Here is a 56,146-nt window from a genome sequence, read left to right as displayed (position 1 = left end):
ATTTCCAGTACATTTTTAATGCTAGGTTCCTCCACCATCCGCTCGAACGTCTCTTGCGATACCTCGTCCGGAATGTGGAGTAAATGATAGTCGGCATGGGCCCGGTCGGCCATCCGAGAACAGACGGTGTTCGCCTGTAACTCGAGCGTTTCTCCGAGTCCGCCGCGTGCTGGCACGAAATGCATCGGCCGTTCTTTTTTATCGGGCGACATCATGGCCGCAACCGATGCCATCGTCGTCCCGCCTGTGACCGCGATGATATTGTCGTCCGGTGCCAGTCGCGCTTTCAGTTGCGTGACGGCGGCCCGACCGATATCTCGCTGGACCCAGAACGTCTCGTCGGAATCACCCGGTACGATGACGACTTGGCGAACGCCTAGTTTGCGCTCGAGTTCTCGTGCGACTTCCGAGATGCCTAGGATCTCTCCCATGACCTCGTGCAAGTCCCGGAGAACGTTTCGGCCCGATTCCGTAAGGGAAATACCTTGAGTAGCGACCATCAATAGACCTTGGTCTTTCAAGAAGTCGACTTCTCGTCTTAGGATTCGTTCCGTCAGCCCGAGGCTTGTGGCCAATGTCCTGCGGCCGATCGGCTGCATCAAACGGACATAATGTAAGATATCGTAACGATGTCGGAGCGTATCGAGCATGTCGGGAACGATTTGCTTCTGAACTTGAATCAGCTGCTGGATCATACTCATTCCCCCTCGACTTAAAGCATGGACAATTTTCGTCCCACTTTTATATTTGCGTCCCACCGCTACGACTTCATCTTATCAATCACCTTTCCGTCTTGCAACCCCTTCAAACGTTTTTTTTCGATGTAAGCGTATACTTAACAAAATCTTCAACTTTACTGTCATCGTATCGACCTTGACTAATGACACGCCCCTCGTGTAAGACGACAGGGATCTCAAACAAGTACTTCGCCTCAAGTTCTTCGTTGCCGGTGATGTCGATCTGCTCGAGCTCGAACGGATAGTCTTCCATGAGCCATTCGAGCATGACGAGTGCCTCCTCGCAGAGCGAACAGTTGGCGCGGCGGTATAACGTCAGGACCATGTCAGTCCCCTCCTTTCCATAGTTGTCGTTCCCGCTCCCGCGAGTTTCCAAAACCGAGCGCCTCCCGATAGTTCGCCACGGTCCGTCGTGTCACCGTATAGCCGAGCCGGTCCAGCTCGCGCATGAGTGCGGCATCGCTCAGCGGCGACGTCTCTTGTTGAATCAGTTCGGCGAGCGCCTTCTTCACCATGAACGGCGATTGCCCGTGCGTCGCCCGGACGAAAAAGTGACGCCACGCCATCACGCCGCCTTCGGTCGTCACGTACTTGCCTTGAATCGCCCGGCCGACGGTCGACTCGTGCTTGCCGATTTGTTCGGCGACTTCTTTTCGCGTCAACGGATGCAAGACGAGCTTCCCGTCCAACCAATCGCGTTGGCGTTCGGCGATGACGGCCCACACCAATCGAAGCGTCGCGTTCCGCATCTCGAGCGTCTCGTGCCACCATTTCGCCTCGCGATCGTCCCCGACCCGAGCCGCATCGAGCGTCGGGCTGAACCATGTCGTCACGAGCTCACCGTCACGACGGACGACTTCAAGTTCCGGGACGACGGGTTCGGTTCCTTCATATAATAATGGCGTCTTCGGGAGTGTCGCCACGATACGCGTCGCCCGTTCGTACTCAGCAACCGAGATGTCGAGTCGTCCCGGGATGTCATCAAGGTTCGCGTCGAGCGCCTCGAACACGTCCAAGACGAGTGGGTCGTCATGTTCAATCGCATGCCGATATTGGCAGTCGCGCTCATTCTTCGCCCCAATCCCTGTCGGTTCTAGAAACAAGAGCGCCTGGCGCGCCGCCTCAATGTCCGCCACATCGACCTCGAAACGATGGGCGAGCACGAAGTCGCTCTCCGGTAGCAGACCACGATGGTCGAGCGCGAGGACGAGCCGTTTCTGGAGCGCGCGCTGGGCCTCAGTCCCGCTCCCTTCCTCGATTTGCTCGAACAATCGCTCCTCGAACCCACTCGCCGTATCGGCTACCCATTCGACCGCACCGCTCCCCGTGGCGATGCATGGATTGCGTCGAGCCAACCGGCCGAGCTGAAAGGCGATCGCGGTCCGGTCCGCCTCGAGAATCGGCAGCCGCCGAACCATGTCCTGGGTCAGCTGTTGTGTTTGAAGTTGTTGCTGTTCTTGCCGTTGCATCGGTCACACCCCTCTCGCTTCTTATTGTAACGAACAGCGGGAAATCGCGCTCAAAAAAAAGTGAGCCGAACAGGATTGCTTTTTTAAAAAAACAAATGTATAATAAATCGTGTCAGAGAACATGCACCCGTAGCTCAGGGGATAGAGCACTGGTTTCCGGTGCCAGGTGTCGGGAGTTCGAATCTCTCCGGGTGTATCATAGCAAGAGGTCAGGCAACATATGCCTGGCCTCTTTTGTCGTTTTAGAATCGTCAAACCGTGGAATAGGTCAAAAACGATGACTATCGTTTGACCAACATTGACTATAGCGGTATGATATGTTTACAACCTACATAAAGGAGGCAGATTCAATGTTAATTCCAACAGTTATCGAACAAACAGGTCGCGGGGAACGCGCGTACGATATTTACTCACGCTTGCTCAAGGACCGCATCATCTTGCTCGGAAGTGCAATCGACGACAACGTCGCCAACTCGATTGTCGCCCAGCTTCTCTTCCTTGCAGCCGAGGACCCAGATAAGGACATCTCACTTTACATCAACAGCCCGGGTGGTTCGATCACTTCCGGAATGGCGATTTATGACACGATGAACTTCATCAAGCCGAACGTGTCGACGATTTGTATCGGAATGGCCGCATCGATGGGTGCCTTCTTGCTCCAAGCCGGTGAACAAGGCAAACGCTTCGCGCTTCCAAACGCGGAAATCATGATTCACCAACCGCTCGGCGGTACGCAAGGTCAAGCATCGGATATCAAAATCCATGCCGAGCGCATCATCAAGATGCGTGAGAAATTGAACCAAATCATGGCCGACAACACTGGCCAGCCGCTTGAAGTGATCGAGCGCGACACAGAGCGCGACTACTTCATGTCAGCTGAACAAGCGAAAGACTACGGTCTCATCGACAAAGTCATGACGCGTTAATGACGCAACCCCATTCTCCTCGGAGAATGGGGTTTTTGTTTACTCTTTGACCTCGACCCCGAATACATAGCGGCTATCGCCTTGCGGCCAATCCCCGCCCGTCTCGAATACATAAACGCCCGGTTCGTCAGGCACGACGGGTTCAGACCGTACGAGCTCCCCGTCGATGATTTGATGGAACGAGACGTTCGACGGCTCGGCATGGAACTCGACATCAATCTCGGCACCCGGTTCGACGGGCACGAGCTGCAAGTCGTCCGCTTCCGGCAACCCGTGGTCTTCACATACCGCCTCGCCCCCATTGGACCAGCAGAACGTCGACTGCTTCACTTCGGCCGTCACCGACCCGACCCGGACCGTCGGGAGCGGCGGTTTGATCGAGGACTCCGACTTCCAAAACGAGGTGGCCAACAACGCGCCGCCGACGAGAATCAACCCAACCACGACGATCCATAACCCTTTTCGTCTCAACCCGCTCATCTCCTTTGTTCTTGTATTCCCCGTTCCACGAAAAAACGACCCACTTCCGTGAGTCGTCCCGTTCATTTCGGGCGTCGGAGCCCTTTCATCATATAGCCGCCTTTAAAGTCAATCGGATCGAATGCGACGAGGAACGCCTTCGGCTCATACTCCTCGACCATCTGGCGCAAATCCTTCATCCGTGTCCGCGCTGCCAAGACATCGAGACGATAGCGGATGCCGTCACGTCCCTGCCCTTGGTAGTGCGTCACCCCGTAGCCGCTGTCGCGCATCTTCTGGATGAGCTCGGCCGGGAACTCTTGTGTGTGGACTTGAATCATATTGTAGCCGATCGCAAGTTTCCGCTCGACGTAACCGCCGACGAGAATCCCAAGTCCGAAGCCGACCGCATAGACGATCATCCCGAGCGTCGTCAAATCTTGGAACACGATGCCGAGCGCGAAGATATAGATAAGCGTCTCAAGCGTACCGAACAGCCCCGCAATCATCGTTTTTCCTTTGACGAGCATGATGGTACGAAGCGTCAGCACCGGTACATAGACGAGTTGTAATACTAGGATGAGCAAGATTTGCCCCATTGGAACGACCTCCATTCGAATTCAATACAACCACTATTTCAAATTTCAGGGCCGGATGCAACCAAAAAAGGCTGACCGGAGTCAGCCTTTCGCAATTATTTGTCTAAGTTATCAACGCTCGTGAGCAGTTCATAGTCTTTACGGATGACCTGATAGATGGCATTCGTGTCGCCTGACAGTACTTCTTCCGCCCGCAATTGGTTGAGGAAGAGGCTTGTCGCGAACGTGACGAGGGCGCTTTTCGGGATCCCGATTTGTTTCGCACGCTCCGTGATGACCTGGTCTAAGTCAGCGTCAATCGTGAGCGAGATTCTTTTCTTTGCATTCGACATAATCATGAAGCTCCTTTAAGTTACATTTCTAAAGTCCTATACACAATTGCTAATTATATAGGAAGAATGGTTTTGGCGCAACCAACGTCACGATGAGCTGATTTCTTCACCGTTGCGCACCTTGTCCGCGATCTGATCGATTTTACGGAGCCGGTGGTTGATTCCTGACTTCGAGATCGGTCCCGTCTCGAGCATCTCGCCGAGTTCTTGGAGCGAGACGTCTTGATGGGTGACCCGTAGCTCGGCAATTTCCCGGAGTTTGACCGGCAAGATTTCGAGTCCGACCGTGCGCTCGAGGAACTTGATGTTCTCGACTTGGCGGAGTGCCGCCCCGACGGTCTTGTTCAAGTTCGCCGTCTCACAGTTGACGAGCCGGTTGACGGAGTTGCGCATGTCCTTGATGATGCGCGCGTCCTCGAAGTCGAGCATGCCGCGCGTCGCCCCGACAAGTTTCAGAAAGTCCGAGATTTTCTCGCTCTCTTTAATGTAGAGAATATGCCCTTTCTTCCGCTCGAGCGTCTTCGCGTTCAAGCCGAAGCGGTTGGCGAGGTCCCGGAGCGCCTGGTTATGGTTCTCGTACAGGCTGTACACCTCGAGGTGATACGACGACGTCTTCGGATGGTTGATCGACCCGCCGGCAAGGAACGACCCGCGCAAATACGCTCGGGCGAGGTTCTCGTCGCGCGTCATATCCGAGTTGAGCGTCCGAATCATCTCGTAATTCTCCCCGAGAATCTCGAGGTCCTTCAACATCGTCTCGGCGCGCTGGGCGACCCGGACGATATAGACGTTGTTCTTCTTTAACCGCATTTTCTTCCGTACGAACAAATCAAGATGATGGTCGTACAGCCGTTTCATGAGGGAATAGATTCGGCGTGCGATGGCGGCGTTCTCGGTCGAGACGTCGAGCGTCATCCCCCGCCCTAAGGCGAGCGAGATGACCCCGTTCATCCGGACGAGCGCGGACAGTTCCGCTTTCGCCTCGGCATCGGTCACTTCGAGTTGCGTCAGTTCTTTTTTGACGTCAGAGGCAAAGCTCATGTCAGTCCCCTCCTTTCTGTTCAATCACAACTTATTTCAGCTCGAGCTCTTGGAACGAGCGTGGTTTCTTGATGCGCAGCACGCGCTGCATGACGAGGCCGGCGATGGCGTCCGAGTCGTGGCGGATGTAATCGCGATTATAGTCGACGATGTCACCGGCGAGCACATTCGTGCCATAGTTCCGAAGCTTCTTGCGATCGAAACGGACCTCTTCCGAGCCGTCCTCGAGGTAACGCTCTAAATAGATGTCCTCGATCGGCTCGTTATTGACGACGATCGTGTCGACCGTCGACTTGCCGAGATACGCCTCAATCGATTTCAAATGCTTCATCGCGTCGTACCCTTTCGTCTCGCCCGGTTGCGTCATGACGTTGCAAATATAGACGACCGGCTTCCCGGAGCGGACGATGGCGTCGCGCACTTCCGGAATCAACAGGTTCGGGATGATGCTCGTATATAAGCTCCCTGGTCCAAGCACAATCAAATCCGCGCCCTCGATCGCCTCGACGACACCGGCCGCCGGCTTGATGCCCTCTTCGAGCAAAAATAGGCGTTTGATCGGTTTTTCGACGAGCGGGATTTTCGATTCGCCTTTGACGATCGTCCCGTCCTCGAACTCGGCCGCGAGCGTCATGAGCGTCTCCGTCACCGGGAGCACCTTGCCCTGGGCGTTCAACAGCTGCGACAAGACGTCGACCGCCTTGACGAACGAGCCTTCACAGATGTGCGTCGCCGCCGTCAGCATGAGGTTGCCGAGCGAGTGGCCTTCGAGCCCAAAGCCGCTGTCGAACCGATATTGCAGAATCTTGTCCATGAGCGGCTCGACCTCGGATAAGGCGAGGATGACGTTCCGGATATCGCCCGGCGGTAACATGTGGAACTCGTCACGGAGACGTCCCGAGCTGCCCCCATCGTCCCCGACCGTGACGATGGCCGTGATGTCGAGCGGATAGTGCTTCAAGCCCCGTACGAGCGTCGAGAGGCCCGTACCGCCACCGATGGCCACAACTTTCCTTTCGCGTCTCATCTTACTTCTCCTTCGTCGCATGCGCGAGGTCGCGATGGACGGTCTTGACGTTATAGCGCTCGGCGAAATGGGCCGACACTTTCTCGGCGAACGTGATCGAACGGTGCTTCCCGCCCGTACAGCCGAAGGCGACGACGACTTGCGTCTTCCCTTCGCGCTTGTACTGCGGTAACAGGAATTCGAGCATGTCGATCAGTTTCTTATAGAACGCACGCGCCTCGGGATGCGACATGACGTAGTTCTGGACTTCTTCCGTCTGTCCGGTGAGCGGACGGAGCTCCGGGATATAGAACGGGTTCGTGATGAAGCGGACGTCGAACAATAGATCAATATCGAGCGGGACGCCGTGCTTGAACCCGAACGACATGAAGTTGACCGTGAACGGAATCCGTTCCTCGTTGAATTGGAGCAGGATGCGGTCTTTGAGCATCTGCGGCTTCAAGTCGGTCGTGTCATAGAGCGTATGGGCCCGGTCACGGAACCCTTCGAGCAACGAGCGCTCCATCCCGATGCCGACGAGCGGTGCGTCTTCCGGGGCGAGCGGATGCGACCGGCGCGTCTCCTTGTAGCGGCGCACGAGCACTTCGTCCCGTGTGTCGAGATACAACAAGTGCGGGTGCACGTTCTTCTGTTCCAAGTCGTCGATGACGATGAACAGGCTGTCGATGAAGTCGCGCGTCCGTGTGTCGATCGCGACGGCGATCTTCGGCCGGACCGAGCTGATGACATCGATCAATTGCGGCAAGAGCACCGGCGGCAAGTTATCGACGCAAAAATAGCCGAGATCCTCAAAGCTATTCATTGCGACCGATTTCCCGGCCCCGCTCATCCCGCTGATGATGATCAATTCTTCTAATCCTTTAAAGTCTTCCATGTCACTGACGCCCCCTTAAAATTGACAACCGAGCCGTGTGTGCAGCTCTCTTCTGTCCTTAGTATAACGAACGTCCGAAAAAAAGAGAAGGGATTGCGGTCGCCCGCAATCCCTTCTGCCTCATGTCACGCGTTTTGTTCGTGCAACGCCTCGAGGAGCCCCTCGATATAGTGTTGCGCGTTTTGAGCGGCAATCGATCCGTCGTTCGTCGCGGTGACGACTTGACGGAGCGTCTTGTCGCGTACGTCGCCGGCTGCGAAAATCCCTGGGATCTTCGTCTCCATCGCTTCGTTCGTGACGATATAGCCTTGCTCGTTCGTGATGCCGAGGTCTTTGACGAAACCAGTGATCGGGTTCATACCAATATAGATGAACACACCGTCGATTTCGTGGTCCGACTCGGTCCCATCGACCGTGCTGACGAGACGTGCCCCACCGACTTTACCATCGGCTTCCACGATCTCTTTGAGCGTGTGGTTCCAGATGAAGTCGATTTTCGGGTTGTCGAACGCCCGTTTTTGAAGAATCTTCTGCGCGCGAAGCTCGTCGCGACGGTGAACGATTGTCACCTTGTCAGCAAAACGTGTCAAGAACACGCCTTCCTCGACAGCTGAGTCGCCGCCGCCGATGACGAACAAGTTCTTCCCTTTGAAGAACGCCCCGTCACAGACCGCACAATACGATACACCGCGGCCGCCGAGCTCTTCTTCGCCCGGGACACCGATTTTCTTGTATTGTGCGCCAGAAGCGAGGATGATCGCCCGTGCTTTATAGTCACGGTTGTGCGCGTGGACGACTTTATATTCCGTCTCGTCCGAGATGCTTTGGACGTCGCCATAAGCGTACTCCGCCCCGAATGCTTTCGAGTGGTCGAACATTTTTTGAGACAAGTCTGGGCCGAGGATGCTGTCATAGCCCGGATAGTTTTCGATATCTTCCGTGTTCGCCATCTGTCCACCTGGGATACCGCGTTCGATCATAAGTGTCGATAAGTTGGCACGCGACGCGTAAAGTGCAGCCGTCATTCCGGCTGGGCCGGCCCCGATGATAATGACGTCATAGATTTTTTCTTCTGTCATAATGATTCCACCTCTGCATGAAATTGATTGACTTCAGTATAAGAAACCTAGGGAGGTATCGTCTATCTTTATGCTTGTTCGAGTGTCTGTTTGAACGAACGGATCGTGCCCGTGAGCGTCGCGACGTCGATTCCGAACGTGTCGGCGCAGTCGTCGAGGATGAGGGCATCCCGTTTCGCATAGAACATCCAGACGAGGGCCGCGGCCGATGCCGTGACGTCCTCGAACGATACCCCGGCAAGGAGCAGGAGTGAGAACCGTTCATAGAAGTCGCCGTCGAGGCTCATCTGTTCCGCTTCCGTCACTTCCGTCTCGGCGAGCACGAGGGCCTCATACGCCCGAGCGATCCGGGCGTCACCGGTGAACGGTGCCCCGCAAATCTCAGCACGACATTTCTCGGCGAAGGCGAGCACCGTCTCGTTGTCGGTGATCCCGTTCGTCAACGCGAGTGCTTCAAACGCCTCGTCGTCGGCAAGTTTCGAGATGATTCGGATGATTTCGATGCGAGCCGCGTCTTCTTCTTGGCGCAACCCTTGGACGAGTGCCGAACGGAACTCGAGGTTGTCGCGGATGTCATACGGGCTCGCTTCTTCAAATTGTTTCAACTCGTCACTGTTCAAATAGGTGGCCGCTTCTTCAAGACGCCCGGTCTTGTAGGCGGACACGCTGAGCCAATGCCCGAACAGTGAATCCCCACGGAATCCGCGGTCTTTCAAGAGGCGGAGTTCTTCGTACGCGCGGTCGTATTGACCGACGAGCGCGAGTGTCGTGGCGAGTTTGTAGCGTAAGTCGAACTGGAGCGGGCGGACCCGTGTCAGCGGGACCGACAGTTGGAGCGCCGCTTCTGATTGTCCAGCCTCGTGCAACAACAAAATCGTGTTCAAAATCGCATGCAAGTTGCCCGGATTTTCATCGAGCACATACTCGAGCGTCTCGAACGCCGCTTCATCGTTGCCGAGATAAAAGTTGACGACGGCCAAGTTGTTGAACGACGGCCAAAAGCGCGGATAGCGGTCGATTAACCGTTCGAGCGTCGACTTGGCGGCGAACAAGCGGCCTTTGTCGATATGCTGCTGGGCCTCGGTGTGCCACGTGATCAACTCGTCTTCATCTTCGTCCTCGAGTTCTTGCTCGAGTTCGATCAGTTCTAATAGCGATTGGACCGAGTCCGCATAGCGCCCGTGTGCCTCGACTTCGAGGTAACGTTTCGCATACATCGCTGCTTCTTCATATAAAGAGATATAAGCGCAATTGCTCGCAAGGTGATACAAGGCCTCGGTTGACGTCTCATCGAGTTCTAGCACCCGTTTCCACACGTCATTGGCGTGATAGATCTCCCCTACTTCAAATAACAGTTCAGCGTACTGTTTGTGATAGTCGACGCGGTGCGCTGCAGCGGCAGTGGCTTCAGCCATGAAAAAAGTCGCTTCATCTAGGCGACCTTCACGTAACGCACGACGACCTCTATAGTAGTGGAGCTCCGCGGCGAGCGGAGATTCTGGTTCGGGTAGCGTCATTACTGCTTCATAGTTCGCTTCCATATTCTAAATCCTCCACATCATCTCTAAATCTATTTTTAGTTGCAGGGTTAAGAATACCGCACTCAAACAACGAGGGCAACTGAAAAACTTAAAAAAAATCGGGACTATATTCCTTCTATAATGAATATATTTTGCTAGGTCGTTCAAATGCTTTTCGACAAAAATATGGAGGTTTCATGTCAGCGCCCATAGACACAAAAAAGCGGTATCGCCTTTAAAAAAAGTGATACCGCCCTAGTAATTTTATGAGGCCCTACATGTCTTGACCTCAAAATGATTTCGCACTAAATTGTGTCTATTTTGTGTCGATGGTATGGAGCTTTGCCCCAACGACGCGCTCTCCGGGCGCGACGTCACGATGGACGACGGCCCCGGCACCGATGACGGCCCGATCGCCAATCGTCACGCCAGGTAAAATCGTCACGTTCGCCCCAATCAACACCTCGTCCCCGATGTGGACGTCGCCGATCCGATACTCGTCGACGAGATACTCGTGACAGAGGATCGTCGAGTTGAACCCGATGACCGTGTTACGGCCGATCGAAATCCGCTCCGGGAACATGACGTCTGGCGTCACCATGAGTGCGAGCGCACTATAGTCCCCGATTTTCATACCGAGGAAGTTTCGATACAACCACCGCTTCGCCTTGACGGACGGGAAATACCGCCCGATCAAGACGACCGTCGTATTTTTGAAGACACGCAGGAAGCGAATCGTCCGGTACATCTGCCAAAGCGGGTTTGGCCCGTCTAGACGAAAGCGTTCCGTCTTACGCATGGACCGTGACCTCGTCGAGCCACGCCTCGAAATGTTCCATCGAGTCGATGATGACGTCCGGTTCGAGCGCTTCGAGGAACGCACGGCCTTTAATGGCCCAGCCGACAGCGACCGTCTTCGTCCCGGCGTTCTTGCCGCTGAAGATGTCCGTGTCGTTGTCCCCGACCATGACAGCGCGGTCCGCCGTCGATCCGAGCGCACGGAGCGCCCGTTCGACCGGTTCGGCGTGCGGTTTCTCATGTACGACATCATCGGCCGTGACGACCACATCGAACAGATGGTCGATCTTGAACAGACGCAAGCCTTGCTCGACGACGGGACGGCCTTTCGAGGTGACGACGCCCATCTTGTAGCCTTTGGCGTGGAGGCGATACAGCCCCTCGATCACACCCGGATATTCGGCGACGAGCTGGTCGTGCATCGCGATATTGAAGCTGCGATAGAACGCCTGCATCTCTTTCCATTCCGGCTCATTGAGCGCCTTGAACGACTTCTCGAGCGTCGGTCCGATGAACGGGAAGATGTCCTCATCGCGATACGTCTCGTCCGGGAAGTAGTACCCGAGCGTGTGACGGAAACTCGCGATGATGAGCGGGTTCGTATCGAGCAACGTGCCATCCAAATCGAATAGAAGTGTATCCATCAATCAAACAGTCCTTTCTCTGAAGGGTCGTCGTATCGTTTCGCTTTGCGGCGGACGATCATCATGACGACACCGAATACGATCATCGCGATCGAAACGAGTTGTGCCGTCCGGAGATCGCCGGCCATGAGGCTATCCGTGCGGAGCCCTTCGATATAGAAGCGTCCAATCGAATACCAGACGAGGTACGATAAGAAGATGTAGCCGCGCGGCGGGTTACCGACCATACGCCAGACGACGAGCAAGATGACGCCGAGGATGTTCCAGACGCTCTCGAACAAGAACGTCGGCAAGTAATAAGCGCCGTCGATATACATCTGATTGACGATCCAATCCGGGAGGAAGAGCGTCTCTTTCAAGAAACGGCTCGTCGTCTCGGCACCGTGTGCCTCTTGGTTCATGAAGTTCCCCCAACGTCCGACCGCTTGCCCGAGCAGGAGCGACGGAGCGAGGATATCGGTGATCTTCCAGAACGACATCGACTTGCGCATGCAATAGATGATGACGACGAGCAGCGCTCCAAAGATGGCACCATGGATTGCAATCCCGCCTTGGCGGATGTCGATGATCTGTCCAAGGTTCTCACTGTAGTAGTCCCATTGGAAGATGACGTAGTAAATCCGGGCGAAGACGATACTGATCGGAATCGACCAGATGATGACATCGACGACCCGTTCTGAATCATAATTGAGGCGCTTCGCCTCGAACAAGGCGAGAACGAGGCCGAGCATCGCACCGAAGGCGATGATCATGCCGTACCAATAAATCGGGAGCGACCCGATTTCAAACGCGACGCGGTCAAACGTTGGCTCTACCATTATTCCATGTCCCCTTCGTTGTCTTGGATGGCGTTCGCGAGACGTTCCGCGAACTCTTCGGCCGTGTTGATGCCCATGTTCTGCAGGCGATAGTTCATCGCCGCGACTTCGACGATGACGGCCAAGTTTCGTCCCGGACGGACCGGGATCGTGAGTAACGGCACTTCGCTATCGATGATTTTCATCGTGTTGTGGTCGAGCCCGACGCGGTCGTATACTTTGCCCGCATCCCAGTTCTCGAGGTTGATGATCAAGCTAATCTTCTTGTGCGAGCGGACGGCGCCAGCGCCGAACAACGTCATGACATCGATGATGCCGATCCCACGAATCTCGAGCAAGTGACGAATCAATTTCGGTGCCGAACCGACGAGCAACTGGTCCCCGGTCTGACGAATCTCGACTGAATCGTCGGCGACGAGGCGGTGACCCCGCTTGACGAGTTCGAGCGCGGTCTCAGATTTCCCGACACCGCTCTGTCCTTTGATGAGCACGCCGACGCCGTAGATGTCGACGAGCACGCCGTGCATCGCGGTCATCGGTGCGAGTTCCATCTCAAGGAAGTTTGTGATCTGTGACTCGATCGATGTCGTCATCGCGTTCGTGCGCATGAGCGGGACGTTCGCCGCCTCGGCTTCTTGTTCAATCTCTTTCGGGATGTCGAAGCCGCGCGTGATGAGGATGCCCGGTGTCAATTCCGTGCATAAAATCTTCGCCCGCTCGCGGCGGCTCTCTTCCGACAAGCTCGCGTAGAACGTGAGCTCGGTCTTCCCGAGCACTTGCAGCCGATTTTTCGCATAGTGGGTATAGTAGCCGGCAAGGACGAGTCCCGGTCGACTGAGGTCCGGTGTGGCGACGGGACGATGGAGTCCCTCTTCCCCGGCGATGACTTGAAGTTTGAAGCGCTCAACGAGTTGAGCCGTGCGTACGATATTTTGCATGAGTATCTGCCCCTTTCACGCTCATTATTGTATCATAGCTCTTCTGGAGAAGCGTCAACGAAAGTGAGCGAAACGTGTCGAAAAAAAGAGATGAAACTAATTCGTGGCGATTCCGTAGAACGGGTATAGAGGATTAGGGAGGTGAAATCACATGAATTCACTATTTTGGATTGCCATTGTCTTTATTTTTATCGTCGGGATTGCGGCGCTCGTCTACTTGGTCAAATCACTGTTTGACATGTGGCGCGAATATGCCGCGACGAAAAACGAGACGGTGTTGCTGTTGTTCATCTTGAACATCGTCGGCTTGTTCTTGTCCGGGTCGCTGTTATCGATGATCGTCGCCATCATCTTCTATTGGAAACGGTCGAAGACGATGCGGAACCTCGGGATTTTCTTACTCATCGCCGGACCGGTCCTGTTCATCCTGTTCATCATCGGCTCATTCACGCTGTATGACGGTCAAATGATGGATTGGGAACAAATGGAGTATCAAATGAATCTATGACATGACAAAAACCCGGAGGCAACCGCCTTCGGGTTTTGTCATGGATGTCTCATTCGCCCGGTACATAGCCGACCACGGTGTTCGACTCCGGTGCGACCAAGATCGTCGGTACGTCGACGCTACTGTTCGGGTCCGCTTCGAACGAGACGGCGAGCGCCTCGGTCCCGGCATACGCATCGTCCAACAGTTCATAACCATCATCGACCGTGACACGATGTACCTCGGCACTTGCTCCCGCATCGATTGCGGGCTCCTGCCAGTTCCGCGCGGTCACATACGCCCAGGCGACAGCAATCGCTTCGTCGCCAGCCGGCTCGTTCTCATTGACGATGCGCTGTTCGTCGGCACATCCGCCAAGCACCAGCACCGCAATCATCATCCATCCGTACGCTGACACAAATCGCTTCATCCCGTCCCTCCTCGTCTCTCAAGTTAAAAGAAACCCGAAGGCGAGAGGCCTTCGGGTTGTCGGTCATTGCTGATGGAACGGGTTGTTCAAGTCAGCCGGATTGACCGGGTCGACTGGATCGATTGGTTCCACCGGCTCGTGTTTGTCCTCTTCGAGGAACGTCGACGGTGTGTGGAGCGAACCGTGTTCGAGGTCGATCGTGCCGGTACGCGTCCCGGCCTCGACTTCGATCCGCGGTGTCTGGCCACGGCCCGACAAGAATTCGAGTCGGCGTTGGGCGACGTCTTTCCGGTCGCGGATGATCTCGAGCTCGTCTAAATTACAGTGGAGACCACCGAAGTTCGTCTCGAGTTCTCCTTCGACCTCGACGCCGTGCGGCAAGACGAGACGGACGTTTCCGGCGAGCGAGGCGAGCTCGAACTTGGCCGGACGTGCCGTCGCGAGTTCGGCGCGGATGTTCCCGTTGCCGGTCTTGAGCGACGCCTTGTCGTATTTGCCGTTCACGATGACGGCTCCGTTGCCGGTCCGGACGTGGACGAGTTCCGATTCGACCGCTTCGACTTCGACCGTTCCGTTCCCCGTGTTGAGGAGCAGCTCCGAGGCATGTACTTCATGAAGTACGACCCGGCCGTTCGCCGTCTGGATACGAACGCTCTCGACGTCTAGGCCGTCGGCACGGACCTCACCGTTGAGCGTCTGTACGTGTAGGTGATCGAAATGATGATGCGGGACGTACAGTTCGACGTGCGCCCGGACGAGCTTGTCGCGGAGTGACACGACGAGACGGTCACCGATGACCGAATGCTTGACGGCTGACTGGAGCTGTTCGAGCGCCTTGTCCGCGTCCTGCTGACGGAGCGGACGTCCGGTGACAATCAGTTCACACTCGTCGTTGTCCGACGAGACGATCGTCGCCGAGGCGTTGAACAAGTCGAGCGAGATATCTTTCCCGGTGAACGGGAAAGATTTCGAATACGTCACTTCCGGCCCGAAGTTCGAGCTGAACGTGAAGTCGCTGTCACGAAGTTTCGTCACGAGCCCTTCGACCGCCGACGTCAGTTTCGTCGTGAGCGACTCGACCGAGTAGGCATCGACTTTCTCCGTCTCTTGACGTTCCTCGAGCGCTTGGACACGCTCCGGCTCCAACTTCTCGAGCCGTTCGAGCTGGGTCATGCCTTCTTCAATCGTCAACTTCCCGTCTTTCACTTGCTGGAGAATCAGTTCACGCATTTCTTGTTTCACTGTTCGTTTCCCCCTTCGATTTGGTCACACGTCAATCATGTTCCCGTTTCTCATCATTTCTATACCTTACTTACGTTTTCCTGCTTTCGGTTTCGCTCGGGCTGCATCCCGTTCTAACACCGGTTTCAAATACTTGCCGGTGTACGACGCGGCGACTTCGGCGACTTCTTCCGGCGTCCCGGTCGCGACGATCGTACCGCCGCCGTCCCCGCCTTCCGGTCCAAGGTCGATCAAGTAGTCGGCCGATTTGATGACGTCGAGGTTATGCTCGATGACGAGCACCGTGTCCCCGTTCTCGACGAGGCGTTGCAGCACTTTCAACAGACGAGCGATGTCGTCGACGTGAAGACCCGTCGTCGGCTCGTCCAAGATGTAAATCGTCTTCCCGGTCGAACGTTTATGGAGCTCGGAGGCGAGCTTGACGCGCTGCGCTTCCCCGCCGGACAGTTCCGTCGCCGGTTGTCCGAGTTTCATATAACCGAGACCGACGTCAAAGATCGTCTGGATCTTGCGCTTGATTTTCGGAATCTTGTCAAAGAAGTCGAGCCCTTCCTCAATCGTCATATCGAGCACGTCGGCGATCGTCTTACCTTTGTACTTCACTTCGAGCGTCTCACGGTTATAGCGTTTCCCGTGACACACTTCACACGGGACGTAGACGTCCGGCAAGAAGTGCATCTCGATCTTGATGATCCCGTCCCCGCGGCACGCCTCACAGCGTCCGCCCTTGACGTTGAAACTGAAGCGCCCTTTCTTATAGCCGCGCATCTTCGCCTCGTTCGTCGACGCGAACACGTCACGGATATCATCGAATACGCCGGTATACGTCGCCGGGTTCGACCGTGGCGTCCGTCCGATTGGCGACTGGTCGATATCGATGACTTTATCGATATGGTCGAGTCCTTCAATCTTCTTATGCTTCCCTGGCTTCGCCTTGGCCCGGTTGATGTGATGGGCGAGCGATTTATACAGAATCTCGTTGATGAGCGTCGACTTCCCAGAACCAGAGACACCGGTGACGGCAATGAACATGCCGAGCGGGATCGAGACGTCGACCCCTTTCAAGTTGTTCTCTTCCGCCTTCAAAATCTTCAAGAAACGCTCGTCCGGCACTTTCCGTTCGGCCGGGAGCGGGATGAACTTCTTACCCGACAGATATTGGCCTGTTAGCGATTTTCTGTTCTTCATGAGTTGCTTCGGCGTCCCGGCGGCGATGACTTCTCCGCCGTGTTCGCCGGCACCCGGTCCGATGTCGATCAAATAATCGGCTGCCATCATCGTGTCCTCGTCGTGCTCGACGACGATGAGCGTGTTACCGATGTCACGCATCTGTTTGAGCGTCGCGATCAAGCGGTCGTTGTCACGCTGATGCAATCCAATCGACGGTTCATCGAGGACGTATAGGACGCCCGTGAGCCGTGAGCCGATTTGCGTGGCGAGACGAATCCGCTGCGCTTCTCCACCCGAGAGCGTCCCGGCGGCGCGTGACAACGTCAAATAGTCGAGACCGACGTTGTTCAAGAAGCTGAGCCGCTCACAAATCTCTTGCAAGATGAGACGGGCGATGGCGATATCTTTCTCGCTCAGTTCCGTCATGATCGAATCGAACAAATCGATGGCGTTGACGACCGACAAGTTCGTCACTTGGCCGATATGGTGACCCGTGATTTTGACGGCGAGCGTCTCTTCTTTCAAACGGTAGCCGCTACATGTCGGACAGGCGTGGGTCGCCATGTACGTCTCCATCTGTTCACGGATATAATCGGACGTCGTCTCTTTATAGCGGCGCTCGATGTTACGGAGCACCCCTTCGAAGAAGATCGTGTTCGTCCGGACTTGTCCGAAATCGTTCTCATAACGGAACAAGAACGACTCTTCATCCGTTCCGTGCAAGACGAGGTCTTGGTCCCGCTTGGACAAGCGTTCGAACGGTACATCCATGTCGATGCCGAAGTGTTTACACATCGAGGCGAGCAGTTGCGGATAATACTGCGAACTCGTCGGCTGCCAGGCGACGATCGCGCCTTCCTTCAGCGTCTTCGATGGGTCTGGGATGACGAGTTCCGGATCGACGTCGAGTTTCGTACCGAGCCCGTCACACGTCGGACAGGCGCCGAACGGTGAGTTGAACGAGAACATGCGCGGCTCAAGTTCGCCGATCGAGAACCCACAAATCGGACAAGCGTGATGTTCGCTGAACAGGAGCTCGGTGCCGTCCATCTTATCGATGATGGCCCGACCGTCGGCAAGGCGAAGCGCCGTCTCGAGCGAGTCAGCAAGACGACCTTCGACGTCAGCGCGAACGACGAGACGGTCAACGACGACTTCGATCGAATGTTTCTTATTCTTATCAAGCTCGATCTCATCGGTCAGTTCAATCGTCTCGCCATTGACACGAACGCGGACGAACCCTTCCTTTTTGAGCGAGTCGAACACTTTGACGTGCGTCCCTTTGCGGCCCGAGACGATTGGCGCCAGGATTTGCAGGCGCGTCTTCTCCGGCAGCTCCATCACTTGGTCGACCATCTGTGAGATGGTCTGGCTCGAGATTTCGATACCGTGACGCGGACAGACCGGTTTCCCGATGCGAGCGAACAAAAGACGTAAGTAGTCATAGATTTCCGTCACCGTCCCGACGGTCGAGCGCGGGTTACGGCTCGTCGTCTTCTGGTCGATCGAGATGGCCGGGCTCAGCCCTTCAATCGTATCGACGTCCGGTTTGTCCATCTGTCCGAGGAATTGACGGGCGTAGGCCGATAGACTCTCGACGTAACGGCGCTGCCCCTCGGCGTAGATGGTGTCGAACGCGAGTGACGATTTACCGGAACCGGACAAGCCCGTCAAGACGACGAGCTGGTCCCGTGGAATATCGATATCAATGTTTTTCAAGTTGTTGACGCGCGCCCCTTTGATGACGATCGCATTTTTCTTTTCAGCCATTTAATTCCCTACCTTCAACTCCAAGATTAAGTCACGCAATTCGGCCGCCCGTTCGAACTGGAGGTCGCGGGCCGCTTGTTTCATTTCTTCTTCTAGCTTGGCGATGGCTTCCTCACGTTCAGCCGGCTTCATCGAGCTGAGTGATTCGAGCACATCCTCCTCGGCGTCGACCGTCGCGCGGATGACGCCGCGTACTTCTTTACGGATCGTCTGCGGCGTGATGCCGTGTTCTTCATTATAAGCTTCTTGAATCGAGCGACGACGATCGGTCTCTTCAATCGCGCGCGTCATCGAGTCGGTCATCTTATCAGCGAACAAGATGACGTGCCCGTTCGAGTTCCGCGCCGCCCGCCCGATCGTCTGAATGAGCGATCGGTCCGAACGGAGGAACCCTTCCTTGTCGGCGTCTAGAATCGTGACGAGACTCACTTCCGGGATGTCTAGTCCTTCCCGCAGCAAGTTGATTCCGACGAGGACGTCGTATTTCCCGAGACGCAGGTCACGGATGATCTCAATCCGCTCGAGCGTCTTGATTTCCGAGTGCATATAGTTGACCTTGATGCCCGCTTCACGCAGATAGTCCGATAAATCCTCGGCCATCTTTTTCGTGAGCGTCGTCACGAGGACGCGTTCGTCCTGTTTGATACGGTCGCGAATCTGATCCATCAAGTAGTCGATTTGTCCCTTAATCGGATGAATCTCGATCGTCGGGTCGAGTAGACCCGTCGGCCGGATGATCTGTTCGATCATGTTCGGTGTATGTTCAAGCTCGTAAGGACCCGGTGTCGCCGAGATGAAGATCGCTTGCGACAACTTCTTCTCGAACTCGTCGAACTTGAGTGGTCGGTTGTCTTTGGCCGAAGGGAGACGGAAACCGTGGTCGACGAGCACTTGTTTCCGGGCCTGGTCGCCGTTGTACATGCCGCGCACTTGCGGGAGCGTCACGTGCGACTCATCAGCGATGAGCAAGAAGTCTTTCGGGAAGTAGTCGATGAGCGTGTACGGCGTCGCCCCTGCCTCCGTCAAGTTCAAATGACGTGAATAGTTCTCGATGCCTGAACAGTAGCCCATCTCGCGCATCATCTCGAGGTCATAGTTCGTCCGTTGTTCGAGGCGCTGTGCTTCAAGCAGTTTGCCTTCTTCGCGGAACTTTTCGAGCTGCTGTTCGAGCTCGGCCTCGATGTTGACGATTGCTTTTTGCAACTTCTCGTCACGAGTGACGAAGTGGGACGCCGGGAAGATCGAGACGTGCTCCCGGTCGGCGATAATCTCTCCGGTGAGTGGGTCCATCTCGCGGATGCGGTCGATTTCGTCACCGAAAAACTCAACGCGCAAGCACTGCTCGTCACGTGACGCCGGGAAAATCTCGACGACATCCCCGCGGACACGGAAACGGCCGCGCTGGAAATCGATATCGTTCCGTTCATATTGAATGTCGATCAGTTTGCGGAGCATCTGGTCGCGCCCCATCTCTTTGCCGACGCGGAGACTTAAGACGAGACTGTTATACTCTTCCGGGTTACCGAGACCGTAAATACAGGAGACGGAGGCGACGATGATGACGTCGTCCCGCTCGAACAAGGCCGATGTCGCCGAGTGGCGGAGTTTATCGATCTCATCGTTAATCGAGGCATCTTTCTCGATGAACGTGTCGGTCGACGGCACATACGCCTCCGGCTGATAGTAGTCGTAATAACTGACGAAGTATTCGACGGCGTTGTTCGGGAAGAACTCTTTGAACTCGGAGTAGAGCTGTCCGGCGAGCGTCTTGTTGTGGGCCAAGACGAGCGTCGGCTTCTTCACTTCTTGGATGACGTTCGATACGGTGAACGTCTTCCCGGTGCCGGTCGCACCGAGCAACGTCTGATACCGGTCGCCGCGATTGATTCCTTCGACGAGCTGACGAATCGCTTCCGGTTGGTCGCCGGCCGGCTTATATTCTGAATGTAAGTCGAACGGAACGCTAATCTTATCCATGTATATTCCTCGCTTTCTTTACCTTGCATATTGGCTTGATTATATCACATACACGAACAAATATTCGCTTCTGACACGCTTCCCAAATCGTTCCGCTTTTCGTTATCATGGAGAGTGAATCTAAACAGAAACGAGTTGGTCGTCATGTGGTCGCTTCTCTTTATCCCGCTCGGTGCCGTCGTCGGCGCCTTGTCCGGCTTCTTCGGCATCGGCGGCGGGGTCATCATCGTCCCAGTGTTGCTCTTTAGTGGATATTCGGCGGCCGAGGCCGTCGCCACGTCGCTCCTATTCGTCGTCGGGACGAGCCTGTCCGGCGCCAAGAAACATACGTCGCTCGGCAACGTGTCCTGGTCAACAGGCATCACGGTCGGCTTGGCCGGTGCCGTCACGGCGCAGCTGTCGAGCCGGCTCGTCCTCTCGATCTCGGGCACGTATGACTGGTTGCTCAATCTATTTTATCTGGCTATCCTATCTTATTTTGCCGTTACGCTATTAAAGAAAACATCTAAACCGCAGAAGCCGAAAAAATCATCGCTGCTTGCCGCCCTCGTCATCGGGATGATGGCCGGGCTGTTGTCGGCGCTGCTCGGTATCGGTGGCGGTTTCATCATCGTCCCGCTCCTCGTCAGTTGGCTCGGCTTCTCGACACATCGCGGGGTCGGGACGAGCCTGGCTGCCGTCCTGTTCATCTCGCTCGGCGGACTCGTCGGTTATCTCGCATCGCTGTCGCTCGACTACGTGACACCGCTCGCGTTGGTCATCGGCGCTTTCATCGGGGCCCCGTTCGGCGCCACGCTCACGAATCGCTATCACGATAAAGAGATCTCTAACCGACTCGCCTGGTTGTATATGGCCGTCATCACCTCAATCGCGCTCGATCTTGGTGCCGCCGTCTATGCGCCGCTCGCGTACGTCAGTTTGGCGGTCCTGCTCGCTTTTCTTGTCGGGATTGGACTCGACTTCAAACGGCGTATTGTCAATCAAAACCACTTTTCATAAGAAAAGTGGCTTTTTTTGCATATTCGGTTTTGAAACGCTTACATTTGGGGCATATAATGAAGTGGTAAGCCAAATTTAATATGGAAGGAAGGGAGTATCACATGTCAGCATTCGTCAGCGAAATTATTGGTACAATGCTACTCATCTTGCTCGGTAACGGTGTCGTCGCCGGCGTCGTCCTCCGTCATTCGAAAGCGGAGAACGCAGGTTGGGTCGTCATCACGTTCGGTTGGGGCTTCGCCGTTATGATCGGGGTATACGCAGCCGGAATCTACGGAGGGGCGCACTTGAACCCTGCCGTCACGGTCGGGCTCGCGACAGCAGGCTCATTCCCTTGGGCTGATGTGCCAGCCTACATCTTAGCACAGTTTATCGGGGCGTTCATCGGGGCCGTCCTCGTGTTCGTGCACTACAAACCGCACTATGATGTGACCGACGATCCGGGTGCCAAACTGGCCACCTTCTCGACCGCACCAGGGATTCGTAGCACGCCGTTCAACTTGATCGGGGAAATCATTGGTACGTTCGTCCTCGTCTTCGGAATTTTGTCATTCGGGGCCAACACGTTCACGGACGGCTTGAATCCGCTCATCGTCGGTTTCCTCGTTGTCTCGATCGGTCTCTCGCTTGGTGGTACAACGGGATATGCCATCAACCCGGCACGTGACCTCGGGCCGCGGATTGCGCATGCGATTCTTCCAATCAAAGGCAAAGGGACGTCGGACTGGGGCTATTCATGGATCCCGGTCGTCGGACCAATCATCGGGGCGGTCATCGCCGCATTGGTTTACGGCATTCTTGTCCCATAATCTTTCTAATTTCTAAGGAGGCACTCTCATATGGAGAAAGAAAAACGTTATATCTTAGCACTTGACCAAGGAACGACAAGCTCACGGGCGATCATCTTCGACCACGACGGAAAAATCGTCACGACCGCTCAGCGTGAGTTTAAACAATACTTCCCTAAGCCAGGCTGGGTCGAGCATAACGCCAATGAGATTTGGGGGTCTGTCCTCGCCGTCATGGCCGAGGCGTTCGGTTCGGCCGACATCGATCCAAAAGAGATCGCAGCTATCGGGATCACGAACCAACGGGAAACAGCCGTCGTCTGGGAGAAGTCGACAGGACGTCCGGTCTATAACGCCGTCGTCTGGCAATCGCGTCAAACAGCCGGTATTTGTGATGAGTTGAAGGAAGCCGGTCATGCCGACTTGTTCCGCGATAAAACTGGTCTCTTGATCGACGCCTACTTCTCAGGCACGAAAGTCAAATGGATCCTCGACAACGTCGAAGGCGCCCGTGAGAAAGCCGAAGCCGGTGACCTCCTCTTCGGAACGATCGACACTTGGCTCATCTGGAAACTGTCAGGCGGCCACGCCCACGTCACGGACTACTCGAACGCGTCACGTACGCTCATGTACAACATCTATGAGCAAAAATGGGACGATGAGTTGCTCGAGATCTTGACGGTACCAAAGTCGATGCTCCCGGAAGTCAAACCGTCGAGTGAAGTGTACGCCAACACGATCCCGTATCACTTCTTCGGCTTCGAAGTTCCGATCGCCGGTGCGGCCGGTGACCAACAGGCTGCCCTCTTCGGTCAAGCCTGCTTCGAGTCAGGAGAAGGTAAGAACACGTACGGAACAGGTTGCTTCATGCTCATGAACACGGGCGAAGAAGCCGTCAAGTCGGACCATGGTCTGCTCACGACGATCGCGTGGGGATACAACGGTAAAGTCGAATATGCGCTCGAAGGTTCAATCTTCGTCGCCGGTTCGGCCATCCAATGGCTCCGTGACGGACTCCGTATGCTCAAGTCGGCGAAAGACACGGAACAGTACGCCAACCGCGTCGAGACGACAGACGGCGTCTACGTCGTCCCTGCCTTCGTCGGACTTGGTGCCCCGTATTGGAACTCGGACGTCCGTGGTGCCATCTTCGGCCTCACGCGCGGGACGGAGAAAGAACATTTCGTCCGGGCGACGCTCGAGTCACTCGCCTATCAGACACGCGATGTCTTGACGGCGATGGAACAAGATTCTGGCATCGAGTTGAAGACGCTCCGCGTCGACGGCGGTGCGGTCAACAACAACTTCCTCATGCAGTTCCAAGCGGACATCTTGGACGTGCCGGTCGAACGGCCTGAAGTGAGCGAGACGACGGCTCTCGGTGCCGCCTATCTCGCCGGTCTCGCCGTCGGGTTCTGGAAAGACCAAGCAGAGATCAAACAGCAGTGGAAACTCGACCATCAGTTCGAACCGAAGATGGACGAAGCACACCGCGAAAATCTGTATAAAGGCTGGCAACACGCCGTCGAAGCGACAATGGGCTTCAAACCATCAAAACTTGAACTTTAATCGAACGCACGAAAGGGAGCATCCGCCAAGGATGCTCCCTTTTATAATTTCCGTAACCGCAGACGCGGGCTCGCCGGCTCGGCGACGAACAAGATGCCGAGCTCGTGCGGATCGGTCTCGTACATCGCCCGTTGCACGAAACGGATATCTCCGTTCAAGTTGAGCACCTCGAGCTTGATGTACGGCTTATGGAGCTGGAGCGCCTCATAGAAGCTGCTCCCGCCCGTGATGACCGTCCCGTTCACTTTATAAATCGACTCGCCCGGGATGAGCTGCATCGCCTCGCCCGGTGAGCCCGGGAGCGTATCGATGATGACCGCTCCCCGGTTGCCGTTGATGAACACTGGTGTCGTTCCTCGATTCTCTCGCTTGATGAGTTGTAGCGCCAACTCATACAACACGAACAGACCGAGCAAGATGTAGGCCGCATACGGCACGTCGATGACGTACGACGCCCCGAACAAACCGAGGGCGACGAGCGCGAGCAAGCCGCGATACAGGCTCAGGCGACCGAGGAGCGTCCCTGGCAAGGCCCCGGTCGATAACAGGCTGACCCCGATTGGGATCGGCAAGATGACCGGCACCGGCATGTCGAGACCGAACGACGGTGGCAAAAAGACGACGAGCGGGAAAAACCAAAGCCGTTTGACGACGTGTCCGCCGATGAACTGGCCTCGTTTGGACAAGATGAGCGTCGGTGATGTTTCAATCGACCCGTTCCAACGTAAGAGAATCGCTTCCGCCAATGTGACGACGCCGAACACGAGCGCATATACCGGCCACTCGACCTCGGATAGCCGGTCCATCCAGCCCGAGACGGCGCCGTAGTCGACGACGTCACGCAACGCGACCGCCGTCAGCATGATCAAAAACGGGAACGCCGGGCTGCTGAAACGCGGGTGCATCGTCAAGACGATGAGCGCATACAGCACGCTGAACGTCACGAGCCATTCCCAGTTGACGGTCGTCTCGAGCAAAATCAATGCGGCTGAACCGATGACGGCGAGCAACAGGCTCGGCCATACAAAATGTCGCCAGTCCGACTTCGGCGAACGTCGCCGTGAGCGGAACATGCCCCGCTCCCGTTTGATGCGCGTCATGGATATGTAAGCGAGGGCGACGAGCGTCGCCCAGAGTAGCGGACTACCGATCAAGGTCAACAAAGCAGTAAAACTCATTCGTAGAACGTCCACACTTGTCCAATCCTTTCCCTAATCCTTATTTTGCAGCTTCTTCGAGCGCTCGGTTCAATTGGGCATCGTTCGCCTCATCTTGAATCACCTCGAGCAAGCGTGACTCGAGCGCCGACGCCGTCGCCTCATTGACGACCCCGTCTTCCGGCAAATTGTTGTCGGCTTGGAAGTCGCTGACGGCGCGGGCCATCGTGTCACCATAATATCCCGGCTGTCCGCCCGGCTCATAGCCGATGCCCGACAAGACCGTGTGCAAGTTCGACACCGCCTCACCGTAGTCGCCGACTTTGAGCGAGTCCGTGTCGGCGAGGATGCGATTCACCCCGAAATAATCCGGTTGATTGACCTCGACGTCCGGCTCGATGCCTTTCTCGTTAATCCAATTGCCGTCCGGCGTGAGCCATTTGCTCGTCGTCAGCTTCAAGTTGCTGCCGTCCTCTAAATCGAACGCCGTCTGGACGACCCCTTTTCCGAACGTCTTGTTGCCGATAATCGTGGCACCGGCCCCTTCTTTGAGCGCCCCGGCCAAAATCTCAGATGCCGACGCCGATCCTTCGTCCGTCAAGACGAACAAGTCGTACGGCTTCGCTTCTCGGGCGCGGCCGCTCTGCGACTCGCGTTCCCCGTCCGCGTTCTCAATTTGGACGACCGGTTTATTCGTCGGGACGAACCCTTCGGTCATCTCGATGACGGCCGGAAGCAAGCCACCTGGGTTCCCGCGCACGTCGATGATAAGGCTATCGATGTCTTCTGACTCGAGCGTCTCAAGCTGCTCCAAAAACTCATCGGCCGTCGGCTCAGAGAACTGGGTCACCTCGATATAGCCGATTTTCTGGCCGTCCTGTTCTTTCACTTCCGAGTTGACGGTCTCGATCGGAATCGTGTCACGTGTGATCTCATAGTCGGCCTCTTGGCCCCCGCGACGGATCGTGAGCGTGACGACGGTCCCTTTCTCGCCCCGGATGAGTTGGACCGCCTCTTCGACGGCCATCCCTTCAATCGACTCCTCGTCGATCGCCGTGATGACGTCTCCGGCCCGGAGACCCGCTGCTTCGGCTGGTGCGCCTTTGATTGGAGCGACGATTAAGATGTCTTCTCCTTTCTTCTCCAAAGTCGCGCCGATTCCTTCAAAGCTCGACTCGATCGAGTCGGTGAACTGTGACGTCTCTTCGGCGTCGAGGAAGTCCGAGTACGGGTCGTCGAGCGCTGCCGTCATCCCGTCGAGGGCACCGGTCAACAAGTCCTCTTCTGAGATATCCTTCAACGAATGCGTCTCAATCAATTGGCGGACTTGCTCCACCTTGTCCCAACCTTCTGCTTTCGGTTGGAGCGGTAACGGCGCATCGGTGAACGCCATCGTCGCGAGCCCAGCACCGGCTCCGGCGACGAACGTGGCGCCGGCTAATAATCCTGCGGTTGTATTTTTCACGGGTAGTCCCTCATTTCTCTTTGTCAGTCTTTCATCCAGTATAGCAAAAAGTTCAGAAAAACGGACGTGTTCCAGAAATTTGGAACACGTCCGTTTCATCAGTAACCGATGTATGGACCCGGGTCGACCGCATTCGGTTGCCCTGGCGCCCATTGTCCGCGATGTAATTCGAAGTGGAGATGCGGGCCTGTCGACCAGCCCGTGCTGCCGAGCGTGCCGACCGTCTGACCGGCTCCGACCGTTTGCCCCGACGTGACCGTAATCGCGTCGAGATGGGCATAGACGGTCGTCCATACTTCCCCGCCGACGATATGGGACACGAAGACGACGTTGCCGTAACCGGTCGCCGGGGCCGCCTTGATGACGATGCCTGGTGCCGCCGCGACGATCGGTGTCCCGGTCGCATTGACGAGATCGATGCCACGGTGCGACTCCGCCACGCCCGTGAGCGGGTTTTGCCGCGGGCCGAACGGGCTCGACACGTAGCCGGATACCGGCCGCACGAACGAGGTCGCCGGTCCCGTCACGTTCGTCGGGGTTTCCGCAGGCGGTGGGGTTGTTGGAGCAGGAGCTGGGGCGGTTGGCGCTTTGTCGTCTGTCCGCTTGTCCGCTTCCGCTTTGGCATCAGCTCGTGCTCTCGCCTCTGCCTCGGCTCTTGCCTGTGCTTCTGCTTGGGCCTTGGCCTTCGCTTCAGCCTCGGCGCGGGCGGCGGCTTCCCGCTCCGCTTGGGCGATCGCTTCGAGTTGACCGGCGATGATCCGGCTCTGCTCACTCATGAGCGCCTGTTCTTCTTCACGGCTCATCTTCTCAAGCTCGAGCAGTTCGACTTGTTCGTTCAGTTCCGACAACAAACCCCGCTTTTGTTCGGCGGCGACGTCGAGCGCCTGTTTCGTCACGACGAGTTCCCGCTCTTTCTGTTTAAGGAACGAGAGCTGGGTCCGCTGCCGTGCTTCGAGCGCTTCGAGCCGCTCGACTTCACTCATGTAACTATGTATGAGGTCCCGGTCCTGATCGGCGATCGTCTGCGCGGTCAAGAGCCGCGTCACGAAGTCTCCGAATGAACGGGACTCGAAGACGACTTGAAGATAGGACTGGTCCTCATGTACTTGAAGCACACGAAGACGCTCACTAAGGAGCGCCTTCTGGCTTTCGAGGTACTGCCCTTGGGCAGTGAGTTGATCACGGGTTTCCTCGAGCTCGGTGCGCGCCGCGTCCGCTTCTTCCTGTTGGACGGCGATCTGTTCACTTAAGCCTTCGAGACGTTCATTGACGGCACGGATTTCTGTCGTTACCGCATCACGTTCCGCCTCGGTGACTTCGAGCTCGGCGTCCGTCTCGTCTTGCGCTTTCTTGGATTCCTCCAATTGATTGGATAAACGATCTTGTCGTGCTTTCAGCGTGTCTTTCTCCGTCGCCCATACAGGCGAGGCAAGTAGCGTCAAACTCAATCCAAGCGCAAGCGAACGTTTCATCCGCCAACTCCTCCTCATATTTAAATTAGATTAGACTTTCAAGAATCGACCGAGCGATGTCGTCGAACCCCAGATCCCGATGAAGGCACCGAGCGCTAAGAGGACGAGTGACACTTGCGTCGTCAAAATCGATGGATCAATCAATTTAAATATATCACTATTCAGTTGATCTAGCGATGGTTGTAAAGCACTATATGCGACATCATAACCGAAGTAGATGACCGCGATCGGGATGAGCGCACCGAATACACCGAGGAGAAGTCCTTCGATGAAGAACGGCCAGCGAATGAAGCTGTTTTTCGCTCCGACGAGACGCATGATCTCGATTTCGCGACGGCGTGAGAAAATCGTCATCTTGATCGTGTTCGAGATGAGGAACATCGCCATGAGCGTGAGACCGACGATCAATACGAGTCCGCCGATGCGAATCCCGTTGAAGAAGGCGAACATCTTGTCGATATAGTCCTGTCCATATGTGACCTTATCGACGTTAGCGAGCGATTGCACCGCATCAGCGACCTTCTCCGTGTTGAGCGGGTCTGACGCTTTGACGATATAGCGGTCGTGGAGCGGGTTGTCCTTCTCGACCGTCCCGTAGGCGTTCGCATCTTCCCCAAGTTGGTTGCGGAAGTTCTCCAGTTCATCCTCTTTCGAGCTGAACGTGACCGATTCGACGCCTGGAATCTGCTCTAAGTTCTCACCGAGCTTCTCGACGTTCGCTTCCTCCGCGGTCCGGGTAACGAATACTTGAATCTCGACGTCGCTCTCGACGTTCTCTGAAATCTCATTGACGTTGAACATGACGAGGGCGAATACCCCGACGAGTAACAAGGTGATGGTAACGGCACTGATGGCCGCGAATGTCATCCAACCGTTGCGTAGTGTTCCCTTGAACCCTTCGCGCAGATGACGTAATCCACTTTTAAATATCATAGCCATATGCTCCTTTCTCTTCATCGCGTACGACTTTCCCGTTCTCGATCGCGATGACGCGATGGCGGATCTTGTCGACGATATCACGGTTGTGGGTCGCCATGACGATGGTTGCACCGCGACGGTGAATCTCTTGGAACACTTCCATGATGCCCCAAGCCGTGTCCGGGTCTAAGTTACCCGTCGGCTCGTCGGCGATGATGAGCTTTGGCTTATTGACGATGGCACGAGCGATCGACACACGCTGTTGCTCCCCACCCGATAGTTCATCCGGATAGTTGCGCGCCTTGTGTTTCAGTCCGACAAGGTTCAACACGTCCATGACCTGCTTGCGCATCGTGTTCGTGTCGGCCTGTACGACTTCGAGAGCGAACGCGACGTTCTCATATACCGTGAGTGACGGCAACAACTTATAGTCTTGGAAGATGACGCCGAGTTGACGGCGTAATTTCGGGACGTGGCGGTTTTTCAACTTGCCGACGTCAATCCCGTCAATCAAAAGAAGACCGCTCGACGGTTTCTCCTCCCGATAAATCATCTTCATAAACGTCGATTTCCCGGCGCCGGATGGTCCGACGACGTATAAGAACTCGCCGTCTTGAATCTCTAACTCGAGGTCATCGACGGCGACGACGCCGTTTGGATATACTTTGCTGACTTTTTGCATCGAGATCATAACGTATTCCCTACCCTTTTTATATATTTTTCATGCATCTATCACGTTTCATGCATCTATGACGAAGATTGGATTAGTTAGTTAAGTGAATATTTTCGTCTAGCCTCTGTTCTACACGATAAGCACTCGTCCTGTCAAGGGACCCTGTTCGTGCCAACCTGACCCAAAAAGGCGACAGGCAATATAGTTCAAGCGCCTTCAATTATAGCAATCGGACTTTTAAATAACCATTACAGGAATGTTTCAGTTGGATTGAGTTCGGTGTGAAATTGTCGTGTTGAAGACAGATTTCACGACTCGGACACAGATAATGAAACGCACATTCAAAAGCTATCCGCGTTCACGACTCCCTTGCTTCAATCACTGACGATCCAGATTCAGTCGAGATTGAAGGAAACAAAAAAACCACGAGTCTCCTCGTGGTTCCCCATGATTATTTTTTCTCGGCGAGCCAAGCGGCGACAGCCGTGATTTCTTCTTCGTCCTCAATCACGTTCGCAGGCATAGCGCCTTTCCCGTTTTTGATGACTTCTTCAATTTCACTAGCTGATAGACGTGAACCGACGTCCGCTAGTTTCGGACCGCTCATTCCTTCTAGATTCGCACCGTGACATGCCGCACAGTTTTGTGCGTAGACCGCTTCCGCGTCGACCGACGCCGTGTTGGCGCCGTCCCCGTTGCTCGTCGACTCTTCTTCATCGCCACCGCCGCACGCACCGAGCGTGAGCATGGCGCCAAGTCCAATCGCCATCATCCATTTCTTCATAATAGGGTTCCCCTCCTAAGTTGTAGAAATAACCTACTTTTACCATTATAGCCGTTATGAACCGCTTTCTAACCTAACTCACGAAAAATACACAAAGATTCCACAACTTAGGGAACGTTGATATAGCGTTTGTCCGACGTGAACCCTTGCCCCATCACCTCGTGCGCCTCACTGAAGATGAGGAACGCATCAGGATCGATGCGGCGAATGATTTCTTTCAGCCGGCTCACTTCGTTCTGGCGGACGACGACGAGGAGCATCGGGCGCTCGAGTCGCGAATACGCCCCGATCGCTTGAATCTCCGTCGCGCCCCGGTCGAGCTCATCGAAGACGGCGCGCGTGATGACGTCCCGTTTCTCTGAGATGACGTACGCCATCTTGTCCTGCGTGAAGCCGAGCTGGACGAAGTCGATCATCTTGATCGTGATGAAGAGGGCGATCAGTGCATACAGTCCCGTCGTGAACGAGAACGTGACAGCAGCGACGAGGACGACCGCCCCGTCGAGGATGGCGATACAGAGGTAGAGCGGGATGTGGGTGAACTTATGTAAGATTTGCGCGAGCAAATCCATCCCACCGGTCGAGGCCCGTCCCCGGAAGATGAGCCCGAGCCCGATGCCGACGCCGGCCCCGCCGAAGATGGCCGCGAGCAATGTGTCATTGACGGCCGCACCCGCGTCAATCGCTTCATAAAATAAGATCACGCCCGGTAAAAAAATCGACCCGACGAGTGACTTCACGCCGAAGCCTAGCCCGAGAATCATCCAGCCGACGAGGAGGAGCAACACGTTCGACACGAGCTGGAACGCCCCTGGCGAGATGTTGAACAGCTCGTACGTGATGATTGAGATCCCGCTGACGCCGCCCGAGGCGAGGTTGTTCGGCAATAGGAACAAACTGAACGCCGAGGCGACGAAGACGGACCCGGTCAGTAAATAGATATAGTCTTTGACGATTTGCTTCATTAAAGGTTTTCTCCTCTACATACAACGTGGCCCAAAGACGTCAGTCCTTGAGCCACTTGCATCACATATTTGTCTTGCGGAGGTAAGCGTCGATGAAGCCCATGATGTCGCCATCCATGACGCCACTCGTGTTCCCGACTTCATAACTCGTGCGGTGGTCCTTGACCATCGCGTACGGGTGGAAGACGTACGAACGGATTTGGCTGCCCCAACCGATGTCTGTCTTCTCGCCGCGGATCTCATCGAGCTTGCGTTGCTGCTCGTCGAGTTCGCGTTGATACAGTTTTGCCTTGAGCATCTTCATCGCTGCTTCGCGGTTCTTGATTTGCGAACGCTCAGCTTGACACGAGACGACGACGCCCGTCGGCACGTGCGTGATCCGGACGGCCGAGTCAGTCGTGTTAATGTGCTGACCGCCGGCGCCTGACGCGCGGTACGTATCGATCCGGAGGTCTTCGGTCTTCACTTCGATTTCGATGTCGTCATTGAATTCCGGCATGACGTCGCACGAAACGAATGACGTATGGCGGCGGCCCGACGAATCGAACGGCGAGATACGAACCAAGCGGTGAATCCCTTTCTCTGCTTTCAAATAGCCGTAAGCGTTATGCCCGACGATGCGAAGCGTGACCGATTTGACGCCGGCTTCTTCGCCCGGAAGATAGTCGACCGTCTCGACTTTCCAGCCTTGCTTGTCAGCGAAGCGCTGATACATGCGGAGGAGCATCGATGCCCAGTCCTGTGACTCGGTACCGCCCGCCCCCGGATGAAGCTCGAGGATGGCGTTGTTGGCGTCGTATGGTCCGTTCAAGAGGATCTCGAGCTCGAACGCGTCGAAATCGGCCTTGAGCGCCGTGACCATCTCTCCTAATTCACTTTGCATCTCGGCATCCGGCTCTTCTTTGATCAGTTCGAGCGTGACTTCGCCGTCTTCGTGCCCATCGGCGAGCTCTTGGTATTTGTCGACCATCGCTTTGAGCGCGTTCGACTCGTCGATGACTTTCTGCGCCTTTTCTTGGCTGTCCCAGAAGTCTGGGTACGTCATCTCGTTCTCGAGCTCGGCGATGCGGGCCTGCTTCTCTGTCAGGTTGAGCGATTGGCGATAATTCTCGAGACGTTTCGCCATCGCCTCGAGTTCGTTGCGAATATCTGAAATTTCCATAGTGTAGGTCACCTTTCCGTAGGAAAGAGGCGAGCGGGCTCGCCTCTTTCAAAATTAAGCCTGTTGTTTGCCGTGGCAGTTTTTGAACTTCTTGCCTGAACCACACCAGCATGGGTCGTTGCGCCCGAGCCGTTGGTCTTCCGAGCGACGGACCGGCTTCTTCTTGAGCGGCGTGTCGTCCTTGCCAGACACCGCCACTTCCTCCTCGACGACTTTCTCGCGTCGGAGGTTATCGCCGACTTCGGCACGAAGCACGAAGCCGGTCACTTCTTCGGAGATGGCCGCGTTCATCGCGTCGAACATGTTGACGCCTTCCGCCTGGTACTCGCGGAGCGGATCGTTCTGTCCGTAGGCACGCAAGTGAATCCCTTGACGGAGTTGGTCCATGTGGTCGATGTGTGCCATCCAGTGTGAATCGACGGCACGGAGCACGATAATCTTCTCGAACTCGTTGAAGCGTTCCGGCGGCGCGAGTTGGCGTTTCGCCTCATACTGCGCGTTCGTGCGTTCGCTCAAGAGCTCGATGATCTCCTCGCGCTCTTTGCCGTAGAAGTCCTTGCCTTCGACCGGCTGTTCGAGGGCGAGCGTCTGGTTGGCCCAGTGCGCGAGCTCATCGATGTTCCATTCTTCCGGCACGAGCTCGAGCGGCGTATATTGCGCCACGCCCGTCTCGACCGTCTCTTGAATCATCGAACGGACGATGTCCGTGACCGATTCGTTCTCGAGGATGCTGGCCCGGTCTTTGTACATGACTTTCCGTTGGTCGGCCATGACGTTATCGTAACCGAGGAGCTGTTTCCGAGCGTCGTAGTTGTTCCCTTCGACACGTTTCTGGGCCGACTCGACCGCTTTCGAGACCATGCGGCTCTCGATTGGTTGCGTGTCGTCCATGCCGAGGCGCTCCATCATGTTCTGGAGGCTGTCCGTCCCGAAGCGACGCATGAGCTCATCTTCGAGCGACAAGTAGAACTGGGATTTACCCGGGTCTCCTTGACGGCCGGCCCGTCCACGGAGCTGGTTGTCGATCCGGCGCGACTCGTGGCGCTCGGTCCCGACGATGTATAATCCGCCGAGCTCGATGACGCCCTCGCCGAGCTTGATGTCGGTTCCGCGTCCGGCCATGTTCGTCGCGATCGTGACCGCGCCTTTTTGGCCGGCGTTCTCGACGATTTCGGCCTCACGGGCGTGGTTCTTCGCGTTCAAGACTTCGTGTTTGATTTTCTTCTTCGAGAGAAGCTTGCTCAAATGCTCCGACGTCTCGACGGCGACCGTCCCGACGAGGACCGGTTGTCCCGTCGCGTGGGCTGCCATAATTTCTTCGACGACAGCTTTGAACTTGCCATCCATCGATTTGAAGATGAGATCCGAACGGTCTTCTCGAAGGATCGGTTTGTTCGTCGGGATCGTTACGACCTGCATGTTGTAAATGTTACGGAACTCTTCTTCCTCTGTCTTCGCCGTTCCGGTCATCCCGGCCAGCTTCTCATACATACGGAAGTAGTTCTGGTACGTGATCGTCGCGAGCGTCATCGATTCACGCTGAATCTCGACGCCTTCTTTCGCTTCGATCGCCTGGTGCAACCCTTCCGAGTAGCGGCGTCCGTCCATGACCCGACCGGTGAACTGGTCGATGATCATGACTTGGCCGTCACGGACCATGTAGTCGACGTCATGATGCATGACGGCGTTGGCACGAAGGGCGAGCCCGACGTGGTGGTTGACCGAGACGTGCTCGATCGCGAACAAGTTGTCGATGCCAAAGAACTTCTCAGCGAGGTCGACCCCTTTGTCCGTGAGGAGAACCGACTTCGTCTTCACGTCGACCGTGTAGTCGTCCTCGATTTTGAGCGTGCGGACGAAGGCATCGGCACGCGTGTAGAGCTCTGTCGATTTTTGAGCCGAACCCGAGATGATGAGCGGGGTCCGGGCTTCATCGACGAGAATCGAATCGACTTCATCGACGATCGTGAAGTAGAGCTCGCGTTGGACACGGTCTTCTTTGTAAAGGACCATGTTGTCACGCAAGTAGTCAAAACCGAGCTCGTTGTTCGTCGAATAGGTGATGTCACAGTTGTACGCCGCCTGTTTCTCGACACGGTCCATGTTCGACACGTTAAGGCCGACCGAAAGGCCGAGTGCGAAATAGAGCGGCTCCATGAGTTCTTTGTCACGGCGGGCCAAATATTCGTTGACCGTCACGACGTGGACGCCGCGGCCCGTGAGCGCGTTCAAATATACCGGAAGAGTCGCGACGAGCGTCTTCCCTTCCCCGGTCTTCATCTCAGCGATGTCACCGTTATGGAGCACGTAGCCCCCGATGAGCTGGACACGATAGTGGCGCATGCCGAGCACACGCTCAGACGCCTCGCGACAGACCGCGAAGGCTTCCGGCAAGATATCATCAAGCGTCTCACCCTTGTCCAAACGCTCCCGGAACTCGATCGACTTCGCCTGAAGTGCTTCGTCAGACAATGCCTTAATCGGTTCGGCGAACGACTCGACGAGGTCGGCCGCTTTTTCTGCTTTTTTCAATACTCGTTTCTGTGGAGCAAATAAATCTTTCAAAAAGTTCGCCATACGCTTTATCTCCTCTGCATTCACTGAAAAATGCATGTTTTTTCCCTAATGTACAGTTTAACCGAAGTGACCCTCGCTTTCAAGGAAAGGCCAAACGAAACGGCCCTCCGAGTTGGAGGGCCGTGTGGTTTCAAGGTTGAATTATTCTGGTTCGATCAAGCCGTATTTCCCGTCTTTACGACGATAGACGACGTTCGTGTTGCCCGTTTCTGCGTCTGAGAAGACGAAGAAGCTGTGACCGAGCATGTCCATCTGAAGAATCGCTTCTTCCGTATCCATCGGTTTGAGCGTGAAACGCTTCGTCCGCACGAGTTCGAGTTCTGCCTCGTCCTCGTCGTAGACGACCACGTCCTCAGGACCTTCGAGTGACTTGAAGTACTCGCCGATACCGCCATCTTTGGCACGTGATTTACGGTTGAGTTTCGTTTTGTGCTTACGGATTTGACGTTCCAATTTATCGACGACGAGGTCGATTGCCGCGTACATGTCGAGGTTTGTTTCCTCAGCACGGAGCAACAAGTTCGGCATCGGGATCGTCACTTCCACCTTTTGCTTCTCATTGTACACTTTCAAGTTGACGTAAGCCGTCTGTGCATCCGTAGGAGTTGTGAAATACCGAGTCAATTTGTCCAACTTTTTCTCGACATAGTCTTGAATAGCTGGTGTGACTTCAATGTTTTCGCCGCGAATGTTATAAATCATCTGAACTCCTCCTTAAAATAACCGCTTGACCCAATGATTCGTCGATATGGACCGAATCTCCTGCTTCATTTCTGAAAAGAAAGTGGAACCAGGTGGCTCATGTATAGTATACCCCGAATTCAAATCGTTTGAAAACGTTATCATCAGAAAATAATGACAATTTTGTTCCGATTGTGTCGTCTTCAACTTGAATCGGCGGTATAAAAAGAAACTACCCGTTCTGCCCGTTCTTAAACGCGATTTTGATTCGAAGGACGTTATGTAAGAAAAATAAAAAGCCGGCTCCACGAGGGAACCGGCTTACGGCTTGAAATTATAATTTTGTAACGTTAGCCGCTTGTGGGCCACGCTCGCCATCAACGATTTCAAATTCTACCTCTTGACCTTCGTCAAGTGATTTGTAGCCGTCAGTTTGGATTGCAGAGAAGTGTACGAATACGTCTTTGCCGCCTTCTACTTCGATGAATCCAAAACCTTTTTCTGAGTTAAACCATTTTACTTTACCTACCATGTGTAAATCCATTCCTTTCACCATTGAAGAATACAGAGGCTTTCCCTCTATCGGTAATCTTACCACCTTCTTGGAAGCGTGACAAACACTTTCTCATATTTTTGTAAATGAATCGTCTTTTGGCTTACATTGGAATTATATTTCCCTACTTTTCATATAGAGATATTGAATTTACATATTTTGTGATATATCATGGAAGGGATGATTTAGGTTTGTACGCCATTTGGGCGAGCCGAGCCTGAAAATCTAATACGAAAAGGACGGTGCAGCCATATGCGCCCCTACCATTCCGAGGAAAAGTACCGTATTACGAAGCGGACGGTGGCCATCCTGCCTTGTTATGAGATGTCCGCGCAATCGCGCGTCATTCTCGAGGACGGTTCCGAGATTACGACCCCGCTCCGGCCTTACCAGCTCCTTCAGCTCTCATGCCGCCAGTACAGCAGTTCGATCGAGGAGCGCATCTTCGTCGCCAAGCGCGTCGCCGGCATCAAAGGCAAAGTGCCAGTCGTCATCGAACCGACGTCCGGTCTCGTCTTTTTCCCGACGATGTCCCCGAAGCGCCCTGAATGTGAATGGTACGCCTGGTCGCACGTCCGTGACATCACGAGTGACCCGATCGAGTCGAAAGGTTTAGTCGTCACCCAGAACGGTCACCGGATCACCACGAACGCGACCTCATACGTCCTCCGCAATCAATTGAAAGCGACGGGCGAACTCGTCGCTCGGTTCCAACAATTAAACCAGAGCGCAACGCTCAACTCTTGACCCTTCCGTCGATTCGACGGGAGGTTTTTTTCTGTCGGTTTCGCTTCACTTTTTGAAAAAGAGGTCGATATATTGTTCGAGGTGACAACTATGCAAATCCAAGCCCCCATGACCGCGGCCGTCGCGGTCACAGCCGGCATCCAGACGAATCGCATCTATAAAGCCGAGCTCGTCAAACAGACCGGACCCGACTCCGGGATCGTCAAAATCAATGGCGAGCACGTCGAGGTCACGTTCGAGGGCGGGCTCCCGAAGACGAACCCGTTCCAACTGACGCTCGCCGAACAAGACGGCCAGCTCATCGCGACGATCGTCGTCAAACCTGAACCCGAGACGCCGGACATGCCGAGCGGTCAACCGGTGAAACTCGATACGAAGATTCAGGCGTTGCTCGCATCGCTCCCGCCCGAGGTCCGGAGTGCCGTCAGCCGTTTGCTCCAATCAGGACGCTTACCGATGAACGAGGACACGGTGCGTCTGCTCGAGACCGTCTTCAAAGGTGACATGCGCGATGCCGTCCTTTGGCTGAAGACGGTCGAGGCGCCGACGCTCCCGCGTGATGTCGCGCGCGACCTCGCCGTCGCGTCATTAGATGAAGCGAGACAACAAATGAAACCACCGCCACCTGACGCGCCGTACCCGCAGAAAGAACGGTTCATCGAGCACGCCAATCTGTCGCGTCCCGTCAGCGAACGTTTGACGCCGACACCGGAGACGGTCGACCGGCTCATCAACGAGTTGCCGGAGCCGCGCCCGACGCGAATCGAACCGCGTGAGGCGTTACCGCCCGTCCTAGGACGCCCGGTACTCGTCAAGGAAGTGACGACGCATCTCGCGACCGTGACGAACACGTTCCGAAGCGAACAAGTGACGGTGACGAAACAGCTCGGCCAAGTCGCCGCCCTCGTCGAGACGAACCCGCATCAGGCACGTCCTGCGCTCGAGACGGTGTCGACCCGACTGACGCAGCTCATTCAAAAGACGGACGCTTTGTTACATACGAGCGCGACCCAAGAGAAGGCGCTCGTCGCGATGACGGCGAAGCTCGACGTCGCACTCGGCCTACTGTCGACGAAACCGGCTGAGAGCGCCGTGCTCATCAAAGAAGTGCGCGCCAGTTTGAACGAGTTCCGGTACGTGCCGAACCACGTCCGGCTCGAATACATCCCGCATCAGGCGACCCGCGCCGGCGAATTGCCGCGCGTCACGCCGTTCAAGGTCGACCCGAACCTATCAGGCCGCGTCATCCAAGAGACGACGCAGCGCGTCCAGGCGTCGACGTTGTCGATGAAAGCCGACGCGGCGACACCCGAGGCGCAACGGCTCGCCTCGTTCTTCCAAGTCCAACAGACGTTGAACCGGCTCGACGGCGGGCAGCTCCATCAGCTCATCCTCGCCTTGCCGGCGAAAGTCCAAGAGATCGACACCGGCATCCACGTTCATATCCAAAACCGTGAGGCCGGGGATGTCGTCGACTGGGAGAACAGTGTGCTCTATATCCGGCTCGAGACACCGCGGCTCGGAGAGATTGGCGTCAAGCTCGAAGCGATTGACCGGAATCTCCGGCTCACGCTCGAACACGATGATCCGACCGTCGAAGCACTCGCGCGTCCCCTGCTCGGCAAGATCGAGACGACGCTCGAGGCGATCGGTTATAAGAGCGTGACGACCCAGTTCCGCCCGCTGACGAAGTCCGATAAACCGGAGACCGAGCGCCCGACGCTCGAGACGACCGGCTATGATTTCCGCATCTAGGAGGCTGTTATGTATCAACGCATGGATTTGACAAAACGCAAGACGGCCGCCGTCGTCCGCTATGACGAGACGATCGACCGGGCCCCGGTCGTCGTCGCCCGCGGAACGGGCGCCGTCGCCGATAAGATTTTAGACGAGGCGAGATCACGCGGCGTCGCCATCGAGCATGACCATTCGCTCCTTGGCCACCTGCTTGACCTCGACCTCGGGGACGCGATTCCGCCCCAACTGTATGACGTCATGGCCGAAGTGCTATTACTGATTGAAGAACTCGACACCATCAAAGGAGACCCATCATGAACCCGAACCGACTATACGAAATGAGCCCGGAAGAGCTGACGCAAGCGATGCTCCACGCGCTCGTCTATCACTATGAACAAGCCCAGACGGCGACAATCGCCGAACGCAACCGCCATTTGCGCCAAGCGCGCGAACTGCTCGCGAAGCTCCACCAAGGACTTCACGACGGCGGCGGCATCATCTCGGCCCAACTCGATGAGCTTTACTTGTATATGGCCAAATCGAGCCTCGAGGCGTTGATTGAACAAGACATGGACAAAATCGAGGAGCTTCACGGCCTCGCGACCGAGCTCGACCAGACGTGGGCCGAGGCGATCGAGAACGCCCGACTCCAACCCGTACCTTCAGGAGGAAACCGTTATGAAAATTACCAATAACGTGCAAGCACTGAAAGCCTACTCGTCGCTCACGGTCAACCAGGCGACGATGAAGAAGACGATGGATCGCCTCTCGAGCGGTGTCCGCATCAACAAGGCGTCCGACGACGCGGCCGGGCTCGCCATCTCTGAGAAGATGCGCATCCGTCTCGACTCGCTGTCGATGGCCGAACGCAACACCCTCGACGGCATCTCGCTCACGCAGACGCTCGAAGGCGGGATGAGCGAGACCCATTCCCTCCTGCAACGGATGCGCGAGCTGTCGGTCCAAGCGTCGAACGGGACGCTGAGCGGTGATGACGCCAAGGCGATTCAAGACGAGATTGCTGCCCTCACGGATGAAGTGACCCGGATCGCCGAGACGACCGAGTTCAACTCGAAGAAGATCATGAACGGTGACTTTATCGCCGGCAATGAGACACTCTTCTTCCAACTCGGGGCCGGCAGCGGCGAAGGCGTCGTCTTGAACGTCGACGACATGCGCGCCGGCGCGCTCGGAATTGATGGTCTTGACGTGACGACGCAAGGTGGCGCCAATGACGCCATCGCCAAGTTCGATGCCGCGATTCAAAAAGTCTCGCTCGAACGTTCGAAACTCGGCGCCATCCAAAACCGGCTCGAGGCGAACGTGAGCGTCGTCACGATCGGGTCTGAGAACTTGACGGCATCCGAGTCACGCATCCGCGACGCCGACATGGCGCGCGAGATGATGGACTTCGCCCGTCTCAACATCTTGAACCAGTCCGGCATGGCGATGATCGCCCAATCGAACGCGTTGCCGCAAGGCGTGCTACAATTGTTGAACTAACTTAAGGAAGGACGGATCCTATGGACATTCGTCGCATCATGGAGACACAGTCGCTTCACGGCTCAGGAAAGGCGAAACGCCCCGAGGTCGAGCCTGGCGTCTCGTTCCAGAACGTCATCGGTCAAAAACGTGAGGACCGCGAACATGAGCGCTTCCAACGCCAAATCGCGGCCATCCACGAGAAAGGCGAGCTCCTCGCCGAGAGCCAGACCGTCGAGTCGCTCGCTGAATATAAGCAACTCATCAAAGACTTTATGAAAGACGCCGTTGACGCGGCGCTCCGCCTCGAGGACAAACGTGGCTTCAACCGCCGCGGCCGGGCCAAGATTTACAAGATCGTCGAACAGGTCGACCAGAAGTTGCTTGCCTTGACCGATCAAGTCATCTCGGGCGAGGCGTCACGTTTGTCGCTCCTCGACCAAGTCGGTGAGATTCGCGGCCTGCTCGTCAACGTATACGTGTGAGGTGAAGTAATGGCAGAACATATCTTTTCGAAAAAAGTGAAATGTCCGTATTGTTTGAAACAGAGCGAGACGCCGCGCGTGCTGTCGCGCCACATCCGGCCGCAGGAAGTCGCGAAGGACGGATATACGACATACGATGGCGCCAACCCGTACTTTTATGAGCCGACCGTCTGTAGTCACTGTCACCTCGTCTTTCACGACTCGTTTGACAAGGTGAGAAAGACGCATCGTGAGGCACTCGAGAATGGCTATTTCGACCGGGTGAACGCGGAGGCGCTCACGGGCGACCGCTCGGCCGAGCACGTCATCCGGCTCTACAAGTTTGCCGTCGTGACGGCCCAATTGAGCGGCCAGAAACCGTCCGTCGTCGCCATGCTCGGCATGCGGCTCGTCTGGATGTATCGCCTGACGGGTAACGAGGCGTCCGAGAAGGAATGGATGAAACGGACGCTCGACAAGTACAACGAGGTGCAAGAGGCGTACACGGATCAAATCCGGACCGGCCTCCCGTACGACCAGCTCATGCTGCGGATCGCCGACTTGTCGGCTTCGCTCGGTCTGTATGAGGACGCGCGGCGTTGGTATGGCATTCTGCTCGGCAGCAAGGAAGTGTCGGAGCGGATCCGGACCCAGGCCCGGTCACACTGGGAAGACTTTAGAATAGAACACGCTTAAAAGGGAGAGCCGCGGCTCTCCCTTTTCGCATACAAAAAAACGCGCTCATCCACTCACGGACAAGCGCGGTCGGCTCTCTTTACGATTGAACCCCCAAACCGAAAAGAGATCGACGAGACATGACTCCCGTCAAAACATAAACAGGGCACCCAAGAACCGATTGCGCGGTTCTTTCTCCATTATTTCTATCACGTTCAGATTGGAGTATGCTTAGTAGGAATCCAAAGGAGGTCATTCCATGTTTGAAGCCCGATACATCGAAACGGTACGCTCGATTTTCCAGGAACAGAAACAGCTCGCCGAAGACGCGTTGAAGCAAGTGAACGACGAGGACATGCATCGTGTGCTCGCGAAAGACACACTCTCGCTCACGGTCATCGTACAGCACATCTCGAACAACATGAAGTCGCGCTGGACCGACTTTTTGACGACGGACGGCGAGAAGCCGGATCGAAACCGCGACGCTGAGTTCGAGGACCAACAACAGTCCCGCGCCGAACTGATGGCTACGTGGGACGAACGTTGGCAACTGTTGGACAACGTATTGGCGAGCCTCACGCCGGAAGACCTCGGTAAGACCGTCTTCATCCGCGGTGAAGAGAAGACCGTCATCTGGGCGATTGAGAAGCAAGTGTCGCACTATAGCTATCACGTCGGACAGATTGTCTTTCTCGCGAAAGTATTCGCCGGGGAGAACTGGAACGTGTTGACGATTCCGTTGCCGCATCAGCGTAACGACTGACGTCTCGTGAGTAATACTTAGAGCACAAACCCGCCCGCTCCAGGCAGACGTCGTCGCCGCTTGGAGCGGGTTTTCTATCGAGTTAACAACAAGACGGCTTTCCTAATCAAGTAGATGGAGAACAGGACGATTGTTCCTTCGCTAGTGTCAGGAGCCGTCGTTCAAGTGACCCGTCGAACGGAAACTTACCCAAATCGATTCGCCGTTTCACGTCCTCGATTGTGTTCCAGACATATGTCACGACGTCGTCCGGATAGCCGAACCGGACCCGATTCACTGCAAATTCCTCTTCATCGACGAGTCGCCACTCGCCTTCCCCGTCAGCCACGAGGTCGAGGTCTAAATCGATGAATTCGATGACGTCCCCGTCTAGTCGAGGAACGAGACCGATGTTGCAGTAGTGACAAATCGTCCCGTCCGCTTCTAAATCGAGCTGGACCGTGAATCCGTCATGGCGCATGAAACACTCGAGCGAGTGTGATTCGTACGTATAACGAGCTTGCCGGGTATGGTGCTGGAGCGTCCGGACTGGTCCGGCGTAAAGCAGGATGCGCTCATCATCCTCCTCGATGAGTCGGCTCGTCCACTCGTAATGCAGGCTCTCATCATACTTCCTCACTTGAACGGTGCGTGTCTCGTTCATCTTCCTCACTCCTTCTTATGGATTAATCTGCTCATGCCTTTTCCTTTATGTAAATCCGTTCACAAACACGAAACATGTTTCATTCGATGGAACGTGTGCTTTTCAACATGCCACCTCTTCGATTCCTCAATTTTCCATGATAGTATTCAACATGTAAAGCGCTTACAAAAATGAAACGTCAAAGGATGGATGGTTATGAAGCGAGCAGTCAATATATTGCAAGACTTCGGGAAATCATTGTTCGCTCCGGTTCTCATCTTACCGATCGTCGGACTCTTCATCGCCTTCGGGAACATGTTCGGTAACGGGAACTTGGCAACGTATGTCCCATTTTTAAGCAATCCTTATATTCAAGGCTTCGGTCAATTGCTGTCAGGCAGTGCCGTCGTCATCTTAGTCAATCTTGCCCTCGTTTTCGCCGTCGGGATTCCGATCGGCCTCGCTAAAAAAGATAAGGGGTACGCCGCCTTGACCGGCCTCGTCACGTTCATCATCTTCATGAACGCGATGAACCTGACCCTCAGCTTGACTGGGAATCTCGCAGATCCGGACACGATGCGTGCTGCCGGACAAGGGATGGTCCTCGGGGTGCAAGTGCTCGAGATGGGCGTCTTCGCCGGGATTTTGATTGGTGGACTCGTCGGCTACTTACATAACAAATACTCAAGCGTCCAATTCGAAGGCGTGATGGCCATCTATTCCGGTCACCGTTTCGTCGTCATCTTGGCAATCCCGACCGCCATCGCCCTCGGGTTCGCGATGACGTTCGTCTGGCCGTATGCGCAGAGCGCCATCACGAGCTCGGCCCTGTTCATCAAGAGTGCCGGCGGCTTCGGGGTCTTCCTTTACGGATTCCTCGAGCGGGTATTGATTCCGACCGGGTTGCATCACCTCGTCTACACCCCGTTCTTATATACCGAGTTGGGTGGTACGGCTGAAGTGTGTGGCCAGATGTACAACGGCGCACGGAACATCTACTTCGCGGAGATGGCGTGTCAAGACGTCACCCAGTTGAGCACGACGGCCGTATGGGATGCACGAGGCATCGCCAAGATGTTCGGTCTGACGGCTGCCGCTCTCGCCATGTACGTCACCGCGTCACCGTCTAAAAAGAATGCAGCGAAAGCCATCCTGTTCCCAGCCGCCTTGACGTCGTTCTTGCTCGGTGTCACAGAACCGATTGAGTTCGCATTCTTGTTCACGGCACCGTTGCTCTTCGTCGTCCACGCGGTATTGACCGGTGTCGGCATGACGCTCTATTACTTGCTTGACGTTCACGCGATCGGTGCGAATGGCGCCATCGACTTCGTCTTGTATAACTTGCCGCTCGGTCTCGAGAAGTCGAACTGGCATATGTACATCCTCGTCGGATTGATCATGTCGGTCCTCTACTTCCTCGTCTTCCGGACGTTGATTTTGAAACTCGACTTGAAGACACCGGGACGGGGCGATGAGGCGGAAGAAGTGAAACTGTACGACAAAAAAGACTATCAGGCCAAACAGACGGATGAAGCAGCCGCAACCGAAATCGGTGTCGGTCACGTCATCATCGACGGGCTCGGCGGTCGCGACAATATCGACACGGTCGACAACTGTTACACCCGGTTGCGTGTCACCGTGAAAGACACGAGTAAAATCGATGAACCGACCCTGCTCTCGACCGGGGCCAAAGGCGTCATCAAGTCAGGCGATAACATTCAAGTCGTATACGGTCTGCATGTGAAGAAAATGCGGGATGCAGTCGAAGACGTATTATAACCAAGGAGGAATTACTATGAGTAAACAAGCACCTTTCATTTTAACAATCGTCGGTGGCGGTAGTACCTATACACCAGGGATCGTGAAAAGTTTAATGGTTCGTCTAGAAGAGTTCCCGCTGAAAGAGATTCGTCTGTATGATCTTGATGCCGAGCGTCAACTCGCCGTCTCTAAAGTCGTCGAGTACGTCATCCGCCAGCATACGAACGACGTCAAACTGACCGTGACGACCGACCCTGCCGAAGCATTCACCGCGGCCGACTATGTATTCGCCCAAATGCGCGTCGGAAAATACAAAATGCGCGAACACGATGAAAAAATCCCGCTCCGTCACCAAGTCGTCGGGCAAGAGACGTGTGGTCCCGGTGGCCTTGCCTACGGTCTTCGCACGATCGAACCGATGATTCAGCTGATTGACTTCGTCGAACAGTATGCCAACGACGCCTGGATCATCAACTACTCGAACCCGGCCGCCATCGTGGCCGAAGGGATCCGTCGCTTACGTCCCGACGCCAAAGTGCTCAACATTTGTGACATGCCGGTCGGCGTCATGCGCAACATGGCCGCCGTGCTCGGGGTCGAACGCGAAGACTTGACGGTCAACTACTTCGGGCTCAACCACTTCGGGTGGTTCACGGAAGTGTTCGTCGACGGCGAGGATAAGTTGCCGGAGCTACGTGAACACATCGCCAAATTCGGTTTGTTGACCGAAGACATCTCCGTCATCGACGTCCAACACTCTGACCCATCATGGGTGAAAACGTATAAGAATATCAAACCGCTTATGGACTACTTCCCGGAGTATATCCCGAACCCGTACATGCAGTATTACTTGATGAGTACGGACATCGTCGACGACTCGAACCCGGAGCATACACGTGCCAACGAAGTCATGGCCGGACGTGAGAAGACGTTGTTCGAGGCCATCCGCACGTTCGAAGAGACAGGTGAGATGCCAGAAGCGTTCCACGTCGGCGTACACGGGATCTTCATCGTCGATGTCGCTATCTCGCTCGCTTTCGATCGTCGGGAACGTCATCTCGTCATCGTCGAAAATAACGGCGCCATCGCCAACATCCCGGATGACGCCATGGTCGAAGTACCGGCCTACATCACGTCACACGGTCCGGAACCGATTCGTGTCGGTCACATCCCGCTCTTCTATAAAGGTTTGATGGAACAGCAGCTCGCCAGTGAGAAGCTGCTCGTCGAAGCGACGATTGAAGGCTCTTACGAGAAGGCACTTCAAGCGTTCACGTTGAACAAGACGGTCCCATCAGCCCGTCATGCGAAAACGATTCTCGACGAGATGATTGAAGCGAACGCCGGCTTCTGGCCTGACCTTCAATCTCGTCACACGCTCGTGCGCAACTAAATGAAGAAGTGGTCCCTCAAAAGGGCCGCTTCTTTTTTCATGACGACTCGCTTATGATTAGAATGTGTGAAAGGAGGGATGGACGATGGAGCCATCCGTTTGGGACTTATTGCGAGGCAAGAATCGGTTGACCGAGATGGAATATAGCGTCCTCTTGTTTGCCGCCGAGAACGTCTCGCTCGTTCGCGAGATGAACATACGCGAACTGGCGGCCCGGTGCTACACGTCACCGGCCACCATCATCCGGCTCTGCAAAAAGCTTGGGTTTAGCGGCTATAGTGAATTCTTATTTTTCTTAAAAGGGCAGCAACCGACGCTGCATCAAACCGAGCGGCCCCACCATGAGGCGTGGGCTGATCAGTTCCGGACGCATGTGACGAATTTTGAGCGCACGAATGCCTTGATTTCAGAGCAAGTCTCGGACTTCCATCAATTGTTGGATGCGAGTCGGTCGATTTTTTTATACGGCGCCGGCTTCTCCACGTTCTTTGCCGAATATATGGCGAAGAAGTTGCATCTTCAAAAGAAGCAGGCATGGGTCAGTTCAGCTGGCGACAGCCGGAGCCTGTTTCTCGCTCACATTGAACATCAGGACTTGTTCATCGCCTTCTCTCGTAGTGGCGAGACCGAGTCCGTTCTCGAGAAGGTGAACATCGCCAAACAACATGACATTCCCGTCATCGCGTTCACGCGTGCGACGAAAAATCGTTTGGGCGAGCTCGCCACCGTACATATTCCGATTTATGATGACCAGCGGGAAGAGTCGACAGCGGCATCTTCCTACGATTCAAACTTACTGCTCGTGATGGAGATGTTACTTCACCGCTGACAAATGGCCGCACCAGTTCCCTGGAGCGGCCATCCTTTATTTCTCGACGTTAATTGTATATTCGTAACGGGATTCCCCAATCGACTGATAGTTCGCGTCTGACGGTCCATCGATGACGACTTTCACGTCCGCTAACTCTTCTGGCATCGCTTTGACGAAGAAAAGCACGTTCCCTTCCTTCTTCACTTTCCCGAGTAACTCGCCGCCGACGTCATCTGAGAACCACAAGTCGGCTGACACTTGTTCGCCTGTGTTCGTCACGAGCGTCGCTTGGTTCGGATGAAAACTGATGGTGTCGTCAATCGTATTCTCGACGATGACATTCATCGCGACGACTGTCACTTCTTCTTGCCCGTCAAACGAGTCGCGATACGCTTCGTTGACCGTGAGTCGAGATGTCTGGACTTTATCGATGGCGAAGTTGACAGAGCCGATCGTCTCTTTGATGTCGAGCGCCTTGTTCTTCATGAAGATTTGGTTTGAACCAAGTTCACTATCCTGCATTTCTGCTTCTTCTTTTGTGCCTGCCGCTGGTTCTTCCTTCTTCTCTGCCTCTACAACTTCCTCCGTATCGGTCGCCGTCGTCTTCAGTTCATCGGCTTCCCCGCAGCCTACAAGCAGTGTTAAAGGTAAGGCAAGCATCAATCCGTATCGTTTCATGTTCATCTTCATTCTCTCCCTTTTCGTATGAGTGGTGGTTGATAAGATGAGCATACTGGATTGTCTAGCCTGACCGGTGTAAGAAAACGTATAGGGTGGTCACCCTGCATAAATAAAAGCCAAGGTCTTTGAAAGAACCTTGACTTTGGCTATATTATCCTCTTGATTTGAGATCTTCTTCTTCATACGGATCGGGACCGTCTTCGAGCGGCGCATCGTCTTCGACATACGCTTCAATTTTCGGATCACGTTCCACATACTCATCGTACGCCCCTTCTGGACCGTAGACGAAGTAACGACGGTTTTTCATTGACTCAGGTTTCACTTTTTTCTCACTCATCTCGTTTCCCTCCCCTTTCCAGAAAAGAAGCAACGGTTACAGTGGTATTTACCCGATTTTAAACAAAAACAGACGTCTTTGCACCCCTATCAAATGGAATGAAACTTTTTCGGAGTTGGGTCGTAAAATAATGATTACGAATAGATGAGGGGACGAGATGGATGAGTTTATTGAAAACAGGATTCGTTCGCGGTGTGACATGGTTTGCGGTGTTCGGGGTGCTTGTAGCGTATCAGTGGTGGAACGGAGATATGAGAGGTGTACATAATATGCTCGTCTACGGCGGGATGGCGTTCTTCCTTGGTCTGACGAGTGTCATTTATGAAGTTCGACAGTGGTCGTTCCGGAAACAGATTTTGATTCATTGGGCCACGATGCATGTGACGATTCTGCCGCTCATCATATTCAGTGACTTTCTGCCAGTAACGTCTTTGCAAGACGCTTTACTCACGTATTTAAAATTCAATGTGAGTGGACTGATTTTGTTTACCTTGTCCAGAATCCTGTTGAAAATACGACGGCAAGTCAAAGCTTCATAAATGAAAATAGCTCGAAGGCGCGCCTTCGAGCTGTTTTCATGTCTGTTGATCGAATAGTCCTGAGAAGTTTGAATCGACATCTTCGTAAGGGTCGACGTACGACTTGACCGTCTTCCGTTCTTGCCTCGCTGTCCCGAGCGTCATCCCGAGCCGTTGATGCTCCGCCTCAATCAAACGCGCAATCTGTTGACTGTCATCGACGAGCTGACGAATCACCGTCTGGTCAGCGTCCTTTAAATCAGGACCGTGCGCCGCAAGCAACTGCTCGCGGTCGTCGAGCAGCTCATGGATTTGGTCCATCCATGTATCATACGTGGGTTCTTCCGGCACTTTCGCCAGCAAGTCCTTTAGTCGTTGCGTTTTGAAGATGATTTCATCGATGGGTCTCATGCTTGCTTCGCGAGTTTCATCGCTTCCTTCCACGTGTCACGGAGCTCAGTTGTGAAGTCTAGCACTTCGTCGAGGATGGTCGTATCGTTCTTGATGTTCGCATCGACGAGACGACGCCACATGTACTCATAGAGCGAATCTAAATTCGCCGAGATGGCAATGTCTTTATTTAGCGTCAAGCGCATCTCTTGAAAGATGGCTTGTGTCTTTTGGATATTCGTGTTCTTCAAATCTGAATTTCCTTGCTCGATGGCGAGTTTGGCGAGGCGCATGAACTTGAGCGCCCCGTCATACAACATGAGCGTGAGTTCCTGTGGGTTTGCGGTCGTGACCGCATTGTTTTGATATGCTGCATATGGGTTGGCTACCATTTAAATTCCTCCTCTTACATGCCTCCGCCTAAGAACTGTTGCAGTGAGGCGGCTTGCGAGTTCGCCTGGTTCATGGCCGTTTCCATCGCTGCAAAGCGACGGTAATAGGCATTTTCTTTATCGATTAACAAATCATTTAATCGTCTAATCCGATTATCGATTTCTGTCATTTCGCGCCCCATCGAATATGTCGGTGCACCAGAGCCGTCCGCCCCGGCAATCCGAGTGATCGACGAACGTGAGCTAGTTGCAGCATCACGAACTTGTGTGAGTAACCCACTCTCCGTGTTGGCGAATAACTGATACACTTGGTCCGGATCTTTTTCGATAGCGGCTTTGAGTTTTTCTTCGTTCAACTCAATTTTTCCACCGTTTGTAAAGTCAGCCCCGGTTGAGAGACCGATTTGAAACAATTGGCGCATATCTGTGTCGTTCGTTGCGATTGAAGTGCTTGACCAGTTACTCCGGAGCGAGTCCATTGCCCCTCGAACAATTGAATCGCCCCGTAACATCCCGCTCATCGCTTTTTCTTCCCATTTTTTAACTTCGTCATCTGACAATTCATCACGCTGTGCTTGCGTGAGCGGTGCAAATGAACGGAAACGATCTTCTTTTACTTTTTTGTTCATAAGATCGATTGTTTCATTATATTTATCAACAAACGCTTTTATATTGTCAAAGACTTTCTGTGTGTCAGTTGCTGCAGAAAGAGTGACCGCACCTTCGCCGGCCGTAAACTGCGATTTTAACGTTATCGTCATATTATCGATTGTCACAGTATTCGAGCTTTGTGTCATCGATATGCCATTCACCATAAAATTAGCGTTCATCCCTTTTTGTGGGACTGCTGCCGGATCAATCCCGAAAGCAGCTTTAGTAGTCGCATCAAATTCGATAATCGCCTCTTCACCCGTTTGTTTTTGAGTGAGTGACAACTTCCCAGAAACCGGCTCGAAAAATGCAGAAATCCCTGAATCTTTCCCATTCAACGCAGTTACTAAATTCTCCATAGTAGCATCTTCTGCTATCTTAATTGTTTTAAACTCACCGCCGTTGACGGAACGAATTTGAACTTGATAACCCGAAGTATAGGTTGCCGTTGCCCCGATAGGTACATCTGTCCCATCGTTCATTGTCACTTTTCCTGTTGCTTCATCATAAGTATAGGTTGAGGCATCAATAGGGTTACTCGTTGCATCTTTTAATGTGATGGTTGTACCTGTTCTCGGCTTTGGTGAGAGTGTCCATTCTTTTGTAACGGTAGATAAAGTTACTTCTTGAGTGGCCGATTGCAAGTTCATGTCTGCAACTTTCGTTGTCTTTGTAACTGCATTCCCATTTTTGTCTTTTGGTTCGACAACTTGGGTTGCAGCTGTCGCCAGCTGACTAACGGATTCAATACGAATTGCTGTGTTCCCGCTCGACGGTCCTGCTACAACTGAGACGCGTGACTCATCAGATGAACTAGAAGTTTTTGCATAGAAGTTTCGACTGAACATTAAATCGACTGCACTGTTCCGGAGTGTCATGAGTGATCGGTTAATTTCACGATAAGCATCACGCTTCCATTCGGTGATCTGCTTTTTCTGTTCAAGTTTATCGACGGGGACTCTCTCAGCTTGCATCAATTGTTTAATAATTGTATCAGTATCAATCCCACTAGCAAGTCCGCCGAATCGGATAGGTGTTGTCATGATTTGCCTCCTTTATACACGTTCGTCAAAAAGTTGATTAAACTCCATGAATGCGGCGAAAAAGTCGAGTGACTTCTTGCTAGGGATTTCACGGATAACTTCGTTATTCGTATCCACGACTTGAATATAGTAGTCGTTTAATTTTTCATGTTTAACAAATTTTAGCCCTGTTCGTTGCAATTCCAATGATTGATTAGCTTTTTCAATTGCCATTTCTAGTTTTGTAACGTGTTGGGGAGTAGGAAGAACAATTATGCCTTCTTGAGACAGGGATTTTTGATTCTCATCTACAAAAATATGCTTGGTTGATTCATATGGTAAGACTGAAGCAGGCAAGTGTACCCTTACTTCCTTGATATTGTTTACCATCTATAGTTCCTCATCTTTCTCAGTTACTTAATCGCTATAGTTTCCTATACTATTCATCGACAAATGTTCGAAATTTTACACATTGGATTGAGTAATTCTGCATTTTGATTCATTAATAATTTTGAATAAAAATAAACTTCGTTTTGATCTGTCACTATTTCATAAGAATTATGTATTTTGAACAATTCATTCTCAATGTCTGCTTCTCCCCAAATGAGCTCAATGTCTAGATTGAAAATATCTATCTGATAATTTTGAAACGTTTGTTGAATTTCTAAAAGCACTTCATTTAAATGAAGACTATCATTTACAAATAAGAGCCTTAAATATACCGGGGTTCTAAAACTATCCTTTGACAATTTTCTCACGAAAAATTCCCAATCCAATGGTTGGTTACTAATGAAGAAGCTAAGCGTTCTTTCAGAAAAAAAAGTCTCATTTATTTTTAAGGCGTCATAATGACTACATAAAATTTCCTTAACACCTTCTAGGCCGGAATTTCTCTTACCTTTAAATTTTGTAAGTTGGTTAATACGGTTAGATACGCCTTTTAAATCAATAACCTCATCTTCGACCTGTTTTCCTTTAAACTCTCTAATCACAATACTGTATTCCTTCAGATGGTTTGCTACAGAGTTTGACAAAGAGTTATTTTTTTTTATGGTATTAAATATCTCATGTGTATCTAAGCAAGCAGAAGAGTTTAACTGAATGCTAACATCGTTTTTAAGTCTGTCTATTGCTCTATTTTCTGAATAAGGTGTTATGTGTAAACCTCTTTCGGTAAGATTATGATGAAGAAATTTATCAAGGTTATGAGAATCAATTTTCCCACCATAGCCTTTTTCACCTAAAACTAAAAAGGGAACATTCACCGAAACACTTTCTAATAAAACCCTCCCAACACCTAACACAAGATCAGCTTCAAGCATAAGTCGCCTAGGGTTTGCGACCCCTCCTTCAATCTTAATTTTTCTTTTTATGTCAATGGGTAATTTTCCTACGATATTAATGAGGTTTTCAAGGTAATTACCTTGCCCTACTATTTTCAATTCCACGTTATTTGATTGTTTTAAAAAATCTATGAGAAATTCAAATATTGCTTTCTTCTCTTCATCAATCCTCGAAACATATAATAAAGATATTAAATTTGAAGAGCGAATACTTCGAGGTTGCATGTTGTCACAATTAAAATTAATGCTATTCGGTATAACTTCAACATTTGATAGTTGCAAATGACTAATTCGATTTTTAATTTCTTCGCTAACTACAATCTGTCTAGAATAAAAATCAAGTAAATAATTCGTGCTAGGACATGTATAGTTTCCATGAACAGTCGTGATAATAGGGACTGGGCATACTAGGCTTAGAAGAGCAACATTTTTTTGCGAAATGAATGGATGAGCATGTACCACTTCAATTTTGTTATTAATTACTGTTCTCATCAGTAGTGCACTAACCTCAATAACATTATCTTCACTGATCTCCGGAAGTTCTATCCACGATATGTAATCCTCAATTAACGCTAGAGCTTCTCCTCTTGGAGTAGCAAGAAATACATTATGACCATTTTCATAGAAGCCCTTCAATAAAGTAATAATGCTAGTTTCTGCCCCACCAAACTTTAAATGATCATAAACATGTAAAATATTCATTTAAATCCCTCATTGTATAATTGATGTATAAGTATGTTTAAATTTTATCGCACCATAAATATTTAAACTTTCTTCAGTCGGATTGGACATATATAAATGCTCTGCTAGATATAACGCCTCTTCAAATACTTCAGCAAATTCATAATACTCAATTAAAATTTTTATTGCGTATAAAGCTATTGAAGATAATCCATTCACATTAATCAATTGTATCAATTCACTAATCTCGCAATACATTGCCAATTTAACGCTTAACATATAAACAGAGGGTTTCTCTGAAACATCTTTGTTTAAAAACACTTTTACAAATTGAATATAATCATCGGTGTTAGTTAGAGTAATTAGTTGCTCTAATTGATGTAACCTTAAGTAGGTATTTACCAATTCAATTAACAACTCAAAATCATTTTTGTGTATCGCCGAAAAAGCAAATAAAAGAATTTCATGACTAAACTCATCTAAAGTAAAATCTTCCTTTTTAGTTAATTCAAAATAATGGTTGTATAAATTTTCCGTCTCATGTGCAATGAACAACTTTTCAGGAAGAATATATTTTTGTACCATTGGATAATCTCTTAAGTTTGTCCAATCTACGTTTGGTAACGTCACAGTATTCCCCATTTTATCTTTTACTATCTTATCCACATCTTTAAAAATATAATGCCAGTTTCCCCATGTGAAATCTTCTTCTCCATACTTCAAATGGTTTTGTTGATTATGAAAATTTAAGAACATCGCGGCATCATGTGAGTTTTTATAAAAATATGTTCTTGATGGTTTTCGGTATAATAGATCTGGGAAACCAGTAGAGATAACAAAAATATTTTTATCAGCAATGTATTCATAGTACTTTAAAGGTGTGACTGCTGATGATAAGGACGTTTCTTCAAAAGGAATAATTGCATATTTACTCTCATTAAGATAATTACTCAGATTATAATAATCAACGGTACCAAGCTCTTTGATGTTAGGACTTGAAAAAGTATATTTTATGTGTTTAGGTCCAATAATTATAAAATTTAACGTCGGGTTTGTACTTGCCATGTGCTCAATTGTTTTTACATCAACCCATGATGAAATTGAACCAAAAAATATAACTTGATTTAACTTTGAAATACTTTCTTTTGTTTCGTAATCGAGTTCGAAACTTCCATTTGGTAAATATAGTATATTATTATTGTATCGATGAGCTATATAACCTAATTTCATTGCGCTAACAGAAACATATTTACATTTTTTCATTAATCTTTTTTCTGCATTAAGTAGAATTTCCGGAAAGTTAATTTCGGAGACAGTTCTTCTAAATTCATTCCACAAGTCTATAGAATCATATATTATAGTTTGTCTTTCCAACTCTTCATCCGAAAACAACAAACCGAAATATGGATGCGTCACCCATATAAATTCATATTCGTATAAATCTAGGCTATTAAATAACTGTTTTATGTTTTTCTCTGTATTCCAAATCTTATGGTTCTCACCCTGTATTTCAATGTTTTCGTTTAAACCTATGTAATCTACATAATATCCTTTGCTTTCAAATATTTTCACTATATGTTGAGGCCGCTGCCTAGTTTTGTTCTTAAATGGTATACCACTACATATAAGTACTTTTTTCATTGTCCATTACTCCTTTAGTACTTTCTTCATAGTTTATTTTATCTTTTAAATAAAGGTCATGGAGAAGAATCTCCATGACCTTTATAAGATAAAACATTAACGTAAAAGTTGAAGAACTGCTTGAGGTTGCTGGTTAGATTGGCTCATCATTGCTTGAGCAGCCTGATTTAAGATGTTGTTCTTTGTAAAGTTCATCATCTCTTTAGCCATATCAACATCACGAATACGTGATTCAGCAGCTTGAAGGTTTTCAGCAGAAGTGCTCAAGTTATTGATTGTATGTTCGAGACGGTTTTGTGTTGCACCTAAAAGTGAACGTCCTTTTGAGACTGTTTCAATTTGTGTCGAGATTGTATCAACTAGGGCTGTAGAAAGAGCTGATGTTGCAACACTTGCCGATGTTAATGTCCCTACTGCTGTGTTAATCGATGTGAGGTCAACTCCTGCTGTAGTGAAATCTACTGCCATCGTTTGAGCATTGTTTGCACCAACTTGGAAAGTGACACTTCCTGATACACCTGCAGATCCATTGAGCAATTTCTGTTCGTTAAACTCTGTGTTGTCTTTGATTCGGGTGATTTCTTTACCGAGCTGAGCTAATTCATCTCCGATTGCTCCACGATCAACAGCTACGTTTGTATCGTTAGCTGCCTGTACAGCGAGTTCACGCATACGCTGAAGGATTGAGTGAGTTTCATTCAACCCGCCCTCAGCAGTTTGAATCATCGAGATACCATCCTGTGCGTTTTTCGAAGCCATATCAAGACCACGAATTTGACCGCGCATTTTTTCAGAGATTGCAAGACCAGCCGCATCGTCACCAGCACGGTTGATGCGAAGACCTGAAGACAATTTCTCCATCGCTTTACCAGTTTGTGCTGTGTTGAATGACATGTTGCGGTGAGCGTTCATTGAGTTAAGGTTGTGGTTAATAATCATTGTAATTTCCCTCCATAGGTTTGAGTTTTTTCCGCTCTTCCAAATCCATTTGTCCGAGCATACAAGGCTTAGGCCGGCCCCTCACCTTGTATTAGTTGGAACGTTTTATCGTTTCCATACTCTATATCGGAGTCATCGCGAATCTGTTTAGTCTTTTTCAAAAATAATTACACATTTTGACTATTTCTTTTCAAATCGAATAGAAAAACGACTAAAGTTAGACTGACCTAGCTATATGAGACACTAATAAAAACACCTTGATTAAGCTGCCGCCACACTATATTTTATCGGTGTGAGGTAGCCTAATTTTTCTTGGATACGTTCTTCGTTGTAGTAAGTTAAGTAATTATTCACCCGCTCACGCACTTCATAGTCGCTTAACGAGTTGAACTTGACGTACTGGAATTCCTCAGACTTCAAGTTCGAATGAAACGATTCGATCACCGCATTATCCCAACAGTTGCCTCTTCGAGACATGCTGCTCGTCAGATGCTTCCTCTTGACGAAATCTTGAAAGGCATATGATGTATAGACACTTCCTTGATCTGAATGGATGATAATCCCTTCGGGATTGTTCCGACTCTCCAACGCCATCCTTAACGTATCGATGACGAGGGGCGTTTGTTGATGATCGTATAGCTTATAGGCAACAATCTCATTGTTGAATAGGTCGATGATCGTGAAGAGCTACTTCGTCGTGCCCCCCGTATTGGATGTAGGTGATGTCCGTCACCCACTTCTTATTCGGTCTACTGGCAGTGAAGTCTCGCTTGAGAAGGTCAGGGGCGATGACGATGCTCTCACCCTGAGACTTCCATTTTCGTTTGGGTTTGATCCGACACTGGAGATGGTGCTTCTTCATGATTCTCTGTACGGTGTTCCGGTTTGCTGCCAATTCATAGGTTTGTGTAGACGTCAAGTTGATTTTGACACTTTTTGCTCGTTTGCCTTTTACACTTCTGCCGAAAACAATGATTTCCGGTTTCTCATCCGATG

58 protein-coding genes, 1 tRNA gene and 1 pseudogene (1 of these 60 cut by a window edge) are annotated in these 56,146 nt (G+C 52.7%); 18 read left to right on the top strand and 42 right to left on the bottom strand.

Annotated elements, in window-relative coordinates:
- The 3 genes from KNP71_RS07650 to KNP71_RS07640 all read right to left on the bottom strand — a co-directional run.
- On the bottom strand, window positions 1-695 hold the 5' portion of the coding sequence (locus tag KNP71_RS07650; protein ID WP_021065445.1) for a sugar-binding transcriptional regulator. It extends 334 nt beyond the left edge of the window; only the first 695 of its 1,029 coding nucleotides appear in the window; it begins with the start codon at window positions 693-695; its stop codon lies beyond the left edge, outside the window.
- Window positions 696-804: 109 nt separating this feature from the next.
- A complete protein-coding gene (locus KNP71_RS07645; protein ID WP_021065444.1) occupies window positions 805-1,062 on the bottom strand; it encodes a glutaredoxin family protein in 258 nt (85 codons plus the stop codon).
- 1 nt (window position 1,063) lies between these two features.
- Window positions 1,064-2,206 carry an RNA polymerase factor sigma-54 gene (locus KNP71_RS07640; RefSeq protein WP_214830417.1) on the bottom strand — a complete coding sequence of 381 codons (1,143 nt, stop codon included), beginning with the start codon at window positions 2,204-2,206 and terminating at the stop codon, window positions 1,064-1,066.
- A 123-nt stretch (window positions 2,207-2,329) separates the two neighbouring features.
- Here KNP71_RS07640 and KNP71_RS07635 point away from each other — a divergent pair.
- Together KNP71_RS07635 and clpP are read left to right on the top strand one after the other, a co-directional pair.
- Window positions 2,330-2,402: transfer RNA gene (locus KNP71_RS07635), tRNA-Arg, on the top strand.
- A 154-nt stretch (window positions 2,403-2,556) separates the two neighbouring features.
- Entirely contained in the window at window positions 2,557-3,132 is a 576-nt protein-coding gene (gene clpP / locus KNP71_RS07630; protein WP_021065442.1) for an ATP-dependent Clp endopeptidase proteolytic subunit ClpP, read from the top strand.
- Window positions 3,133-3,171: 39 nt separating this feature from the next.
- Here clpP and KNP71_RS07625 read toward each other — a convergent pair whose 3' ends face one another.
- The 12 genes from KNP71_RS07625 to hprK all read right to left on the bottom strand — a co-directional run bounded on the left by KNP71_RS07625 (window position 3,172) and on the right by hprK (window position 13,261).
- Window positions 3,172-3,612 carry a hypothetical protein gene (locus tag KNP71_RS07625; protein WP_029595056.1) on the bottom strand — a complete coding sequence of 147 codons (441 nt, stop codon included), beginning with the start codon at window positions 3,610-3,612 and terminating at the stop codon, window positions 3,172-3,174.
- Between the two features lie 62 nt (window positions 3,613-3,674).
- A complete protein-coding gene (locus KNP71_RS07620) occupies window positions 3,675-4,190 on the bottom strand; it encodes a DUF2179 domain-containing protein (RefSeq protein WP_021065440.1) in 516 nt (171 codons plus the stop codon).
- 95 nt (window positions 4,191-4,285) lie between these two features.
- Window positions 4,286-4,522: a hypothetical protein gene (locus KNP71_RS07615; RefSeq protein WP_021065439.1), complete on the bottom strand. Its 237-nt coding sequence runs from the start codon at window positions 4,520-4,522 to the stop codon at window positions 4,286-4,288.
- A gap of 87 nt (window positions 4,523-4,609) precedes the next feature.
- Window positions 4,610-5,563: a DNA-binding protein WhiA gene (gene whiA, locus KNP71_RS07610; protein ID WP_029595055.1), complete on the bottom strand. Its 954-nt coding sequence runs from the start codon at window positions 5,561-5,563 to the stop codon at window positions 4,610-4,612.
- Between the two features lie 31 nt (window positions 5,564-5,594).
- The gene (locus KNP71_RS07605) at window positions 5,595-6,590 is read right to left on the bottom strand and encodes a gluconeogenesis factor YvcK family protein (protein ID WP_029595054.1); all 996 of its coding nucleotides are present in this window, start codon (window positions 6,588-6,590) and stop codon (window positions 5,595-5,597) included.
- A 1-nt stretch (window position 6,591) separates the two neighbouring features.
- A complete protein-coding gene (gene rapZ, locus KNP71_RS07600) occupies window positions 6,592-7,464 on the bottom strand; it encodes an RNase adapter RapZ (protein ID WP_214830413.1) in 873 nt (290 codons plus the stop codon).
- Between the two features lie 125 nt (window positions 7,465-7,589).
- The gene (trxB, locus tag KNP71_RS07595) at window positions 7,590-8,543 is read right to left on the bottom strand and encodes a thioredoxin-disulfide reductase (protein ID WP_029595052.1); all 954 of its coding nucleotides are present in this window, start codon (window positions 8,541-8,543) and stop codon (window positions 7,590-7,592) included.
- A 68-nt stretch (window positions 8,544-8,611) separates the two neighbouring features.
- On the bottom strand, window positions 8,612-10,084 hold the full coding sequence (locus tag KNP71_RS07590; RefSeq protein WP_029595051.1) for a tetratricopeptide repeat protein: 1,473 nt from the start codon (window positions 10,082-10,084) through the stop codon (window positions 8,612-8,614).
- Between the two features lie 295 nt (window positions 10,085-10,379).
- A complete protein-coding gene (locus KNP71_RS07585) occupies window positions 10,380-10,862 on the bottom strand; it encodes an acyltransferase (protein ID WP_029595050.1) in 483 nt (160 codons plus the stop codon).
- The gene (gene ppaX, locus KNP71_RS07580; RefSeq protein ID WP_035385648.1) at window positions 10,855-11,505 is read right to left on the bottom strand and encodes a pyrophosphatase PpaX; all 651 of its coding nucleotides are present in this window, start codon (window positions 11,503-11,505) and stop codon (window positions 10,855-10,857) included. The genes KNP71_RS07585 and ppaX overlap by 8 nt, the downstream gene beginning before the upstream one ends.
- Window positions 11,505-12,323: a prolipoprotein diacylglyceryl transferase gene (gene lgt / locus KNP71_RS07575; protein WP_029595048.1), complete on the bottom strand. Its 819-nt coding sequence runs from the start codon at window positions 12,321-12,323 to the stop codon at window positions 11,505-11,507. Before lgt ends, ppaX begins: the two co-directional genes overlap by 1 nt.
- Entirely contained in the window at window positions 12,323-13,261 is a 939-nt protein-coding gene (gene hprK / locus KNP71_RS07570; RefSeq protein WP_029595047.1) for an HPr(Ser) kinase/phosphatase, read from the bottom strand. The genes lgt and hprK overlap by 1 nt, the downstream gene beginning before the upstream one ends.
- Before the next feature lie 151 nt (window positions 13,262-13,412).
- Between hprK and KNP71_RS07565 the strand changes: the two genes are divergently transcribed.
- Entirely contained in the window at window positions 13,413-13,769 is a 357-nt protein-coding gene (locus KNP71_RS07565) for a hypothetical protein (RefSeq protein ID WP_029595046.1), read from the top strand.
- Window positions 13,770-13,818: 49 nt separating this feature from the next.
- On the opposite strand, the gene KNP71_RS07560 is transcribed toward KNP71_RS07565, so the two are convergent.
- The 4 genes from KNP71_RS07560 to uvrB all read right to left on the bottom strand — a co-directional run bounded on the left by KNP71_RS07560 (window position 13,819) and on the right by uvrB (window position 20,337).
- Entirely contained in the window at window positions 13,819-14,178 is a 360-nt protein-coding gene (locus KNP71_RS07560; RefSeq protein ID WP_029595045.1) for a hypothetical protein, read from the bottom strand.
- Between the two features lie 63 nt (window positions 14,179-14,241).
- Entirely contained in the window at window positions 14,242-15,420 is a 1,179-nt protein-coding gene (locus tag KNP71_RS07555) for a DUF4097 family beta strand repeat-containing protein (RefSeq protein WP_029595044.1), read from the bottom strand.
- Window positions 15,421-15,486: 66 nt separating this feature from the next.
- The gene (uvrA, locus tag KNP71_RS07550) at window positions 15,487-18,360 is read right to left on the bottom strand and encodes an excinuclease ABC subunit UvrA (RefSeq protein WP_214830411.1); all 2,874 of its coding nucleotides are present in this window, start codon (window positions 18,358-18,360) and stop codon (window positions 15,487-15,489) included.
- Entirely contained in the window at window positions 18,361-20,337 is a 1,977-nt protein-coding gene (gene uvrB, locus KNP71_RS07545; RefSeq protein ID WP_021065425.1) for an excinuclease ABC subunit UvrB, read from the bottom strand.
- A gap of 114 nt (window positions 20,338-20,451) precedes the next feature.
- Here uvrB and KNP71_RS07540 point away from each other — a divergent pair, with 114 nt between their 5' ends.
- The 3 genes from KNP71_RS07540 to glpK all read left to right on the top strand — a co-directional run bounded on the left by KNP71_RS07540 (window position 20,452) and on the right by glpK (window position 23,693).
- Window positions 20,452-21,336 (top strand): sulfite exporter TauE/SafE family protein, encoded by an 885-nt coding sequence (locus KNP71_RS07540; protein ID WP_125318001.1) that lies wholly within the window; start codon window positions 20,452-20,454, stop codon window positions 21,334-21,336.
- 101 nt (window positions 21,337-21,437) lie between these two features.
- Window positions 21,438-22,145 (top strand): MIP/aquaporin family protein, encoded by a 708-nt coding sequence (locus KNP71_RS07535; protein WP_029334585.1) that lies wholly within the window; start codon window positions 21,438-21,440, stop codon window positions 22,143-22,145.
- A gap of 30 nt (window positions 22,146-22,175) precedes the next feature.
- Window positions 22,176-23,693 (top strand): glycerol kinase GlpK, encoded by a 1,518-nt coding sequence (gene glpK / locus KNP71_RS07530; RefSeq protein ID WP_214707253.1) that lies wholly within the window; start codon window positions 22,176-22,178, stop codon window positions 23,691-23,693.
- A gap of 41 nt (window positions 23,694-23,734) precedes the next feature.
- Here glpK and KNP71_RS07525 read toward each other — a convergent pair whose 3' ends face one another.
- The 11 genes from KNP71_RS07525 to cspD all read right to left on the bottom strand — a co-directional run bounded on the left by KNP71_RS07525 (window position 23,735) and on the right by cspD (window position 36,079).
- On the bottom strand, window positions 23,735-24,871 hold the full coding sequence (locus KNP71_RS07525) for a PDZ domain-containing protein (RefSeq protein ID WP_214830410.1): 1,137 nt from the start codon (window positions 24,869-24,871) through the stop codon (window positions 23,735-23,737).
- A gap of 40 nt (window positions 24,872-24,911) precedes the next feature.
- Entirely contained in the window at window positions 24,912-26,315 is a 1,404-nt protein-coding gene (locus tag KNP71_RS07520) for a S41 family peptidase (protein WP_214830409.1), read from the bottom strand.
- A 98-nt stretch (window positions 26,316-26,413) separates the two neighbouring features.
- Window positions 26,414-27,787: a murein hydrolase activator EnvC family protein gene (locus KNP71_RS07515; protein ID WP_214830408.1), complete on the bottom strand. Its 1,374-nt coding sequence runs from the start codon at window positions 27,785-27,787 to the stop codon at window positions 26,414-26,416.
- Window positions 27,788-27,817: 30 nt separating this feature from the next.
- Window positions 27,818-28,720, bottom strand: coding sequence for a permease-like cell division protein FtsX (ftsX, locus tag KNP71_RS07510; protein WP_214801290.1), 903 nt, complete (start codon window positions 28,718-28,720; stop codon window positions 27,818-27,820).
- Entirely contained in the window at window positions 28,710-29,396 is a 687-nt protein-coding gene (ftsE, locus tag KNP71_RS07505) for a cell division ATP-binding protein FtsE (protein WP_021065417.1), read from the bottom strand. Before ftsE ends, ftsX begins: the two co-directional genes overlap by 11 nt.
- 433 nt (window positions 29,397-29,829) lie before the next feature.
- Window positions 29,830-30,162 carry a cytochrome c551 gene (gene cccB, locus KNP71_RS07500; protein ID WP_029595036.1) on the bottom strand — a complete coding sequence of 111 codons (333 nt, stop codon included), beginning with the start codon at window positions 30,160-30,162 and terminating at the stop codon, window positions 29,830-29,832.
- Window positions 30,163-30,269: 107 nt separating this feature from the next.
- A complete protein-coding gene (locus KNP71_RS07495; RefSeq protein ID WP_021065415.1) occupies window positions 30,270-31,127 on the bottom strand; it encodes a YitT family protein in 858 nt (285 codons plus the stop codon).
- A gap of 61 nt (window positions 31,128-31,188) precedes the next feature.
- The gene (prfB, locus tag KNP71_RS07490; RefSeq protein ID WP_214756750.1) at window positions 31,189-32,289 is read right to left on the bottom strand and encodes a peptide chain release factor 2; all 1,101 of its coding nucleotides are present in this window, start codon (window positions 32,287-32,289) and stop codon (window positions 31,189-31,191) included.
- Between the two features lie 54 nt (window positions 32,290-32,343).
- Entirely contained in the window at window positions 32,344-34,866 is a 2,523-nt protein-coding gene (gene secA / locus KNP71_RS07485; protein WP_214756752.1) for a preprotein translocase subunit SecA, read from the bottom strand.
- 141 nt (window positions 34,867-35,007) lie between these two features.
- Window positions 35,008-35,568: a ribosome hibernation-promoting factor, HPF/YfiA family gene (hpf, locus tag KNP71_RS07480; RefSeq protein ID WP_021065412.1), complete on the bottom strand. Its 561-nt coding sequence runs from the start codon at window positions 35,566-35,568 to the stop codon at window positions 35,008-35,010.
- Between the two features lie 313 nt (window positions 35,569-35,881).
- Window positions 35,882-36,079 carry a cold-shock protein CspD gene (gene cspD / locus KNP71_RS07475; protein ID WP_021065411.1) on the bottom strand — a complete coding sequence of 66 codons (198 nt, stop codon included), beginning with the start codon at window positions 36,077-36,079 and terminating at the stop codon, window positions 35,882-35,884.
- 273 nt (window positions 36,080-36,352) lie between these two features.
- On the opposite strand from cspD, the gene KNP71_RS07470 reads away from it, so the two are divergent.
- The 8 genes from KNP71_RS07470 (at window position 36,353) to KNP71_RS07435 (ending at window position 41,968) form a co-directional block, all read left to right on the top strand.
- A complete protein-coding gene (locus KNP71_RS07470; RefSeq protein ID WP_029595033.1) occupies window positions 36,353-36,847 on the top strand; it encodes a competence protein ComK in 495 nt (164 codons plus the stop codon).
- A 90-nt stretch (window positions 36,848-36,937) separates the two neighbouring features.
- Window positions 36,938-38,602, top strand: a complete 1,665-nt coding sequence (locus KNP71_RS07465; protein WP_251132776.1) for a hypothetical protein — start codon at window positions 36,938-36,940, stop codon at window positions 38,600-38,602.
- 9 nt (window positions 38,603-38,611) lie between these two features.
- Window positions 38,612-38,902 carry an EscU/YscU/HrcU family type III secretion system export apparatus switch protein gene (locus KNP71_RS07460; RefSeq protein ID WP_131472867.1) on the top strand — a complete coding sequence of 97 codons (291 nt, stop codon included), beginning with the start codon at window positions 38,612-38,614 and terminating at the stop codon, window positions 38,900-38,902.
- On the top strand, window positions 38,899-39,279 hold the full coding sequence (locus tag KNP71_RS07455; protein ID WP_029595030.1) for a flagellar export chaperone FliS: 381 nt from the start codon (window positions 38,899-38,901) through the stop codon (window positions 39,277-39,279). The genes KNP71_RS07460 and KNP71_RS07455 overlap by 4 nt, the downstream gene beginning before the upstream one ends.
- Window positions 39,263-40,087, top strand: coding sequence for a flagellin N-terminal helical domain-containing protein (locus KNP71_RS07450; RefSeq protein ID WP_131472868.1), 825 nt, complete (start codon window positions 39,263-39,265; stop codon window positions 40,085-40,087). The genes KNP71_RS07455 and KNP71_RS07450 overlap by 17 nt, the downstream gene beginning before the upstream one ends.
- Window positions 40,088-40,107: 20 nt before the next feature.
- Window positions 40,108-40,551, top strand: a complete 444-nt coding sequence (locus KNP71_RS07445) for a YaaR family protein (protein WP_214830406.1) — start codon at window positions 40,108-40,110, stop codon at window positions 40,549-40,551.
- Between the two features lie 9 nt (window positions 40,552-40,560).
- Window positions 40,561-41,226 carry a DUF2225 domain-containing protein gene (locus KNP71_RS07440; protein ID WP_214830405.1) on the top strand — a complete coding sequence of 222 codons (666 nt, stop codon included), beginning with the start codon at window positions 40,561-40,563 and terminating at the stop codon, window positions 41,224-41,226.
- Between the two features lie 238 nt (window positions 41,227-41,464).
- Window positions 41,465-41,968, top strand: coding sequence for a DUF1572 family protein (locus KNP71_RS07435; protein WP_214830404.1), 504 nt, complete (start codon window positions 41,465-41,467; stop codon window positions 41,966-41,968).
- Between the two features lie 106 nt (window positions 41,969-42,074).
- Here the strand turns inward: KNP71_RS07435 and KNP71_RS07430 are convergent, their stop codons facing one another.
- The gene (locus tag KNP71_RS07430) at window positions 42,075-42,611 is read right to left on the bottom strand and encodes a DUF402 domain-containing protein (protein WP_214830403.1); all 537 of its coding nucleotides are present in this window, start codon (window positions 42,609-42,611) and stop codon (window positions 42,075-42,077) included.
- Between the two features lie 255 nt (window positions 42,612-42,866).
- Between KNP71_RS07430 and KNP71_RS07425 the strand changes: the two genes are divergently transcribed.
- The 3 genes from KNP71_RS07425 (at window position 42,867) to KNP71_RS07415 (ending at window position 46,573) form a co-directional block, all read left to right on the top strand.
- The gene (locus KNP71_RS07425) at window positions 42,867-44,369 is read left to right on the top strand and encodes a PTS transporter subunit EIIC (protein ID WP_483299386.1); all 1,503 of its coding nucleotides are present in this window, start codon (window positions 42,867-42,869) and stop codon (window positions 44,367-44,369) included.
- A 16-nt stretch (window positions 44,370-44,385) separates the two neighbouring features.
- Entirely contained in the window at window positions 44,386-45,744 is a 1,359-nt protein-coding gene (locus tag KNP71_RS07420) for a 6-phospho-alpha-glucosidase (RefSeq protein ID WP_214830400.1), read from the top strand.
- Window positions 45,745-45,829: 85 nt separating this feature from the next.
- A complete protein-coding gene (locus KNP71_RS07415; protein ID WP_214830399.1) occupies window positions 45,830-46,573 on the top strand; it encodes a MurR/RpiR family transcriptional regulator in 744 nt (247 codons plus the stop codon).
- Between the two features lie 36 nt (window positions 46,574-46,609).
- Here the strand turns inward: KNP71_RS07415 and KNP71_RS07410 are convergent, their stop codons facing one another.
- Entirely contained in the window at window positions 46,610-47,239 is a 630-nt protein-coding gene (locus tag KNP71_RS07410) for a hypothetical protein (protein ID WP_214830398.1), read from the bottom strand.
- A 148-nt stretch (window positions 47,240-47,387) separates the two neighbouring features.
- Complete coding sequence (locus KNP71_RS07405; protein WP_034803944.1) at window positions 47,388-47,573, bottom strand: hypothetical protein; 186 nt, start codon at window positions 47,571-47,573, stop codon at window positions 47,388-47,390.
- Window positions 47,574-47,734: 161 nt separating this feature from the next.
- Here KNP71_RS07405 and KNP71_RS07400 point away from each other — a divergent pair, with 161 nt between their 5' ends.
- Window positions 47,735-48,112: a DUF3021 family protein gene (locus KNP71_RS07400; RefSeq protein WP_214830397.1), complete on the top strand. Its 378-nt coding sequence runs from the start codon at window positions 47,735-47,737 to the stop codon at window positions 48,110-48,112.
- Window positions 48,113-48,148: 36 nt separating this feature from the next.
- Here the strand turns inward: KNP71_RS07400 and KNP71_RS07395 are convergent, their stop codons facing one another.
- The 9 genes and pseudogenes from KNP71_RS07395 to KNP71_RS07355 form a co-directional block, all read right to left on the bottom strand.
- Complete coding sequence (locus KNP71_RS07395) at window positions 48,149-48,502, bottom strand: flagellar protein FliT (protein ID WP_029595022.1); 354 nt, start codon at window positions 48,500-48,502, stop codon at window positions 48,149-48,151.
- Window positions 48,499-48,873 (bottom strand): flagellar export chaperone FliS, encoded by a 375-nt coding sequence (gene fliS, locus KNP71_RS07390; protein ID WP_214830396.1) that lies wholly within the window; start codon window positions 48,871-48,873, stop codon window positions 48,499-48,501. Before fliS ends, KNP71_RS07395 begins: the two co-directional genes overlap by 4 nt.
- A gap of 14 nt (window positions 48,874-48,887) precedes the next feature.
- Window positions 48,888-50,567 carry a flagellar filament capping protein FliD gene (gene fliD, locus KNP71_RS07385; protein WP_214830395.1) on the bottom strand — a complete coding sequence of 560 codons (1,680 nt, stop codon included), beginning with the start codon at window positions 50,565-50,567 and terminating at the stop codon, window positions 48,888-48,890.
- 12 nt (window positions 50,568-50,579) lie between these two features.
- Window positions 50,580-50,936 (bottom strand): flagellar protein FlaG, encoded by a 357-nt coding sequence (locus tag KNP71_RS07380; RefSeq protein WP_214830394.1) that lies wholly within the window; start codon window positions 50,934-50,936, stop codon window positions 50,580-50,582.
- Window positions 50,937-50,989: 53 nt separating this feature from the next.
- Entirely contained in the window at window positions 50,990-52,591 is a 1,602-nt protein-coding gene (locus tag KNP71_RS07375) for a glycosyltransferase (protein ID WP_214830393.1), read from the bottom strand.
- Window positions 52,592-52,600: 9 nt separating this feature from the next.
- Window positions 52,601-54,211, bottom strand: a complete 1,611-nt coding sequence (locus KNP71_RS07370) for a glycosyltransferase family protein (protein ID WP_214830392.1) — start codon at window positions 54,209-54,211, stop codon at window positions 52,601-52,603.
- A 96-nt stretch (window positions 54,212-54,307) separates the two neighbouring features.
- On the bottom strand, window positions 54,308-55,150 hold the full coding sequence (locus tag KNP71_RS07365; protein WP_214830391.1) for a flagellin N-terminal helical domain-containing protein: 843 nt from the start codon (window positions 55,148-55,150) through the stop codon (window positions 54,308-54,310).
- A 261-nt stretch (window positions 55,151-55,411) separates the two neighbouring features.
- The gene (locus tag KNP71_RS16005; protein ID WP_353049142.1) at window positions 55,412-55,804 is read right to left on the bottom strand and encodes a DDE-type integrase/transposase/recombinase; all 393 of its coding nucleotides are present in this window, start codon (window positions 55,802-55,804) and stop codon (window positions 55,412-55,414) included.
- A 1-nt stretch (window position 55,805) separates the two neighbouring features.
- Window positions 55,806-56,146: pseudogene (locus KNP71_RS07355) on the bottom strand (hypothetical protein); the annotation flags it as partial.

It is taken from the genome of Exiguobacterium sp. s56, from assembly GCF_018618255.1.
Lineage (GTDB): Bacteria > Bacillota > Bacilli > Exiguobacteriales > Exiguobacteriaceae > Exiguobacterium > Exiguobacterium chiriqhucha.
This window is presented reverse-complemented; position numbering and strand designations above follow the sequence as displayed.

What these genes read in the sequence shown, in the direction of transcription:
- KNP71_RS07460 (WP_131472867.1), top strand. Translation starts at nt 38,612, where the DNA reads ATGTATCAACGCATGGATTTGACAAAACGCAAGACGGCCGCCGTCGTC.
- ftsE (WP_021065417.1), bottom strand. Translation starts at nt 29,396, where the DNA reads ATGATCTCGATGCAAAAAGTCAGCAAAGTATATCCAAACGGCGTCGTC.
- KNP71_RS07525 (WP_214830410.1), bottom strand. Translation starts at nt 24,871, where the DNA reads ATGAGTTTTACTGCTTTGTTGACCTTGATCGGTAGTCCGCTACTCTGG.
- cspD (WP_021065411.1), bottom strand. Translation starts at nt 36,079, where the DNA reads ATGGTAGGTAAAGTAAAATGGTTTAACTCAGAAAAAGGTTTTGGATTC.
- rapZ (WP_214830413.1), bottom strand. Translation starts at nt 7,464, where the DNA reads ATGGAAGACTTTAAAGGATTAGAAGAATTGATCATCATCAGCGGGATG.
- KNP71_RS07455 (WP_029595030.1), top strand. Translation starts at nt 38,899, where the DNA reads ATGAACCCGAACCGACTATACGAAATGAGCCCGGAAGAGCTGACGCAA.
- fliS (WP_214830396.1), bottom strand. Translation starts at nt 48,873, where the DNA reads ATGGTAGCCAACCCATATGCAGCATATCAAAACAATGCGGTCACGACC.
- KNP71_RS07430 (WP_214830403.1), bottom strand. Translation starts at nt 42,611, where the DNA reads ATGAACGAGACACGCACCGTTCAAGTGAGGAAGTATGATGAGAGCCTG.
- KNP71_RS07625 (WP_029595056.1), bottom strand. Translation starts at nt 3,612, where the DNA reads ATGAGCGGGTTGAGACGAAAAGGGTTATGGATCGTCGTGGTTGGGTTG.
- ftsX (WP_214801290.1), bottom strand. Translation starts at nt 28,720, where the DNA reads ATGATATTTAAAAGTGGATTACGTCATCTGCGCGAAGGGTTCAAGGGA.
- fliD (WP_214830395.1), bottom strand. Translation starts at nt 50,567, where the DNA reads ATGACAACACCTATCCGATTCGGCGGACTTGCTAGTGGGATTGATACT.
- KNP71_RS07410 (WP_214830398.1), bottom strand. Translation starts at nt 47,239, where the DNA reads ATGAACATGAAACGATACGGATTGATGCTTGCCTTACCTTTAACACTG.
- KNP71_RS07590 (WP_029595051.1), bottom strand. Translation starts at nt 10,084, where the DNA reads ATGGAAGCGAACTATGAAGCAGTAATGACGCTACCCGAACCAGAATCT.
- KNP71_RS07645 (WP_021065444.1), bottom strand. Translation starts at nt 1,062, where the DNA reads ATGGTCCTGACGTTATACCGCCGCGCCAACTGTTCGCTCTGCGAGGAG.
- KNP71_RS07515 (WP_214830408.1), bottom strand. Translation starts at nt 27,787, where the DNA reads ATGAAACGTTCGCTTGCGCTTGGATTGAGTTTGACGCTACTTGCCTCG.
- KNP71_RS07585 (WP_029595050.1), bottom strand. Translation starts at nt 10,862, where the DNA reads ATGCGTAAGACGGAACGCTTTCGTCTAGACGGGCCAAACCCGCTTTGG.
- KNP71_RS07640 (WP_214830417.1), bottom strand. Translation starts at nt 2,206, where the DNA reads ATGCAACGGCAAGAACAGCAACAACTTCAAACACAACAGCTGACCCAG.
- KNP71_RS07405 (WP_034803944.1), bottom strand. Translation starts at nt 47,573, where the DNA reads ATGAGTGAGAAAAAAGTGAAACCTGAGTCAATGAAAAACCGTCGTTAC.
- KNP71_RS07620 (WP_021065440.1), bottom strand. Translation starts at nt 4,190, where the DNA reads ATGGGGCAAATCTTGCTCATCCTAGTATTACAACTCGTCTATGTACCG.
- KNP71_RS07420 (WP_214830400.1), top strand. Translation starts at nt 44,386, where the DNA reads ATGAGTAAACAAGCACCTTTCATTTTAACAATCGTCGGTGGCGGTAGT.
- uvrB (WP_021065425.1), bottom strand. Translation starts at nt 20,337, where the DNA reads ATGGATAAGATTAGCGTTCCGTTCGACTTACATTCAGAATATAAGCCG.
- clpP (WP_021065442.1), top strand. Translation starts at nt 2,557, where the DNA reads ATGTTAATTCCAACAGTTATCGAACAAACAGGTCGCGGGGAACGCGCG.
- prfB (WP_214756750.1), bottom strand. Translation starts at nt 32,289, where the DNA reads ATGGAAATTTCAGATATTCGCAACGAACTCGAGGCGATGGCGAAACGT.
- hpf (WP_021065412.1), bottom strand. Translation starts at nt 35,568, where the DNA reads ATGATTTATAACATTCGCGGCGAAAACATTGAAGTCACACCAGCTATT.
- whiA (WP_029595055.1), bottom strand. Translation starts at nt 5,563, where the DNA reads ATGAGCTTTGCCTCTGACGTCAAAAAAGAACTGACGCAACTCGAAGTG.
- KNP71_RS07440 (WP_214830405.1), top strand. Translation starts at nt 40,561, where the DNA reads ATGGCAGAACATATCTTTTCGAAAAAAGTGAAATGTCCGTATTGTTTG.
- uvrA (WP_214830411.1), bottom strand. Translation starts at nt 18,360, where the DNA reads ATGGCTGAAAAGAAAAATGCGATCGTCATCAAAGGGGCGCGCGTCAAC.
- KNP71_RS07450 (WP_131472868.1), top strand. Translation starts at nt 39,263, where the DNA reads ATGAAAATTACCAATAACGTGCAAGCACTGAAAGCCTACTCGTCGCTC.
- KNP71_RS07495 (WP_021065415.1), bottom strand. Translation starts at nt 31,127, where the DNA reads ATGAAGCAAATCGTCAAAGACTATATCTATTTACTGACCGGGTCCGTC.
- KNP71_RS07465 (WP_251132776.1), top strand. Translation starts at nt 36,938, where the DNA reads ATGCAAATCCAAGCCCCCATGACCGCGGCCGTCGCGGTCACAGCCGGC.
- glpK (WP_214707253.1), top strand. Translation starts at nt 22,176, where the DNA reads ATGGAGAAAGAAAAACGTTATATCTTAGCACTTGACCAAGGAACGACA.
- KNP71_RS07470 (WP_029595033.1), top strand. Translation starts at nt 36,353, where the DNA reads ATGCGCCCCTACCATTCCGAGGAAAAGTACCGTATTACGAAGCGGACG.
- KNP71_RS07395 (WP_029595022.1), bottom strand. Translation starts at nt 48,502, where the DNA reads ATGAGACCCATCGATGAAATCATCTTCAAAACGCAACGACTAAAGGAC.
- KNP71_RS07435 (WP_214830404.1), top strand. Translation starts at nt 41,465, where the DNA reads ATGTTTGAAGCCCGATACATCGAAACGGTACGCTCGATTTTCCAGGAA.
- trxB (WP_029595052.1), bottom strand. Translation starts at nt 8,543, where the DNA reads ATGACAGAAGAAAAAATCTATGACGTCATTATCATCGGGGCCGGCCCA.
- KNP71_RS07560 (WP_029595045.1), bottom strand. Translation starts at nt 14,178, where the DNA reads ATGAAGCGATTTGTGTCAGCGTACGGATGGATGATGATTGCGGTGCTG.
- lgt (WP_029595048.1), bottom strand. Translation starts at nt 12,323, where the DNA reads ATGGTAGAGCCAACGTTTGACCGCGTCGCGTTTGAAATCGGGTCGCTC.
- KNP71_RS07380 (WP_214830394.1), bottom strand. Translation starts at nt 50,936, where the DNA reads ATGGTAAACAATATCAAGGAAGTAAGGGTACACTTGCCTGCTTCAGTC.
- KNP71_RS07415 (WP_214830399.1), top strand. Translation starts at nt 45,830, where the DNA reads ATGGAGCCATCCGTTTGGGACTTATTGCGAGGCAAGAATCGGTTGACC.
- secA (WP_214756752.1), bottom strand. Translation starts at nt 34,866, where the DNA reads ATGGCGAACTTTTTGAAAGATTTATTTGCTCCACAGAAACGAGTATTG.
- ppaX (WP_035385648.1), bottom strand. Translation starts at nt 11,505, where the DNA reads ATGGATACACTTCTATTCGATTTGGATGGCACGTTGCTCGATACGAAC.
- KNP71_RS07535 (WP_029334585.1), top strand. Translation starts at nt 21,438, where the DNA reads ATGTCAGCATTCGTCAGCGAAATTATTGGTACAATGCTACTCATCTTG.
- cccB (WP_029595036.1), bottom strand. Translation starts at nt 30,162, where the DNA reads ATGAAGAAATGGATGATGGCGATTGGACTTGGCGCCATGCTCACGCTC.
- KNP71_RS07365 (WP_214830391.1), bottom strand. Translation starts at nt 55,150, where the DNA reads ATGATTATTAACCACAACCTTAACTCAATGAACGCTCACCGCAACATG.
- KNP71_RS07565 (WP_029595046.1), top strand. Translation starts at nt 13,413, where the DNA reads ATGAATTCACTATTTTGGATTGCCATTGTCTTTATTTTTATCGTCGGG.
- KNP71_RS07445 (WP_214830406.1), top strand. Translation starts at nt 40,108, where the DNA reads ATGGACATTCGTCGCATCATGGAGACACAGTCGCTTCACGGCTCAGGA.
- KNP71_RS07370 (WP_214830392.1), bottom strand. Translation starts at nt 54,211, where the DNA reads ATGAAAAAAGTACTTATATGTAGTGGTATACCATTTAAGAACAAAACT.
- KNP71_RS07615 (WP_021065439.1), bottom strand. Translation starts at nt 4,522, where the DNA reads ATGTCGAATGCAAAGAAAAGAATCTCGCTCACGATTGACGCTGACTTA.
- KNP71_RS07605 (WP_029595054.1), bottom strand. Translation starts at nt 6,590, where the DNA reads ATGAGACGCGAAAGGAAAGTTGTGGCCATCGGTGGCGGTACGGGCCTC.
- KNP71_RS07400 (WP_214830397.1), top strand. Translation starts at nt 47,735, where the DNA reads ATGAGTTTATTGAAAACAGGATTCGTTCGCGGTGTGACATGGTTTGCG.
- hprK (WP_029595047.1), bottom strand. Translation starts at nt 13,261, where the DNA reads ATGCAAAATATCGTACGCACGGCTCAACTCGTTGAGCGCTTCAAACTT.
- KNP71_RS07375 (WP_214830393.1), bottom strand. Translation starts at nt 52,591, where the DNA reads ATGAATATTTTACATGTTTATGATCATTTAAAGTTTGGTGGGGCAGAA.